We start from the raw sequence: 57,671 nt of genomic DNA on the forward strand, positions 1-57,671 counted from the left end.
GCCGAGAGAACCATCAAGGCTTTGTGGGACGCCGTCGGTCCGCTTCTCGACCTCTTCACGCCAGCCGAATGCGTAAACTACTTTAAGGCCGCAGGATATGAACCGGATTAAACAGGACGTGCTCTAGGGCCACGCCAGGATCAACTTTCGTGGACGCCGATTCCGTCATGGAAGTAGGGTCGCGCGACAAGCAATCAAAGGCCGCGTAGCGCGAACCCGGAGTTCTGGAGAACCGAACGCGCAGGGCGGTCAGAAGTGAACATCAATGGGGCTTGTTGCGGTCAAAACATGTGCACGAGTGTTCGGACTCGTACCCGACTATGCATGCTGAACTAACGGAGACGCGGGTCAAGGGTTTTAGAGCTTGGCGCTCTGTGCCGCTATACTTCCATAACTGAACCGCCGCCTTTGTGCATGTCAAGGCGATGTTCTTGCCGCAGGGTCGAGCTTGGGGGTCCAAGCGCTCCCGCGCGATGCCTTGGTCGTTAACATCGGCTCAATTCGAAAATCCGGGTGGCGTCTTTTTCCACGGCACGCCAGCATGGCCCATTTCGTAGCCCTTTTCGTACAGCGCACGCATGTACTTGTTGTCGAATGGGCTTTTTGCTTCGACGGTGAAGTCAGCGGGGATGTCTATGACATTGTAGTCGATGCCGTCACGCTTTGCGGTCGCGTACAGCCGGTAGAGATCGCCAATTCCTTGTGTTTTGATCAGCGAAGAAACGGCCTTTTCTGCGATATCAGGCAGTGTTGCCTTAACGATGCTTGGTTCCGGCATGGTTCTGCCGTTGCGGATGATATAAAGTCGCGCCTTCATCCGAGTATGGAAGGTTCGATCGAGTTCGCGCAGTCTCAGCCCTGCGGGCATCAGGAACACCTCATTGCTGGTGCCACCGTCGACATGCATTTCGTGATAGGTCCTACCTGCCGCCGTCACTTCCAGTTGGACCGGGGGAAAAATGCCGGGGACAGAGGTGGAAGCGAGGATAACTTGCTTAAAAAGCTTCAATCGATCCGGCCGGCTGCTCGCTGCGATGGCCCCCATGTCCCAGATTACCGCTCGATCGGCATCAAGGTTGGTTGTTCCGATGAAGAGCCGCCGCCCCTTACCTGACTCCCGGGCGATCTGATCGAGCATAGTATACGTGATATGTTGGTCGAGCATCCTTGCAAGGGGCGCGTTGCTTGTGAACGATGAACTCGACACAAGACCCAGGAGGCTATGCTTGGTATAGATGTCGCTATCGCCAATTGTGGTAAAGCCCAGCTTCAATTCATCGTCGTAGGCCGGCCCGAGGAATGCGAATGGCGCGATCAAAGCGCCGGTACTGATACCCGTGACAATGTCGAAATTGGGCCTGGTTCCGGCCTTGGCCCATCCGGCGAGAATTCCGGCTCCGAAAGCGCCACTGCTGCCACCGCCGGAAAGGGTCAGCGCGTTGAGCTCTCGCAGTTTTATGGATGGGTCTGTCTTAGACGCCTTTATCCGCTGATCTCGAAAGAGGATGAGACGATCGGCCGGGAAACTTGCATAAGAGTCGCCCCAAACGCGTATGTTGCCGGGGTAGCCACTTACCTCGGCGTTCGACACGTACTGTGCAGGTACGCCGTCGCGAGGGTAAGCTGCGATGCAGGCTGTAAGTTGGCTGGCGCCCAGGGCAAGGACCACGGTCTTTAGCAGGGTCTTCCATAGCCCAGAGGTTCGCATCGAGCTGCAGATGCCAGTCAGGCCGATACAGTGCTTGAATAACCTCGTCACCATAATCCTTCATCCTACCGCAATTGGGTGAGCTCCTGCCGGCAAGACTCCGCAAAGCTGTTCAGGATGTCATGGCCGGCGACCTGCGACTTGAGGGTTTCCAGATCAGACGGAGGCGTCTCGTAGGTTTTGACGATACTTGCCAGTACAGCCTCAGCAGCCTCGATCGTGGTTGGCTTGGCAAAGAGGCGGAGCTTGTTGATGGTGGCGTACATCGGAACCAGCTTGGCTGGGTCGTCCAAGTCTTCCTGGACGACCCCGTCAGCATAGGCCTTCGATGCCTGATCAATGAATTCAGCGAACAGCCGCTCGCGGCGGGACCCTTCCTTGTCGAGCCGCTGCATGTGATCTTGATGATTTTGCGTGAGCCAAGTGGTGGCGAATGATGCCATAGCACCAATGGCGGAGCCCGAGAGCGCGGATACGGCCGAGATGGTTGCTGGGTCCATCGTCATGGGATTGTTCTTGAAGTTTCCGGTCGGACAACGGCTCGGTGGAGATGATCCTGGCCAAACCGAAGCTTTCTCTCACGGCTGCCTGAACAAGACGTCGGCCGACGCGCACAGCGAAAACGTTTGAGTTCAGCCTGGTCAAACATTTGCATGGACAAGAACTGTGTAGATCGTCGTCGCGCCGATTCCGATCGTGAGGAGGCCAACGGCTGCTTGCAGACCATGGTTCATTCCGGTGAGCAGACGCGCCGACGCCATGAGCGGCACCGCAATGACGCTCGACAATGCACCCATCCCGATCATCGAGCCCAGGCCGAACAGCATAATGTAGACCACGCCCTGAAGCGGGTCCGCGACCTGGGACACCGCAAGCACCAGCAGTGCTGCCGACCCGGCCATCCCGTGCATCAGTCCCACGGTCAGCGAACGCCAACGAAATCCATGCTCGGGAGGACGCTCCGCGTTCCTATTTGGAACCCAGTCGCCGACGTGAAAATGGCGGACATCATGACTGTGAGGGAGGCGGATGCGGTCGCGCCGTAGCTGCCACAACACGTGGGATCCAAGGCCAACAAGCATGAGCCCAACCGCTGCTTCGAGGTGTCCCGCAAGTGCAGCCGGGATGGTCCGACCCAGTATAATCGCGGCGCCAGCGAATGAAAAAAGTGTCAACGTATGCCCCAGTCCCCAGGTCAGGCCGTGCTGAACAATATCGGCCATTCTGGTTCGGCCGGCAGCAATACTGGACACCGCTGCTATGTGGTCTGCCTCGAGCGCGTGCCGCATTCCCATAAGAAAGCCCAGGCCCAGTATCGGCATGGAGATCATCGGACACCTCATTTCAGTATCGGGAAGCCGCGTCGCCTGCCCAGCCCACCTGCAGGTCGAGTTGACGGCCCGCAGCTGCAGCCGCGTAGGCAAGATTTCCGGTATAGGTTGGAAACGCGAGTGGAACTCGAGCTAAATCATCCACCCGCATCTCAGCAGAGATCGCTATTGCCGCGACTTGAGCAATCTCCACTGCCCGTTCGCCAACAACGTGGCAGCCTAATATCTTCGCGGTTGGGCGATCCACAATAAGCTTGCAGAATCCAACTTTACGCCCGTCGATAATCGTGCGGATTGTGGAGTCAAAATGTATTATCGAGATCACGATATCATGCGTCTCACGGGCCTTCGCTTCCGTCAGGCCGGCGCTCGCATACTCCGGATCCGTAAATCCGGCGCTCGTATTTACGCCTTCCTCGAGCCGCGTAGTGGGGCCCAGTATCGCGTTCGAAGCAGCTAGGAAACCCTGCTGTACGGCATGCGGAACCAGCATTAGTTGACCAGTCACATCGCCGGCGGCGAAGATATTGGAGGCCGAGGTTCTCAGGTAGGGATCTACCTTCACGAACCCTCGGTGATCGCTCAGGACGCCCGCTGCAGAGAGGTTCAGCTTAGCGGTATCGGCTACCCAACCGGTCGCCATCACAATCAGCGCAGCCTCGGCGCAATCGCGTTTGCCGTCCTTCCGGAAATTCATCCGTACTCCAGTCGATGCTTTCTCGAAGGATTCGATGTCGCCGAAATTCTCACGCACGATCATACCTGCCTCGCGGAAGGCGGCTGTGACCGCTGATGCTACCTCCGCATCTTCCGTTGAGAGGATGCGAGGTCCTCTCTCGAAGAGGTGGACCTGCGAACCGAATGCTTTGAAAATTGAGGCGACCTGCACAGCGGTAGCCCCGCCGCCGACCACGAGCATCGATGGCGGAACTTCGGTCAAAGCCAAGGCGCTGCTGTGGGTGCTCGTCAGCTCGAACCCTGGTGTTGGATCTCTCCGACCGACACCTCCTGTACATATGATGATCTTTTCAGCATGGAGCCTCAGCCCACGTTCCGTGATGATGGTGTGAGGGTCGGCGAAGCTCGCATTGCCGGCCTCCTCGTAAACCGTGACCCCGGCGGAATCGATCTGCTCGCGCAAGGCGGAGTGCGCAACTACATCGCCAAGGACCTCGCGCACGCGCGCCAGCAGCCGGGAGTAATCCAGCAGCGGCTCTCCCACAGCGATGCCATATTGATCCAACTGTCGGGCCTCGCGGGACAGCCGCGCCGCATAGGCCAGGGTCCGTACTGGAACTGGCCCATCATTGGCGGCCATCCCACCAAATGCAGAGCTGGTGACCAGCACAGTCCGCGCGCCGAGATCCGCGGCGCGCAACGCGGCAATCGCTCCAGCCGGTCCAGCGCCGACCACGACGACGTCTGTCACCTTGTCGCTCCGTGAGAATGCCAGTCTTGCGCCGAGGCGGATGGCTTTTCGGCATGGTATCGGAGATGCTCATACGGCCTCTCCTGAACCCCCGAAACCTGTTGCGCATTGCGCAATGCCTTGGCCAAAAGCCTGCGCGAACGGGGTGTGTCGCGGATTTTCCGATTGGCCAATGCCAGCTCAACCGCACGCTGCGGTCGGTTGCCGATCCCCATGAAGAAGGCTGCCGCGTGATCGGCGTAGGCGTCTGGCCGTCGTGCCAGCAGCAGTTCGTACGCTGTAGCGGCACGTTCCGCTTCGGTCGCAGCTTTGCTGTCCCCAAACGCGGCCAGGGTCTCCGCATAAATCGCGCGATACTCTGGGTCGTCGGAGGTTTCGAGCAACGGCAGGACGAGCTTCATCGCGAGGTCCACCTGTCCGCGCGCGAGCGCCACTTCGGCGCGATGTCCTCGTCCCGGAACATGCGCGGGCAAGATCGCGTCAAGTTCGACGAAGATCGATTCCGCTCGGTCCAGGTCACCGTGGCGCATCGCGCCTACGCCCCATTCGAACAGCAGTTGGCCGCAGGGGAGCGGCGACACGCCGTCGTCAGCTTCGATCCCGGCTGCATACGTGACCTCTGCGTCCGTCCATCGATTCATCTCCGCAAGCAGCGACGCCAGCGCGCCAAGCGTGTGAATGCCAGGATTGTCATCCGCCAGTCTTTCGCGCATGACCAGCGCGTTTTCGTATCGTCCGGTCGCCTGCAGCAGCGCCGCCTTTTCGCCATCAATCTCGTTTCGCGGATATCCGGCCGCGAGCGCTTGATAGAGACGCTCGCTTGCTTCCTCGAACCGATGGAAACGGCTCGCGAGCTGTGCGCGAATGTAGAGCGTACTGGCAGCGTCGGACGACCGGGCAATCGCCTCGGTGGCGACGAACTCCGCCCGGTCATGGTCTGCGATACGACCAAGTACGTCGCCGCGCACGAACAGCAACTTCGACAGCGCAACCGACCTGTCAAAGGTAGCACCCTCGGCACGACCGAGCTCCAGGCTGACGATCGATGCCGAGAGGTTGGCGAGAGCGATTTTGCCGCTCGTGTAACGACCAGGGTCGATCATGATGCTTTTTTCAAACCGGTCAGCAAGGCCGGATAGCCGCGGGTCAAGGAGCCACCGTCGATCGCGATTGTGTCCCCGTTGATCGATCGGGCATGGTCCGACGCGAGAAATACCGCGGCTGCGGCAATCTCTTCCGCGGCAACCGGACGCTTCATCGGGACAATGCCGAGAAAGAGTTCGCGCATTTCGGGATCTTCCAGTTCCTTCCGCGTCAACGGTGTCTCAACCAGGCCCGGCGCGATGCCAACGACACGGATGCCGCGACCGCCTAGTTCGAGCGCACCGCAACGCGTGATCATGTCGACGCCGGCCTTTGCCGCACAGTAGGCTACCTGCCCCTCGCCGGGCTGCCGTCCGTTCACCGACGAGATATTGATGATGACACCGGAACGTCCCTGCTCGAGCATTTGCCTGGCGGCGTGCTTCACCCCATAAAAGACGCCGCCGAGAGTCACGGCCTGGACTGATTTCCACTTGTCGCCAGTGAGCTCCGTGAGTGGCGCAATGGCGCCAAAGCCGGCGCAGTTAACCACGATGTCCAGCCCCCCGAATGCCTCGCGAGCCGCGCGCATCGCGCCTTCAACCTGGCTCTCGTCTGACACGTCGATGACGCGCCCGATCGCTCGATCGCCGAGCTCGCGAGCTGCTTCATCGACTGCTTTCGCATTCAGATCGCAGAGCAGCACGCTCGCGCCGGTTTCGATAAACGCTTTCGCGATGGCCTTGCCGATGCCTGATGCTGCGCCAGTCACGACGGCGCTCTTGCCTTGTAACAAATCCATGTTCATTTCTCCTGTAAGGTCGGTGGAGGGATCTCCACGCGCAGTCGGTTTTCTAGATTGGAAGGAGGCCGCCGCGTCGCGATCAGCTACGCCAAGCTCGTCGGCCGCAACCGTCAAAGTATTGTAGCCATCTCCTCGAACGAGAGGCGCGGGCTGCGCGGGTACAGCTTGGCGTCTTCGCCGTAGCCGATGTTGATAATGACGTTGGCTTTGATCTTGCCGTCAGGGAAGAACTCCTGCTCGACCTTGGGCGAGTCAAAGCCGCTCATCGGTCCGGCGTCCAGACCAACGGCGCGCAAGGCGAGAATGAAGTACGCGACCTGAAGTGTGCCATTCTGAGCGGCGCTACGCGCGGCGAAGTCCGGATCGCCGGCAAACCAGCTCCCCGCATCGGCGTGTGGGAGCAGGAACGGCAGGTGCTTATAGAATTCGACGTCATGGCCCATGATCGCCACGACCGGAGCAGCCATGGTCTTTTCGACATTGCCGGCCATGAGCGCCGGACGCAGCCGTTCCTTGGCTTGATCGGAGCGCAGGAAGAGCGCGCGCAAAGACTGCTGGTTCACTGCGGTCGGACCCATCTTGGCGAGGTCAAGCGCCTGACGGAGCAGCCTGTCAGGAACAGGAAGGTCGCGGAAATGATTGTGGGTCCGGGCTTCGGTGAAGAGCTGAGCCAAGGCAGCGGTGCCGAGCGGCTCGCCGCGACCGAGGCTCGTGCGATCGACAAAGACGGTCATTCGGGTTCCTTGTTGCGGTTGGAGCATTTGTGAGGAGTGAGCCGCCGCGTCCGCGGCACGCGTGTACTGCGCGACGAGCGCTGTCTCAGCGCGTTCTAGCGCCCGGCTTCAAGGTAATCATGCACGACCTGACCGTCGCTCAGCGTCATGTCCCAGAGATGCTGTCGGCCCTCGAGCACGCGCACGACAGGAAGCGCTGCAACCGGGCAGCCGACGTGCGGAACCATGAACAGCTCCGCAGGGCCTCCCCAGGCGCTCCTCAATCGGACATTGTAGATACCGACCCGGACGAGCTGGGCGACCTTCGGCGTGTGGTTGTCGACGTCGGGAAGCAGCTTGAGCACGAGCTGGGTGGTCTGCAGCTCCTGCTCTATCTCGGCTAAACGGTCTGACAGGTCGACCGCGCGATACGGCATCGTAGCAAGCGCGACCTGTACGCCGCCATAAGTGAGGGTGCCCGTCAGCACCTCGCGCACCGTCTTCAGCTCGGGCTCGCCGTGCCGCTTGGGGAAGCCGAGGACCTCCCGGCCAGCGAGCGTCGGCGATTCGCTGTCGAGGAATGCCTGGAAGACGTAGATGGCCGGGTTGCCCTCGAAGGTGCACGCCACCGAATGGCCGACCTCGGTGTACGGCCCGAATCCGCTGACCTCGCTCATGCGCCTCCATTCTATGGTGACGCGGTTGCCGTCGGCAGGTTGGAGAGGTGGTGGAAGAACCGCACGCACGGCCTCCGCAGTACTCTCGTATGTGACGACGAGTTGGTGCATGTCCTTGTAGTGCCAGGGGCCGCGCGGATAGGCGGGCCTCAGTGTCGGCATCACCGGATATTGCAGGAACTTGTTGGTCTCAGATGCAGCGCCCGCCACGACGGCGTTCTTGCTTGTAAAGGATTGCATGTTCAACTCCTCAGAAATTCTGGTAGAGGGAGGTCGGCTCGCCGGTTAGGCTCGCGCACGTACGGAAAAATCCGGCTGGCAGGCTTGGTGGGAGCATCGACGCCGTCGCCCAAGCGCTCGCCCTGCCCGCCATTCACCGTTAGCGTCAGCAGCTCGTCGAGAATGTCGTCGTCGAGCCATCGACCGCCGGCCGTCATGTGGGAGCGGTTGGCGAGCAGAGCGCGCTCGATCTCGAGGAAACCGCCTGGCGCAAATGGGCGCGAAAGATCCAGAACCAGGAAATCGTCGATGAGCAGATCGCGTAACGGGTGTGGCTTGTCTGGTCCCGCGGACCACGCCGTGTGGCCATCAAGACCATCCCAGAAGGCTAGGTTCGTGTCGAGACGTGATTCGTAAAGCGGGCGATACACATTGGAGAGCGCGAAGGCGTCTTCGCGATTGTAGAGATCGCGAAGCTCGATGTCCTTCGTGCGTGGATCACGAGCCGAGTTCGCGATGATGACGTTCTTGATCTCCGGCCGGCCGAGGCGTTCGAGGCGGATCGGATTGCCGCGGCGCGTTACCACAGTTTCCGAGATGGCCGCGATCAGTTCGACGCCGCCGAATAGTTCGACGATTGGAGCGGACGGGACCTCTACGACAATCGACAAGACATCGCGAAGCTCGACGGTGTTTACCGCCGTATTGAGCGATAATTTGCCCGAAATATCCGTTCGGAGCGTAGCCTCGACATCCATGAAGAACGGGTCGCTGATTAGTCCTGCGAAGAACCGCATCCTGTCCAGTTGGAACGGTTTCCCGACGACAAAGCTCGCCTCGCGACCATCGGAGGTGGCGATCTGCCCTTTCTGAACCGTCGTCCCTTCCGGCGCATCACCGAAACGGATGTCGATCGTATGTTCTGCAGGTTCCTGTGTGAGGCTTCCGCCCGATCGTCTCAGGGGGCGCACGCGAAACCGGTGGGTGATGACATTGCTGAACAAAGACTGCGATGTCGCCATTGGAAACACATTCATGATCAGGACGAGGTTTCCTGGTCGTTCGGGACTCGGAAATGCGTAGAAATCGGTGATGTCCACCGAGGGATCGCCCATCACGGCCGGGCCGCTGAAATGGTCTGACATCGTGCTTAACTCCGTTGAATGGCTTCAGAAATTTTGTTCAGCTAGCCGACGGACGCCGTCCGCCACGGCCTGCACTCAGATCAGAACTTCTCCTCGATGAGCCCTTCGAGCGCTTTCAGCCCAGGCACGAACAGATATTCGCCCCCCTTTACCGTGACGAACGTCGGAAGATCGAACAGGAACGGCCGCTTGGCGCCTGGCACCATCATCTGCGAGCCTTCGCCGCCGATGCCATTGATCGGGTCCTGCTCGTTCGGATCGAGGCCGATGAACTCGCCCCCTTTCATCCATTCCTGTTGGACAAACTCGAACTGCCTCTCGATGTCAGCCTGGATGAATAGATTCACGAGGCCCCGATCGACGCCGTCATCTTCCAGCGCTCCGTCTGGCAGATGCGGACCGTATTCGACTCCGCGCCGGATCAGCCGGTGCCGCCGGACAGCAGTCGCGCGCTTCAATGGCGTCGCGCGCGGGTTTGTGCGCCTCAAGTGCGCGCCGAGCGGACATCGCAGGCCGTCGTCGTCCCCCTCGTAGGTGAAGTTATTGCGCCGCATGGGGTCGGACGCGATCGCAGAATCGTCCTTATCGGGCGAAAGGTCTATCGGACAGCCGCTGCGCCAACGACCCATCATCTTTGCGGCAACCAGTTCTTGATGGCCTGGATCGTCGGAACCGTAGAGCGACTTGGCTGCGGTATGCAGATAGTTGCGAAAAGCAGCTACATCCTGATGGAGCTTGCGGAAGACCATGTAGGTCCCATTGACACGCAACTCGAACGGCTCCGGCGCCCCCGTGCCGCCAGGCCCCGCCTCATCCTCGTAGCCCAGCAGGAACTCGCCCGGCTTCAACGAGCGCCACTTTCCATCAGCTTCCGGTACACCGTCGCCGGGGTAACAAGGCGTATCCGCACCCTCGATGGGAGGCTGGGAAATTGGGTCGGCAAAACCGAAATGCTCGCCCTCTGACCCGATCCCGTTAGCATGAGCGAGTGCCATCGTATCCTGTACAAAGCGGATCTCGATCCCGCCCATCGCTTCCATCTCGGCCGCAAGGACCTGCATCGCGACTTCACGACTCTCGTCTGAATCGGTCCGAATCCACGCCATCGCGTGAATGTCCGGTCCGCCGAGGCCGCCCTCCCAATGCTCCGGCGCGTGGGGGCCGACGTCGCCTACGACATCGGCCCGGCCAGCGGCGCCGGTGCGGAAAGCGGGCGGGAAGCTGTCAAGCGACCGCTGGGACAGGCCGAGCGCCTTCAGCCCTTCGAAAGTGAAGCCGACGTTGACTGTGAAGCGAGTTCCGTGCTCGCCCGACAGGGCGTTCACGCGCGCCATCATGACTCGCAGCCATTCACGCGCCTTCGCGCCATCCTCGAATTTGAGGAAGATGTGACGCCCATATCGCATCAGGATGGGGGCGATGACATTGTCCTGAATGTCGCCGATATTTGCTGTAAGCTTGGCTGCGCTCAGGGCTTGGGAAGCAGCTGCAATGCTCATTTGATTTGCTATCCTCTGTCGTGATCGAGGGACGCTGCCGGCGTGGCTCGACCTTGGGGGTCGACCAACGCCGGTGAAATGATGCGGCCCTACGCGGCCTTCTTCACGCCCAACCGCTCGGGCACGTCGGTGAACTGCTGCTCATTCGCGACATCGGCGTCGATGTCGGCGCCGCTCGGCACGAATGGGTAAGGCTTGGCCAACTCGGCGAAGAACGCGTTGACCTTGTCCTCAAGGTTGCCGTCGCCGGCGGAGACCGCGCGCTGGAACTTCTGCGTCTTCTGGTACCAGTCGGCCATTTTCTGGATCTGGCCCAGGTTGAGGCTCGGAAGGGCGTCGTAACAGACCAGAGTCTTGATCTGCCCGCGCGCGACGTACTGCACGATGTCGCGCGCCGTCGCATTTGGGCCCGTCGGGCAGCCGATGCAGGTGCCCCAGATCTTCTCGAGATTCGTCTTCCCGTTGAGCACGAAGTCGTCGAAGTACTTCTCCAGGCTGCTGTCGAACTGCGAGACGAAGTAGAGGGTGGGGCCGAACTCGGTGCTGGTGCCGACGAACCAGCGCGCCGTCCGGATCAGGCCAAGGTGTGTCGTCGCCTCCGAGAACGTCTTTCCAGGCCCTCCCCAGAATGGGGCCTCGCGGCTCAGCGCATTCGCAAGCCCTACGAGATCGGCATCGGGCTTCAGGGGCCACATTCCCAGGAATTCGTGGATCTCCTCGCCGTTGGCGCCTCTCATGATGGAGCCGGGGTGACGCAGGTCCCAAGAGGCGGGGCTTGTGCTTGGTCCGGACTGGACTGTTGAAGTGTCGTGCTTGTCGGTCATTGGGAAAACCTCGTTTCAGTGAACTGGGGATCGATGCTGCGCGCTTGGGGCTGATAGGTGCTTGCCCCGCCGAAGCACTTTCTCCTGGTGTTCGCTCCGAAGAATTGGTGCCGATGCCAGGTCGTCGATCCATGTTGACCAAGTAGGCTGGGCAGATCTGAATTGAAAGTATGCTTTGACGAACCCTGGGTTCTTGCGAATCGAACACCAGTAGGGAGTCGGGAATTGGATTAGATCGATATGTCTTTGGGGGGCTTACTACCCATTTTTTCGCAACTACACAAATTCGTGATGAGACCAGACGAAGAGAAATTTTCAACGCTTGTCAACGCTACAGAGAGGCCGTGCTTTTGAAGCCAAAACTAAGAACGTCTCTATTACGAACATAGTGTTCGTCATACTAGAACATCCAAACCATGGACAATGTGCTTAGATGTCGGGCAAACACCTTGGCGTCCGATGATGCGGTGACGCTTATCTCGAAAAACTGCAGGGACATAAAAGATGCCACAGCAAGCAAAAGCCGACCACCGCACTGCTCAAACCACGCAGCGTTCGCTGAAGCCAGGCTCGCCTGAAAAGGCGCCCAATATTGTCATCGTGGGCGGTGGTGTTGCCGGGCTGGCGCTGGCCACCCGACTGGGTGATACGCTGGGCCGCCGCGGCAGAGCGCGAGTCACCCTGATCGACCGCAGTTGGTTCCACGTCTGGAAGCCAATGCTCCACACCTTTGCCGCTGGCACCTGGAACATCTACCAGCAGCAGGTGCATTATCTCGCGCATGCGCGTGTACATCACTTCGAATATGTGCCTGGACAGGTGGACGCGATCGACCGCACGGCTCGCCACATTCGCCTGGCGCCACTGTCCGCGGGCACGGAGATACTCGCCCAGGGCCGCGATGTGGACTATGATGTGCTCGTTCTCGCCTTCGGAAGCCGCGCGAACGACTTTGACACGCCCGGCGTGGCCGAACACTGCCAGTTCATAGACAGCCAGGACCAGGCTGAAAACTTCAATACCCGGCTTCGCGCGCAGGTGGTCCGCAGCTTGGCGGAGCGCGGTCAGATCGACATCGGTATCGTCGGCGGCGGCGCCACTGGCGTGGAGTTGGCTGCGGAACTCAGCAGGATGGTCGAGTTAGCGTCCAGCTACGGCGGCGCCGACATTCGCCACCGGCTTCGCGTGACCCTGCTGGAATCCGGACCGCGCATCCTCGGCGCATTTCCGGAGAAGGTTTCCACCTCAGTCATATCGGAATTGCGAAATCTGGGCGTGGACGTGCGCACCGGCGTGAAGGTCGTGAGTGCCAGTCCGGGAGGTTATCTGCTCGAGGGGGGCCAAAGTGTCCCTGCCGCGCTGAAGGTCTGGGCAGCAGGTATCCGTGCCTCCAGCAACTTCGACCAGAGCGGGTTGGAACTGAACCGGGCCGGCCAGATCGTCGTGGGCCCTGACCTGATGGCCAGGGGCGACCAGTGCATCTTCGCATTGGGAGACTGCGCGACATTTTTACCGGAGGGCGGAGAGCGACCGCTGCCCGCAAGTGCACAAGTGGCCAGTCAGCAAGCGATGCATCTGATCCGCCATTTGCCGGCCTTCCTAAAAAAAGGCACGCCGGTGCCGCCATTCAGGTTCCAAGATTTCGGCGCATTGGTAGCGCTCAGCCAATATAATGCCTTCGGCACATTGGGCCGCTTCGGATTTTTCAAGGGCGGCTTCATCAAGGGTCGGTTCGCACAGCTCAGTCACGCTGTGCTCTATCGGCGCCACCAGCTCTCGCTTCACGGGCCTTTCCGCGCGGCCTTGCTGTGGGTGGCCGAGCGGATCAACGCACTGGTGCAGCCCCGTATCCGAATGAGCTGATGACCTTCGGCTGCGCATCTGCGGGTACGAATTAATCAGCTAACGTCCGCAGCGCTAAAGCTGGTCTGAAGACTCTGCATGAACAACGGCATCTCACCAGCAGCGGTTCGACCTGCGCCTGCTTTAGCCTAAGCCGCGAACGACGTCAGATCTGTGGCTGGGTTGCTTCTGGGATCGTCTGCCTCGTTCACATGCCGGTGCCAGGGCAGCGGTGCGCCGAAAGCGGCAACGAGGTGGTCGATGAATCCTCGCACCTTGGGCGAGACATGGCGGGTATACGGATAAACGGCTGAAATCGTGTCGGCTCGAGCTGTAATGTGGGGCATAGCAGAGATCAGACTTCCCTCCCGAAGAGGTCCGGCAGCCAGAAATTCAGGCAACAGAACCAGCCCCAATCCAGCGACCGCCATGTCTTTGATTGCCTCGAAATTGTTGGCCACAATTCGGCTGCGCATCAGGACGGGTATCGGTCGTCCGCGGTCGCTTTCACTCTCGAACTGCCAGAGGTCGCTGGCGCGAACGTGCGCGTAGTCGATGCAGGTGTGCTGCGCCAGTTCGGCGATGCTTTTGGGCAGGCCGAAATTTCTCGAATATTCGGGGCTGCAGCACACCATTCGTGCACACTCGCAGAGCTTGCGAGCCTTGAGGCTCGACTCGTTCAAAGTTCCAATGCGTATGCCAAGATCATAGCTGCCCTGGGTCAGGCTCACAGGCCTGTCCTCGTAGTCCACCGCTATTTCCAGATCCGGATGGCGCCTCGCAAACTCAGCAATGATCGGTCCGAGAAACTTGGTCCCGAACGACACCGGAACGACCATCTTGAGCCGGCCACTCAAGCCTTCAGTCCGGTCGGATACGCCTTCAGTCACTTCGGTCATCGCCTGGACCAGCGGAACAATCTGCTCATACAAAGAGTACGCAAGTTCGTTGGGCTTGATGCAGCCTGCGGATCGACGAAACAGTTCCACGCGCAGCGCCGCTTCAAGATCACTGATGCGCTTGCTTACTACCGATTTTGACGTGTTCAGACGGGTCGCTGCGGAAGTTACGCTTCCGGCCTCGACCACATTTATGAACGTCAGAATGTCCTCGAAACGCCACTTCATGGTTCGCTCTTGCCTTTGGAGTCTGCTGTTCTAGGCGTGCGGCTCACGCGATGATTAGGAAAGCAGCACTACTTCCTGTTCCACCTGTCCCTCTCCACAGGTGACGTCCTATTCAGTGCTGCATGTGCAAATCCATTAACTCAGCCGGCAGAACCATATTCTGATTCAGGTCGGTCATGATCCAAAGCGAGCCCGCGACGACCAAGATTACAATCAGAATGCCAAACGCGAGTGCGAGCACGTTGTTTGTGTCGTCAGGACCTGTCGTAATATGCAGGAAGAATACAAGATGAATTCCCATCTGGGCGATGGCCAATACCGATAATCCCAGCGGCACGCCTGTCGACCAGAGTATCGAAGTGTTGGCGACCCAGAATGACGTCGCCGTAAGTACGACAGCTAGAAATAACCCGGTCAAATAAATGATCAGGGTAGAGCGTGTTGAATGCGCCCCCGAAGCCTCTTCCGCGTCTCCGGGCGCATGATCATGTCGCGTGATGGTCATTGGTTCACCCCAATCAGATAAACGACCGTGAATAGCCAAACCCAGACGATGTCGAGCGCGTGCCAGAATAGGGCGAAACAGAGGAGCCGACGCTCCACGGCCGCGCTAAACCGCCTGACTTTGACCTGCACCATCATCACCAAGAGCCAGATCAGCCCGACAGCGACGTGCAGCCCGTGGCAGCCGACAAGGGCGAAGAAGGCCGAGAGAAATGCGCTGCGTTGTGGCGCTGCGCCGATTGCAATCATGTGAGCGAACTCACGAAGTTCGAGGGCGAGGAACACCCCGCCAAGCGCGAACGTGAGCAGAGCATACAGGTAGGTCGTGCCAAATCGTCGCGAACCGATGGCCAAAGACATCAGCCCGCAAGTGAAACTCGAGGCGAGCAGGCAGGCGGTCTCGATCGCAACGCCCACCTGATCGAAGAGCTGGGCGCCACTGGGACCGCCAGCGGTCGCGCGTGAGAGTGTCGAGTAGGCCGCAAAGAGGGCCGAGAACATGACGATGTCGCTGAGGAGAAAGATCCAGAAGCCGTAGGTGACGACGATCCGCTTGGAAGCGTGACTGGCCCCGGTTGCAGGGGCAGCGGTATGGTCTTGGACATGGCCATCGAGGGCAACAGTGATGTTCATGCCACCACCTCCGCATGTTGCATTTCTTCGAACCTGGCGATCTCCTCGACGGAAATTTCGATCTCTTCCTTTTCGCGGAAGGCGAAGGCTAGTGTGGTCAGGAAAATTCCTAGGGCCCCCAGCGCTGCCATCCACCAGATGTGCCAGATCATTGCAAACCCAACCACGACAGCAAGGAATGCGGTGACGAAGCCGATAGCGCTGTTCTTCGGCATCTCGATCAGCTCGTAGCCGCTCGACTGCGCCGCCGGCGCGTGTTCAATGTGCGCTTCCTTCTTTTGCTGCCAGAAGGCGTCAATGTCTGTAACCACCGGGAGCGTCGCGAAATTCCACGCCGGCGGCGGCGAGGCGGCGACCCATTCAAGTGTGCGACCATTCCATGGATCCGCCGTCACCTTAAGCGTCTCGCGGGCCCGGATCGAGACGACGAGTTGAATGATCTGGCAGACGATCCCTGCCAGAATGACCACGGCTCCGGCCGCAGCTGCCACAAGCCAGGGTTGCCAGCTGACGACGTCATAATGCTGCATGCGTCGGGTCATGCCCATCAGGCCCAGCGCATAGAGCGGCATGAAGGCGAGATAGAATCCGATGAGCCAGCACCAGAACGAGGCCACGCCCCAGCGCTCGTCAAGTTTGAAACCGAACGCCTTGGGGAACCAGTAATTGTAACCCGCCATCACGCCGAACACGACGCCGCCGATAATGACGTTGTGAAAGTGGGCGACCAGGAAGAGGCTGTTGTGCAGCTGGAAGTCGGCTGGAGGTACAGCCATCAACACACCCGTCATGCCGCCGATGACGAAGGTCACCATAAATCCCACCGACCAAAGGATCGGCACCTCAAAGCGGACGCGTCCGCCATACATGGTGAACAGCCAGTTGAAGACCTTCACGCCTGTCGGCACGGCGATGATCATCGTCATGACACCGAAGAAGCCGTTGACGTTGGCGCTGGCACCCATCGTGAAGAAGTGGTGCAGCCAAACGACGAACGACAACACGCATATCACCAGCGTTGCGGCGACCATGGAGCGATAGCCGAACAGCGCCTTGCCGGAAAAGGTTGAGACGACCTCCGAAAATACACCGAACGCAGGCAGGATCAGGATGTAAACTTCGGGATGGCCCCAAACCCAGAACAGGTTGACGTACATCATCGCGTTGCCCTGTCCATCGATCGTAAAGAAATGAAAGTCGAGATAACGATCGAGAAGCAGCATCGCGAAAGTAGCGGTCAGGACGGGGAACGCCGCGACTATGAGCAGGTTCGATGCAAGCGCCGTCCAGCAAAACACCGGCATCCGCATGTAGCTCATTCCCGGAGCCCGCGTTTTCAGGATCGTGGTGACGAAATTGACGCCCGTCATCAACGTTCCCACACCCGAGATCTGCAATGCCCAAAGATAGTAGTCGACGCCGACACCGGGAGAGAATTGCAACTCGCTGAGTGGCGGATAGGCGACCCAACCGGTCTTTGCAAACTCACCGACGACCAAGGAGATGTTCGTCAGCAGTATACCCGATGCCGTCAATCCCAGACCGATCGAGTTCAGGGTCGGAAAAGCCATGTCTCGGACGCCGAGTTGCAGCGGCACGACGAAATTCATCAGCCCAATCACGAAAGGCATCGCCACGAAAAAGATCATGATGGTGCCGTGCGCGGAGAATATCTGGTCGAAGTGCTCGGGCGGCAGATATCCTTGCGCATCTCCTGCCGCGACAGCCTGCTGTGCGCGCATCATCAACGCATCCGCAAACCCCCGCAGCAGCATGATAAGCGCCAGGATGACGTACATGATGCCTATCCGCTTGTGGTCAACCGAGGTGAGCCACTCACCCCACAGATACGACCAGTGGCCTTTCAAGGTGATCCAGCCAAGGATGGACGCGATGACCAAAACCATCACGAAAGAGACGCCCATGACGATCGGCTGATCCAAGGGAATCGCGTCCCAGCTCAGCTTGCCAAGTAAGCTCATCTTTCCGCCCTCATCGATGTCCGGGTGCATATATCTTCATGCTGTTGTTCGGCGGCTAAGATGCTGCCGAATAGACCGGGCGTGACTGCGCGGTACGTGACTGGCGCGATCCCTGCGCTCGGTTTTGACAGATGTGCGTAGGTGCTCGCATCGAGCGAAGAACCCTTGCTGCGCGCCGTCTCGACCCAATGGGCGAAGTTTCCCGCTTCAACGGCATCAACGTCGAAATGCATGTCCGCAAAGCCGTCACCGCTGAATTGCGCCGACATCCCGCGGTAAGTTCCCGCATGGTCGGCCTGCAATTGAAGGCGGGTCAGCATTCCCGACATCGTGTAGATCTGGCCGCCGAGCTGGGGCACGAAGAAACTGTTCATAACGCCCGCCGAGGTCAGCTCGAAACTGACGGGCCTGCCAACGGGAATCGTCAAGTGATTGACGCTCGCGATGCCTTCGTCCGGATAGATGAAAAGCCATTTCCAATCGAGCGAGACGACCTGAACTGTGACGGGCTTCACATTGGAGGGAAGCGCCTTGCGCGGATCGAGCTCGTGCGCGCCAAGCCAGGCAACGCCGCCAACCAGAAGCACAGTCATGAGCGGGATTGACCAAACAAGCACCTCGAGACGGTCCGAATGGTTGAAATCCGGCAGGTAACGGGCGCGCGAATTCGACGCGCGATACCAGAAGCCGACGGCTAGAATGGCGACAATCGTCGGGATCACGATCGCCAGCATGATGCCCAGCGAGTTGAAAAGAATTTGCCGTTCGCCGGCGGCAACCGGGCCTTGCGGATCGAGGATACCTTGCGCGCGGGCAGCGAGCGGCGCAGCGGCCAAAAAGACAGTCAGTAATAATGGCGTATGGCGCATTTACTCAGTCCACCAGATGCAGGTCATCATTAATTCGAACTCCGGCCAAACTTGAAGTATATTCTGTGATAATAACTTCGACATTTGCCAAGATATATCAATTCACCATTCCGATCTGTGGTGAGAAACGATAAATTGTTGCGCTCTATGCGATTCTCATACTTAGCAAGAGCTGCTCGCAACTGAGTGCAATGAAAGCGACCACAGCCATCATCAAGCCGCGATGGAAGCGCGTCTGCTTGATGGTTCTGGCGCGCGAGGTCATCAGCAATTCGGCGGCAAGCACCGACGTCCAATCGGACTTCAACGCCTGGCGGACCAGATCACGCACATTGGCAAAGGACCGGGGATCCACATAGTAAATCGGCGGGACTGCCGAAGCACCGGACATCTTGCTTTTCAGTTCCTTCTCCACCCGCCGTCGGCTCGGATAGAGGACCTGGCCAAACTGCACGATCGGCATGATGACTATGCCCCAGACTCCCGCATAGAACAGCGGCCCGATCGGCGGATGTGTCGGCAGGAGATCGCCAAAATGCAGCGCCAGATTGACGGCGAGGATGTAGCCGACGCCGACGATCTGCGCCTTCGTATCGTAGGAGCGCGCCACTGAATGCGCCTCTTGCAGAGCGGTGAGAAGCATGTTGTCGACGTACTCGCGCGTGACCTCCCCGGGTCCAGAAAACATCGTGGCTTCCGATTCAAGAAAGCGGTCAGGAGAGTTGGGGGACGACTTCAACATGGCTGTTCACACTGCGGGGGCAGGAGCAACCCGCATCCCGCTGAAACTCGCCCCTCGAGAGATGATGGTGCTGCACATGCTATCTCCAGGTCGCCGAGCGCCGAGGGCTAACATCGTGATCTCCATCAGTTCGAGCCATCCAATCCGGCTCAATCGCCAAGTCATTTTGACCATTTGGTCAACACGAGAATTATGGATGCAAAAGCCGTGGTGAAGACTGGGTTCGGCCTGGCAGCCAGGTGAACGCAGAGCAACCAAAGGCCCTTCGGCGAGTTGGGGATGAACGCTGGCCGTCGTGCTGCCTTGCGCTCTTGTTCGGCCTTCCATTGGCGCAGATTGACCAGCTGTTCGCGCCGCGGATCTTTTGCGTAGTTCATCTTCCCATCCTTCCAGCGAGCCCAAAACGCATGGCGTTTGAGCCCAATCGTTGATGTCCAAACTTCGTCTGGCGTCGTGGCTCCGGCTCTAGATCATGCCAAGCGCGAGGCCGGCACCAAGCGCGACGCAAGGAGCACCCGCCCCGCGCAGCAGCCCAAAAACATTCCGGCTGCAGTCCATGCAGAATGTTTGTAGATATAGGCGCTCCAGCATGTAACTATCTCCGTCCTTCGGCTTGAAATACTATGGATCGCCGAGGCTTCATGCCATTGTCACGTTGGTCAACTGCCCTAACGAAAAACGAAAGAGCGCATCACGCGACCATTCGGGAGCGCGGCCGACGTTATACTTCTGTATACCGAGACTAACCGGCCACTTCGTGCGAGAGGCGGCGCCGTCAGCCCAAGCCGGCCGCTATCGGAGTGACAAAAATCGGATTTCGCCTGCATAATTTTGCAGGAGGCGCGACAGACCTTCATCGCCAGGCGCGCCGACCACGCTAGGTTGCGCGCGATTGCGACCTGCCGCACCTGTGATCCACTTCATCTGGGCATGCTCGGAAACGCCCCGGCGGCAGCGCAGCCGCAGCCTAGGCTGGGTTCTCAAAAAAGTGGGTGGCGCTGCCCGGGACAGGATCGAGCTTCCCTGCTGCGCACAATCGCAGTCACGTAGACTTGGTATGCCGCTGCAGTGTAAAATGACTTGAAACAGTGCCCTGGAGCGGATCCTTGAAGCTCGAAACTGCGCCATACGCGGCTGCGGCGTCACGAGGGAACCGTTCCGCTGTGCTCCTTCCCATCGCGACTGCCGCGATGGCAGCCGGGACCTTTATCGTCGATACGGTCGACCCAAATGATATCTCCTTCCCGCTGGTTTACATCGTGGTCGTGCTCTTGGCCGCGCGCTTTTGCTATGGAAGGGAGCTTGTGCTCGTCGCCGCCGGGTGCGTCGCACTTCTCGTTTTGAGTTATCTGATCTCGCCTCCGATCGGGCCGATAGAAGATGCCTTGCTACGTATGTCTATCAGGAGCACTGTGATCGCAGTGACGGCATATCTCGTCCTGCAGAGTCAATCGGCACAAGCGGGCGAGCGCGAGAAGGCCGCCCTTCTCGACCTGACGCAGGACACGATTTTCGTCCGCAACATGGACGACGTCATTTCCTATTGGAACCGCGGCGCCGCGGAATTGTACGGATGGAGCGCGGAAGAAGCCGTCGGGCGGATTACGCACGACCTGTTGAAGACGCGCTTTCCCGCACCGCTCACCGCGATAAATGCGGAATTGCACTCCCTCGGCCGCTGGGACGGCGAACTGGTCTATACCAAGCGCGATGGCTCAGAGGTGGTGGTGGCGAGCAGATGGGCATTGCAGCGCGACCGGCAAGGCAACCCGGCCAGTGTGTTGGAGACCAACAACGACATCACCGAGCGCAAGCGGGCGGAGGATGCCCTACAACTCGCACAAGCCGAACTCGCGCATGTTGCGCGCATGAGCACGTTGGGCGAACTTGCCGCTTCGATCGCCCACGAGATCAATCAGCCGCTCGCCGCCATCGTGAATGGCGCCGGTGCCGGGCTGCGCTGGTTGGACAGGCAGCCGCCGGACCTCGATGAGGCGCGGCAAATGCTTGCCCGCATTCTGAAGGACGGCAACCGCGCGGCCGAAGTGATCGGTCGAATCCGCGCTTTGGTTCGCAAGTCTCCGGTCAAGATGGATCGGCTCTCCTTTAACGACATCGTGCTCGATGTAATCGCGCTGGCACGCAGCGATATCGAACGAAATCGAGTCGTGCTCCGCACCCGGCTCGCCGACGATTTGCCACCCATCCAGGGGGACCGGGTCCAGCTGCAACAGGCGCTCCTCAACCTTGTTGTCAACGCGATTGAGGCGATGCACGATCATGAGCCGCGAGAGCTGGTGATCACTTCCGGAAACGAGGAGGCGCAGAACGTCGTCGTGTCGGTGCGCGATTCAGGCCCGGGGCTCGATCCGGAGACTGTCAACCGCATCTTCCAGTCCTTCTTCACGACCAAGGCGGACGGGATGGGCATGGGGCTGTCGATTTGCCGATCCATCGTGGAAGCACATGGGGGGCAGCTCTCGGCTCGCGCAAACGAACCGCGCGGCGCCCGCTTCGAAGTCGCGCTTCCCCGAGAGCAGGCGCAGACCAGGCACGCCGCCGAAGCGAGCCAGGCAGCCGCGCTGACTATACCTTCGTATAATTCGTAGCGCCTTTTGATCAGCTAAGGATCTCAGTAGATTAGAAACGTGCACGGCAGTGCGCGTGGCGATTGGCGCGAGATTGAGAGTTTCGAGATTGAAGCGAGAGGCAGTCATTGCGGTCGTCGATGACGACGAGTCGGTTCGAGAAACCACCAAGGGTCTGATTAGATCGGTGGGATTTTCCGCCGAGGCGTTTGGCTCTGCGGAGGATTTTCTAGCCTCTGACCATCTTGGCCGTACTGACTGCCTGATTGCAGATGTCAACATGCCCGGCATGAGCGGGCTCGATCTGCATGAACGTCTCGCGGGGGCCGGCAGGGTTATTCCGACCATTCTGATCACCGCCTACCCCAATGAAAGGATTCGGATGCGCGCGCTAAACGCCGGAGTGCGCTGCTACTTGCTTAAGCCCTTTGCCGAAGGCGATCTGCTCGGCTGTCTTCGTGCGGCCCTCGGCAACGGTATCTCCAGCCGTTAAGACTCCGCTCCGCGATATTCCTTTCCGCTCTCGACGTGCAGCTCCTCAAAGACAAGTCGGATAACGGCCCACTACCGTGCCCGCAGTAATCCTATTTTTCCGCCGCACTAAATTGAGCGTGTGAATGGCTACGGGCTGCGGGAGCTGACCCCTTCGTGCGATCGCTCCAATCCCATGTTCAGCCTGTCGGCCATTCGCGCCAAATCAGGCAGGGAGGCAGCTTTCATTTTTCTCATCACCTGCCCACGATGAACTTTGACCGTAATCTCGCTGACGCCCAATTCGTAGGCAGTCTGTTTGTTCGCCCGTCCAGCCACCACCAAGGCCATGACCTCGCGCTCGCGCTGACCGAGGCTCTCGAAGCGGGCGCGCAGCTCGGTCAAGGACTTTTCGTCATCCAGCCGCACGCGGTCCCGCTCCAGGCCCAACTGGATCGCGTCGAGTAGGTCCTGGTCGCGGAATGGCTTGGTGAGGAACTCGATCGCGCCATCCCTCATCGCTCGCACGGTCATGGGGATGTCACCATGCCCGGTGATGAAAATTATCGGGATATGGATGTTATCCGCCGCGAGGTCCCGTTGGAATTCAAGGCCGCTGCGTCCGGGAAGCCGGACGTCGAGCACGAGGCACGCGGGCCCGTCTGGGCGGGCGGCGGCGAGAAATTCGCGCACGTGGCCGAAAAGCTTCGCTTGCAGCCCTACGGATCGCACAAGGCTGCCGAGCGTCTCGCGGACTGCCGGATCATCGTCGATGACGACAACGGTCGACTGTGGGTGGGCCATCTCGATGCTCAACCCTATATCCTCCGCACAAATTATGACACTCGGGCTTGCGCCCATCAAGCACCATCCCTATCCGAAGATCGCCGGTAGGTGTTAGGAATGCGGTGCCGGGAAGAGCCGAACAAGCCGCTACGGCAGGGTCGCGATGGCGATCGGCGCGCTATTGCTGAGGCGGTGAACTGGCTGGCTAAATAGCTGGCCCATTTACTCCAGGGTAGTACTGCCCTCTAGCTTCGTGTCGCCGACCGACGCTACTTGGCCCGCGCCGGCTGTGCCGTGACGCCCAGACTGTCCGCCATGCGGACCAGGTCAACGAGAGACTTCGCCCGCATCTTCTGCATAACGTGACCGCGGTGGACCTTTACGGTCACCTCACTCAGACTCGCTTGGCCGGCAATCTGCTTGTTGACGCTGCCGGTGACCACCAAATGCATGATCTCTCGCTCGCGGGCCGTCAAGGAATCGTAGCGCGTGCGGAGGTCGGCGATCAGCTTGGCCTCTTCCCGCCGAGCGCGGTCCCGCTCGATCCCGGCATGGACTGCGTCGAGCAACTCCTGTTCACGCAGCGGCTTCGTCAGAAACTCAATGGCGCCGGATTTCATCGCCCGTACAGAGATCGGAACGTCGCCGTGGGCGCTTATGAAAATCACTGGAAGGTGAATGCTCAGATTCTGGAGAATTTTCTGCAGTTCAAGCCCACTCCGCCCCGGCAGCCTGACATCGAGGATGATGCACCCAGGAGTGTCGGCGCGCTTTGTGTCCAGAAAGTCCTGACCCGAAGCGAAGGTCTGCACCTCAAGCCCAACGGAGCGCAAGAGATCCCCTACGCCCTCCCGGACCGACACATCATCGTCAATGATGTAGACAACGTCCTTCATCTACGCGCCCCAACTTCGATCCGATCATGCTGGCGGGTCGGACGCTAGAGCTTATTGCGATTTCCCCTCAACTGGCAACGTGAACTGGAAAATAGCGCCACGTGGGCCGTTTGGCACGGCCCAGAGCTTACCGTTGTGAGCCTCGATGATCGAACGGCTGATGGTCAGGCCGAGCCCCATGCCCTTTGGCTTGCTGCTATAGAACGCCTCAAACATTTCCTCGATCTTCGCCGAGTCGATCCGCGGGCCGCTGTCACGCACAGCCACCATGATGGTGTCGTCGACCAGCTGCTCAGTGCTTATCGAGAGCTCGCGTGATCCTATCGGATTACCCGCCATCGCATCCTTGGCGTTCATGAGCAGGTTGAGAATGACTTGCTGTATCTGGACTTGGTCCCCCAGAACCACCGGCAGATTGTTCGATAGTTTGGTGGTTAACGAGACGGTGGCGCGTTGCAGGTCCGTGGTTATCAAAGCGATCGTTTCCAAAACGACCTCGTTGATGCTCAACCACTCGCGACGTTCCGGCGACTTCTTGGCCATTGCCCGTATCCGGTCGATGACCTCCGATGCCCGGAATGCATCACTGACCATCCGCTCCACGGCGCGACGAGCGGAGATGATGTCTCGTGGATCCGCATCCAGGTAACGGAGAGCCGCGTTGCCACTGCCGACGAGACCGGTGAGAGGCTGTCTGACCTCGTGGGCGATTGAAGCCGCAAGCTCACCCATCATGGTCAACCTGCTCACATGAGCCAGCTCGGCTTGCGCGAGTTGTAGGGCATTCTCCGCCTGCTTACGATCGGTGATGTCACGCACCAGTGAAAGACGAAGCCACTCATGTCCCAGTTGGAATCTGCCGGCGCGAATTTCGACCGGGAAAACGGTCCCATCCTTACGCCTGTGGAGGGTTTCGAAAGTCGTCGTCTGTCCGGAATCCACCTGATTAACTACCGTCGCCAGTGCTTCTTGGTCGAGACCTCCATCAAACTCGCGCGGATGCATTCCGATGAGCTCCTCGCGGCTGTATCCGAGGCCTTCGCAGGCTTGCCGGTTGACGTCTATGACGGTCAGGTCGTCGGTATGCAGGAAAAATGCGTCAGTGGCGTGATCGACAAATGTTCTGAAGCGGGACTCGCTCGCACGAAGTTTCTCCTCTCCCCGCTTGCGCTCGGACAAATCAAGCACGAAAGCGACAGCCTGGTTCGCGCTTCCTTCGAAGCTTGCCTCGCCAATCAACACCGGCACGCGGGAGCCGTCCTTGCGCCGGTACTCCTTTTCGAATGGTTGAACGCTACCGACCGCCTTCAGCTCAGCCTCAGCCTCGGCGTCACGATCCCGCCATTCCTCCGTCGTCAGCTGCGCGCTGGATAGGCGTCCGCCGAGTAGGTCGTCGCGACCATAGCCGACCATGCTGAGGAAAGCCTCATTCGCTTCGACAATTCGGCCATCGATATCCCGGATGAAGATCCCGATGATGTTGGCCTCGACCAGTCGGCGGATCCGACCTTCGCGTTCCTCGAGATCGCGGTACAAGCCGGTATTCACGAGCGCCGTTGCCGCTTGCGAAGCGAGTATTTTCAGCACTGCCATCCGTGCCGGCGCGAACACGCGAGAGGCGAGATTATTTTCGACGTAGAGCACACCTGACAGCACGGACTGATTGAGCAAGGGCATACAGAGGATCGACAGTCCAGGATGCTGAATGAGATACGGATCCTCGGCGAATGCTTCGTTGCTGGTGGTGGAGTCTAGGATCACGCTTTCCTTCGTGCGCATGACATAGCGAAGCACCGAACCTGGCAAACTGACCGACTCAAGGGGTTCGTCGCGCAAATCGACTTCGATCGCGTTGCCATTCGTGCTGGCCTCCGCCATCAAACGCGGTTCGCTTCCTTGCGACCCGATCAGCAGGCCTCGCTCACCCCCCGCTTGCTCGAGTGCAATCCGCAGAACTGTCTCAATAAGCCTCTCAAGGACGATCTCGCCCGACACAGCCTGCGAAACCTTGATCACTGTTGCGAGGTCGAGATGTTCCACCGGTGCTTCGATCGTCCCTGTCGCAGCGGCTGCGGTTTCTTCATTCCGCAACTGTGGAAAGAGCTCGTCGAGTTGCCGAACCTTACCGTCGGCTCCCCAGCGCTGATAGGAGCGGCGAGCATTCTGCAGGTAAAGCGCGGCAATCTGATCGAACCCGCGCCTGCGGTAAAAGGCTGAAGCGCGATCATAAGCGATCGCTTCGTCGTTAGGCAGCAAGTTCGTTCGGGCAAGCTGGGCGGCTTGTTCGTAGAGGCGTTCAGCGTCGAGCGTCCGCTTGTCCAATCGCGCGCTCTCCGCTCCTAGCAGCGCTGCGCGGCTCCCAAAATTCTCCGGGCAGTGCTTGGACCACTCCTCAAGCTGACGACGGTGGCCACGCAGATCCTTCCGGTGTTGAGAGCTATCGGTAGCCGAGACTTCATCGCAAAGTGCGGCCAGCGAAAGGCCGGCGTAGAAATGGTATTCCGCCCGCTCGAAAATGGCAGGTGTCATCCAGAGGAGGCCCTGCGCTTTCGAGGCCGCTGCAAGCGCGGTGACGTATTCGCCGGCAAGCCAGCGCGCCTGCAGCTTGCGGATCCAGTACAAGCAACTACCCGGTCGGCCGTCGATATCTCGCTCGAATTGAAACTCATCGAAACCTGTGTCGTTGAAGCAACCGAACACCGGCGTCAGTCCACGAAGCGTTCGAACGAGCTGCAGTTGCCCGGCAATGAAACCGACAACCACACCGAAGCCGGCCTGGCGCGCGAAGTCCAGACCGGCTTGCGCGTCACGTTCAACCTCGGAAAGCGGCTCACCGCCAGCAAGAAGATAGGTAAGCAGGTTGTTGCGGCTCAGCACGGCATATGTGAGATCGCCTACTTGCTGTGCAGTGTCAAAGACCCGCCCAGCGAGCGCGCGTCCCGTCCGCACATGCCGTGGGGAGGACTTGGCAAGGTTGCCGAAAGCGAGGTAGACACGCGCTTTCAGGCGGTCCATTCCAGGTTGCTCGACCAGGTCCAGCCCGAGGAGACCGAACCGGAAACCGACCTCGTACTTGCCGAAGTAAGGTCCCAGCACGGTGCCTACCGCGGTGTAGGCATAGGGCGTCGTGTCGCTGTTGCCGTACTTCAAGCTGACGTTGCCCATACGTCCGATCACGAGGCAGCGCAGGTTTTCGTCAGTGAACAAGGCCGGGGTTACGAGTGAGGTAAGGACATCCATGGTGGCCAGTGCGACCGGATCTGCCATTGAGGGCAGGTCGAGCAACGCTTCAATCGGGCGGTCTCCGAGCTGTTGGAACAGCCGTGTGTATTCGCGCCGCACCCGATTTCTGGTGGGATGAGCCGTCCACCGAATCCCTACGCGATGCAGGTAGTCGAGCCCGACCAAAATGGCCAGGTCGCTTCGACCAAGGCTCATGGAAAGGTCCACTCGAAGCCGCGTGACGCGGGCAAGGTCAGTTAGGCTCGTAGCGCGGCGCGACAAGGGCGCGAGGCGCGCCTCCGCCTCCGCCGTAGAACCTGTGAGGAATAGGCACTCGGCTCTCAGCAGCCCGAGCGCGAAGGCAAGCTCATACCGCCGATCCCATGCATCGTCTGGCAGCAGGGCGCCTCCCAAATCTGCATAGGTCAGCGCGGAAGTGTATGCCGCCGACGACCTTGCGCGGCGGGCGGCAGCTAGGTTCAGGTCGGCGAGGCGCTCGCGCTCCTTGCCCGACACGATCAGCGCCGTTCCTCGATTGAGGTGGCCGACAATCTCGAAAATGCGATCCGCAAGGGCCTCCAGAGGGGTGCGAGCGAGGAGCAAGCGACCGATCGCCAGATGCGCCACGACCTGTTCGTCTTCTGGAACCAGCGCGTAGGCGGCCTCCTGTACCCGATCGTGCAGGAACCGGTAGGACACCTCCTCGCGCAACACCAGCCCGGCCCGTACCGCAGCCCAAAATGCGGCGTGCACCGCTTCGTCGCTTTCGCCCCGGATCATGGTCAGCGTGTCGATCGTCGCGCGATTGCCGAGGCAGGCCAGCATGTGCAGGGCACGTTGCGTTGAGGCTGGCAGGCGCCTGAGCTTACCGAGCATCAGATCCGCAACATTGTCAGCATAACCCTTCCCCCGAATGCCTTCGAGGTCCCAATCCCAGCGCCTGTGGGCACGATCGAAGCCAAGCAGCCCTTCCTCCGGCAGAGCCAGGATGAACTGAAGGGCAAAGAAGGGATTGCCGGCGCTCTTCTTATGCACTAGTCGCGCGAGCGGCAGGACACGGTTGCTCTCGCAATGAAGAGCATCAGCCAGCATCCGACTCACATCGGTCAGCCTTAGCGGAGTCAGTCCAACTTGATGTACGCGCCCGCCAGCCTCCCTGATCGCGGTCAGCCGCCGGATCAAGGGGTGGGTCGGCGGGACCTCGTCGTCACGATATGCACCGATCAAGAGCAGGTGACGCACCTCCGGGTGCGTGGTCAGATCCTCGAGCAGGTCGAGCGTCGCAGCGTCAAGCCATTGAAGGTCGTCGAGAAACAGCGCCAGCGGATGCTCCGGTCGGGCAAACACCGCCAACAGGCGTCTGACGATCAAATGGAAACGACGCTTGGCGTCCTGTGGTGCCAACTCCGCGACGGGCGGCTGTGGCCCGATAAGCAACTCGAGGTCCGGAACGAGCGTCACCATCAGCCCGCCGTTGAAGCCCAAAGCTGCAGAGAGTGCTGAGCGCCAAGGATCGAGCTCGGCATCGCTCTTACCCAGCAGAGGCCGGAAAAGTCCCTGCAGCGCCTGCGCCAGGCTGGCGTAGGGAACATCGCGCTGGTTCTGGTCGAACTTGCCCGATGCGAACAACCCGCGCGATGGCACGAGCGCGCGATGGAGTTCATTCACGACCGTCGACTTGCCGGTCCCGGCCGGGCCGGAAACCAACACCAACTCAGGCCCGCCCGCAGCAACAACCCGGTCGAAGGCGGCAAGCAGGATGGCGATCTCACCCTCGCGGCCATACGGTTGCTCAGGAATGAGCAACTTGTCGGGCAGATCCTGGGCAGCGATCGGAAATTCCTCGATCCACCCGCGACCCTCCGTTTCAGTCAGGGCGCGCCGCAGGTCGGCTTCCAGTCCGTCGGCGGTCTGGTAGCGCTCCTCGGCGTTCTTGGCGAGGAGTTTCATGACGATTGCCGAGACGGCGCGCGGCACTTTCGTCGCAGCTTCTGACGGTGGCACGGGTCGCCTGGCAATGTGACAGTGCACCCATTCCATGGGGTCCGCAGCGGAAAACGGCAGCCTACCGGTCACCATCTCGTAAAACGTGACACCGGTCGAGTAGAGGTCGCTGCGCGAGTCGACGGATCGGTTCATGCGGCCCGTTTGCTCGGGCGCCATGTATGCGAGGGTGCCGGCAATCACCTCGGGAGGCTCGGGCGCTTGGCGCTCGCGCGTAAGGCGCGACGCCAGGCCGAAGCCGGTGAGTCGAACCTGACAGTCTGCTTCGTTCACCAAGATGTTCGCCGGCTTGATGTCCCGATGAATGAGACCGCGCTCATGGACCTTGCCGACCGCTGCGGTGATGCCGATAGCAAGCCGCAGGAAGGTCGAAAGCTCGATCGCCATTCCCTCCTTTCGCGGTGCGAGCAGCTGGCTAAGCGGCACGCCGCCGCAGTCTTCCAGGACAAGCGTGCTATGGCCGGCTTCTTTGTTGAAAGCCAGCGGCTTCGCTGCCCATGCGCTGTCGAGCTCGTCGCGAAGCGCGTACTCGTGTGCGAGCCTGTCGAGGCTGGCGAGGGTGGGGAGCTCGGCCGCAAGCCGCACGATCAGAACGGGCTGCGGCCCCGCTTTCTGATCCTGGAGCACTTGGCGCGTGAAGATGCGATCGCCCTCGTCCCAGACGGCGAGGTGTCCTCCAAAAACACCAGTCTGTATCGTCTGCTGTCCAGGATCGGCAGCGCCTTGCTTGGTGTTTTTGACTTTCCTGGCGCGCCTTTTCGGGACGCCTTGGACGGTGTCGTCCATCACCACACCGCTTTCTTCGCATCTGCCATCGCCTCCAACTCCGAGACTGGCATCAGCAGTTCTAGTCAGGGTTCCATCACTTCTGCTTCGTGTCAACGCGCTCCGCTTGGGGGATTCCCTCAAAGCTAATCCAATCAGGCAAAGCTAATCCAATCAGGCGCTCGGGGTCATCTCGCAGACCTTCTCGCTCGAAGAGTAGGCTCGTCAAATAGGGTCGTGACAAAATTCGAGCGTCGACGCCTTTTGAAGGGTAGCCGCGCCGGTTAAGCGGGCATGTTGTTGCGGTCAAAGTGCACACCGGCGCGGCAGGTTTGCCCCTGGTGGGGGGATTCCAAAGGCCGCAGTGAGATTAACACTACTGCGGCTGCTGCCGGTATTATGCCGAGGTATACAGGCCTAACCGTTTGCACAAACCTTCTAAACCAGCCCAACTAACGTCGGGGGGCTCACCGCATCTCTCGTTCGCAGTCATATGGGGGCTCGCACGGCTGGGATGCCCAGGACAACTTGGCGGGAAGTTCGGGTAGCCTAAGGCAGGTCAGTGTGCAAGGCATCGGCTGGCGTCTCGAGGATCGCTGACCACTGAACCTGCCGGAGATCCATGTTGCTGCAGCACGCCACGGGTAATTCTATCCCGTCGGGGTTTTGCTGCGCGCTGGCGTGGCTCGAATGGCTTAGGAAAGTGAGCGGTGGTAGTGAGCTGAACAGGCGGCCAAAATCCATCCCAATCATGTGCGAGAATCCTCCATGGGGTGTTTGCCTTGGCGTCCTCCCAACACATCTTAGAGCAGAAGTAATACCGGACGGGTCGCCCGTAAAAAACGCGGCAACATGTTATACACATCATTGTAGTAGTACCTTCACATAGTCCACGAACATCCGACGGACCGAGCACGACGAGCGGCGTGTCCTTTTGGGGCAAGCAATAGCCCTTCAGCCGGAGTTGCTGAGGTTGCGCCATGCCGCCGCTGCCGATTTCATGCCGGCTTTGGGGCTCGTTGCCGTGCGACGAGGCAGATTGAATCGGGCGACTTCTTCACAGGTGGGCATTGACTCGCCTTCGTCGAAAGTTGCGCAGAAGGGGCAGCGCCGGTTCCGGTTCAACCCCAATCTTGCCGCGTGCAGATGCAGGGCCTGGGCCGCGCATATAATGAAGTTCCGGCCGGTAGCTTGGAACCACCCACTCCCAAAGCGCCGTCAGGCATCTTGCGAGCAGAGCAGAGATATCCATGATGCTATTCCCCTTCCCGCCTAGCGCCAGCTCCGTTGCTCGAACTCGCCCACGTTGCGGGCAGCCACATATCAATTGTGGTGCCATGTCGGTGCTTGCTGGTTATCGACAGTCCGCCGCCCAGACTTTCCACGATCTGCCTGACGGTCGCCAGGCCCAGACCGGTTCCGTTTCTCTTTGTCGAGAAATTCGGCTGGCCCGCCATTTTCAGTGTCCGGTCTTCCATGCCAACGCCATTGTCGCTGACGGAAAGCCGGATCATCCGTTTTGGCAGACCCGTTTTGCTTGAAGGCGGAAACGCCAAGTCGACAGCAATGGTGAGGTCACCGCCGCCAGGCATGGCGTCGCGTGCGTTTAAAACGACATTGAGAAGAGCTCGTTCGACGAGCTGCTGGTCGATCATGGCCGGCGGCAGCCTGTCCGCTACCTCCAGGGTCAGTCTGATGTTCGGTGAGAGGATGCTGGTAAGCACGAACTCGAGCTGCGCGAGCAGCTGGTGCATATCTGTCGGTTCGGGCATTGCCGGCCTCGGGTTTGCAAAGTCGAGAAGTTGCCGGGCGAGAACCTTCGCCCGAAACGCGCAGTAGATGGCAGCATCGATTTTTCCGAGCTCCCTGCCCGTGCTATCGCGGCGGCGCTGCAACTCTTCCAAGATATTCACAATTGGTGTGAGCTGATTGTTGAAATCGTGAACGATCGATGAGAGCAACAGGCGCGGGTCGATTTGCATGTAGGGAGCGTCCGATCCACGTGAATCGCAACGGCTGGATTGCGAGGCATTGTATTCTAACATGCTTCTCTCCTGACCTTTCGGCATTACTCCAATGACAGCAAACAACAGAGGAAGTGGACCCGCTATTATGCCGACGTATTAACGGCTAGCCTTTTGGTCCATCGACTGACCAGAATCGACGCCAGAGCGTGGGTGAGGTCCGGCGGTCAGATTTCATATTGAACGCATGAGTCAACTTGACTATATCGCCAAATGACGATGCAACAAGGGCATAACGGATGGCAAAGATCGATTTGGCGCGCAGGGCGGAGATTGGCCGCGAGCGCCGGGCCCGGACTAGGGCGCAGATTCTGGAAGCGGGAGCGTCGATGCTGGCGGAGAGGCCTCCCGAAGGACTTACGGTAGATGCACTGGTGGAGGCAGCTGGCGTCGCCAAGGGTACGTTCTACTACCACTTTCAGAGCATTGATGAACTGGTCGCCGCGGTGGGCGCTTGCCTAGACGAGAGCTTTAACGAGCTGCTGACGCCTGCTCGGATCGAGCTCAACGATCCGGTCGACCGTCTGTCTTTCGCGTTTACGCAGTTCCTTGAAAAGGCGAGTTCCGATGCCGGATGGGCACGCCTTGTCGTTCAGAGCGCGCACACCTCCACTGAATTCGGCCGCGGTGTTCGCGCCAAGCTCAAAGCGGACATCTCCGAAGCACTCCACCAGGGCCGCATGAGCCTTCAGGACGTTGAACTCGCCGTTGACATCGTAATGGGCATATGGCTGCAGGTCACCCGCGGTATTCTCGATCGAGGCACCCGACCCGAAACGACGCGCCAAGCTGTCGAGGCGGTGCTAGGAGCCCTTGGTGTGACCAGATCAACCAGTAGCTCGAATGCCGGTGGCGGTAGAAAGGGCTCGGGCAAGTGAAGTAAGCTTGTGAGGTCGCAGCGCGGAGCGCGACGGGTGTTGCGTCGCGCGGGCTGCCGATTCGACCTGGTTAAGCTGCCGATCTGAGATACTACCGTAGCGAAACAGACCCCAGCGCGGTCGCAAAACGACGCTCTGGCGAGCGGCTAGCTTCGGCTCGTGGCTGCGAGTTACAATCTCGCTCACCGCTTGCTCATTCCGAGGATGCCAGGCAGGAGCGGGCCTGAATCGAAATGATGAAGCTGAAGGCACGGGGTCCTAGCAAGCCGTCCCTTGGACTTCTTCGGTAACAACTTCAAAGCCCGCAAGTCTCGATGCGCCGAAACTTGTTGAGAGAGCAACATCGGTCGCGTCGCAGCCGGTCGCCATCAGGATCCTACCTATGCGAGGACGGTTATGCCGAGGATCAAATGCGAACCAGTGACCGCTTAAATATGCTTCAAACCATGCGCTGAAATCCATGGGTTCCGGCGCCGGTGGCACGCCAATGTCGCCAAGATAGCCGGTGCAATAGCGCGCAGGGACATTCATGCAGCGGCACAGCGAGATTGCCAGATGCGCAAAATCACGGCAGACGCCGGTTCCATCGTTGAGAGCACCATGCGCGGTCCGCATAGGGTCCGCAGCTTGGTAGTCAAAAGCAATGTGATCATGCACAAAATTGCAGATCGCCTGAACTCGCGCCCATCCGGGCGGGGTATCCCCAAAGCTCGCCCAGGCGAAGTCGCCGAGCCGATCGGTGTCGCAATAGCGACTGCCGAGCAGAAACCTAAGCACCTCGTCCGGCAGTTCCTTGATGTCGTGCTGCACGGCGTCTGGCACGACGACTTCAGACCTACCGGTGTCGTAAATTTCGAAGCTCGTCGATATCGTTGTCAGCCCTTCAGGCGCCTCTATTCTCGTGCAGGCGTTGCCGAAGGCGTCGATGTAACCGCGGGCTTCAATCGGGCGGTCAAAGCCTATGACATGTTCCGTTAGTAGATCGATGCGACGCGAAGGATGGATATCAAGGACCAACAGCATTGGTGTCGGTTTTGGACATTCGTAGGTAAGGCTGAAACCTGCGCGGATCCGCATTGATGCTCCAATCTTTGCTTCAGGAGCCGGGCAAACTCCAGATTACCCAATCAGTTCCACAAATTATTAGACGAAGCTAATTTTCGTTGGCGCGTTTTCCTTCGCCACCTTCACCTCAACGGTCATGCCCAGAAAACTTGAGGCGCTGCCTGCGTAGGTCCCTGAAAGAGGGATGGCTTGCCGAGGGTGCCTGGCTACAGCCACCCGGATCAAATCCCGGTTGCCGACAATGCCATTGGTAGGATCGAACTCGATCCAGCCGGCGCCGGGCAAGTAGACCTGGCACCATGCATGCGTGGATCCTCCGCCGCGGATAGCATCGCTATCACGGCTGGGCACATAGACATAGCCGGTCACGAAGCGGGCGGCAAAGCCGAGCGAGCGAACCGCTTCCATCATGAAAAGCGCAAAGTCCCGGCATGTCCCTTTGCGCAGATGCAAGGTCATGAGCGGTGGTTGGGTTCCGGTTTCGAACCGGCGGGAATATGCGAAGCTCTCATGGATGGCGTAGCAGAGCGTCATCAACAGTTTTCCGGTCTCGGTGTGTCCTGATGCACTGACGAACTGTCGCGCCCATTTACCGACCTCATCGCCGGCATCGGCATGATGGCGTTCCATTGTTTGCGCCAGGTCGACCGCCTCGTCGGGATCATAGGCGAATGGATAAGTCAGGGCGGCCTCATCGATACGGAAATCAGGCGAATGCTGCGGCGTATGATCGAGGCAAATATCTGTCGCGAAATGGAGTTCGCTGGCCGAACCCTTGAATTCGATCACCGCAACACAGTTCCCAAAAACGTCATGGATCCATCGAACCTCCCTCGGCATAGGATCAACGGTCAAGGAGTGGTCCAGAAGTCGCTGATCGAAACTGTCGCGCGGCCTAAACATTAGCCGGTGCTCGCCGAACCTTACTCGTCGGCTATACCGATATACGGTCGTGTGCTTGACTGAAAAAATCGGCATCGGCGTCCGTCAATGACCTTGCTGGAAAGTCCCTAGACAACCTAGCGCCTAATCGGAACAGGCACGATCTGTTTCGACTCAGATGACACAACCGGGGCGGCCCCAACAGTTCTCAAGCCTGCGCCCTAAGAGTGATGGCGAGCCACGGTTGAGTCCGTGGCTCGCCGTTCTACTATGCCTGCAGCACAAGGTTTCCTGTCTCTGCAGTCTCAGCGGCGACCTCGGCCGGACCGGGTTCGCTGATCCGGAACCAGGCGACATAGAGAGCCGGCAGGAAGATCAGCGTCAGCACCGTCGCGACGAGGAGGCCGCCGATGATCGCGAAGGCCATCGGGCCCCAGAAGACCGTCGGCGCGATTGGCACCATGCCGAGCGAGGCGGCAGCTGCCGTGAGCAGGATGGGACGCGTCCGGTGGATCGTAGCTGTCACCACGGCCTCCCATGGGTGTATGCCGGTCCTCCTTTCGGTCTCGATCTGATCGATCAGGATGACCGAGTTGCGCGCGATCATGCCGGTCAGCGCCAGCACGCCGAGGATCGCGACGAAGCCGAGCGGAGCCTGCGCCAGGAGCAGGGCCGCCACCACGCCGATCATGCCGAGTGGCGCAACGCTCAAAACCAGGAACATGCGCTGGAAGCTCTGGAGCTGGAACATCAGGATGGTCAGCACCAAAAGCCCCATGGCCGGCAGGACGGCCATAACCGAAGCTTGGGACGTGCCGCTCTCCTCCACTGAACCTCCGGTCGCGATATGATAGCCGCTTGGAAGTGTCGCCGCGAATGTGTCGAGTTGTGGCTGAATAGCCTTGACCGCTGTTGACGGGAGCACCCCCGGCACCACGTCGGCCTGCACGGTCAGGGTCGGCACACGATCGCGCCGCCAGACGATTGGGTATTCCTGGGAATAGTCGAAGCTTGCAATCTGCCTGAGAGGAACCACCCGCCCTCCCGGCAGAGGTATCTGCAGTGAGCGAAGCGACTCAAGAGACGTTCGCTGTGTCTGTTCGGCGCGTGCGACGACGTCAACCAGGTAAATGTCGTCGCGAACCTGTGTCACTGTCGTGCCGGACACGACGGCGTTGAGCGCGGTCGCCACCACCGCGGAACTGAGCCCCAGCTGCCTCGCCTGATCCTGATCGACGTGGATACGCATGACCCGAGAGGGCTCGACCCAGTCGAAGTTGACGTTGCGCACGCCCGCAGTCTTGCCCACGACATCGGCAAGCTGCATGGCAATCTTGCGAACCTGCTCGGGGTCCGGCCCGTCCACTCGGTATTTCACCGGCCAGCCGACGGGTGGCCCGAGCTCCAGCGGATTGACTCGCGCAACGACCTGCGGGAAACGCGTTGCCAAGGCCTTCTCAAGGCGCGCGCGCACCTGCTCGCGTTCCTTAAGGCCCTTCGTCACGATGACGGACTGCGCGAAGAAGGGATTGGCCAGGGCCACGTCGAGCGGCAGATAGAAGCGGATGGCACCCTGACCGACATAAGTCGAGAAATGCTCGACATCCGGATCGGCGGCGACAATCTCGTCGAACTGTTGCACCACGTCGCGTGTCGCCAGGATTGAGGCATTGTCCTGCAGCTTCAAATCCACCAAGAGCTCGGGCCGATCTGACGAGGGAAAGAACTGCTCCGGGATGAGGCGGGTCCCGGCCAGGGCTGCCGCGAACAGGCCGGCGGTGACAAGGATGGTGATCCACTTGGCTCGCATGGCCGCCAGCAGAGCGCGCTTGAACATGCGCATCGGCGCGCTCAGCGTTTCACTGTGGGAATGCTTGGGCTGACCCAAGAGGGCAACGCCGATCACCGGCGCAAAGAGGCCCGACACCACCCACGACGCGAGCAGAGATAGTGCCACCACGGCAAACAGCGAGAACGTGTATTCGCCTGCGCTGCTGCGCGCGAAGCCAACGGGCACGAAGCCCGCAACGGTGACCAGCGTCCCTGTAAGCCGCGGCATTGCGGTCGAGGCGTAGGCGAAGACGGCCGCCGTCGGCTTGTCGTCGCCGCGTTCCAGACGGCTCACCATCGTCTCGACGGTGATCATGGCATCGTCCACCAACAGGCCGAGAGCGATGATGAGGGCGCCGAGCGAGATGCGTTGCAGGTCGATGCCCAAGACCATCATCGCCGCGAAAACGGCTGCGAGGACCAGCGGGATCGAGATAGCGACGACGGAGCCGGCGCGGAAGCCGAGGCTCAAAACGCTCACAACGAGCACGATAGCGATCGCCTCCACTAGTGCTTCCATGAACTCGCCAATTGCATGGTGGACCGTCTCAGGCTGGTCGGCGACCATGGTGGGTTCGATGCCGACCGGCAAATCTTTCTTCAGTTCCTGTATCGTCTCCTCGATGTTGTGGCCGAGCGCCAGCACGTCGCCGCCCTCGCGCATGGAGATCCCGAGGCCCAAGCCGGGCTTCCCGTTGATGCGGAAAATCGGGTCCGGCGGGTTGGCGTCCTCGCGGCGCACCTGAGCGATGTCGGCGAGGCGGATTATGCGATCACCGACGGCGAAATTGACGGCGAGGATATCCTTCTCGGACTTCAGCGCACCGCTTACCTGCAGTTTGACCCCTTCCTGATCGGTAACAATTTCGCCGGAGGGAACCACAACGTTCTGAGCCTGCAATGCCGTCGTCAGGGTGTCGGCCGTCAGGCCGTAGCCGGCGAGCTTTTGAGGCGAGAACTCGATGTAGATGCGTTCAGGCTGGGCGCCGATCAAATTGACCTTGGCGACATCGGGCACCTGCAAGAGTCTCGAACGGATGTCTTCCACGTAGTCGCGCAATTCGCGATTGGAGAACCCGTCGGCGGTGAAACCATAGATGATGCCGTAGGTATCGCCGAACTCATCATCAGCGACCGGGCCGATCACGCCCTGCGGCAAAGTCAGCTCGATGTCATGCACCTTCTTGCGCACCTGATACCAGGTATCGGTCACAGTCTTTGGAGCCGTGGAACCCTTCAGGTACACGAACACGGTCGATTCGCCGGCCTTGGTGTAGCTCTTCAGGTAGTCGAGATGCGGCGTCTCCTGGAGCTTGCGCTCCAAGCGCTCGGTAACCTGGTGCAGCGTATCGTCGAGCGTAGCACCCGGCCATTTAGCCTGCACCACCATGGTCTTGATGGTGAAAGCGGGATCCTCGTTGCGACCCAGTTGCATATAGGCGCCTATGCCAAGGACAAGAATAGCGAGCATCAGGTAGTAGACGACCGAACGATGCGCGATAGCCCAGGCGGACAGATTAAAGCGGTTCATTGAGCTGCTCCCAACAGCCGGACGTTCTGGCCAGGCCGAAGCGCATGCACGCCGGCGGTCACCACGATTTCGCCTTTCTCAACTCCACGAGTTACCACGATGCTGGAGGAGTCCTGACGCTGCAATTCAACGGCTCGAAGGGAGACTTGCTGCGTTTTGGCATCGACAACCCAGATGGCCGGCCGGTCGTTCGCACTCGTCAGCGCGGTTGCGGGCAGCTCGATGCCGCCGGCTACCTGCATTCGGGCCAGGCCGGTCACCGTAGCACCAAGGCGCATGGCCTTCGGCCAGTCGGTCAGCCCGACTTTGACCTGGTAGCTGCGGGTGACCGGATCGGCCTGCGGCGCCACCTCCCGCACTTGGCCAACCGCATGGACGGACGGATCATCGGTCAGCGCGATTTCGATCAATGCGTCGGGAGAGACCTGGCGCATAAGACTTGCAGGTACGTCGAATACCGCGTCGGCGCCGTCGTCATGCGCCACCGTAACGATTGTCTGGCCGGCTCTTACAACCTCTCCGGCCTCGGCGCCGGTGGCGATCACCGCGCCCGAGGAATCCGCCAGCAATTTGGTGTAGCCGAACTGATCTTGGGCCGTGTGCAACGCTGCGGCCGTCGCGTCGACCTCGGCTTTGGCGCTGAGATACGCTCTCTCGGCGGCATCGAACTGTGCCCGGGTACTCCAGCCCTGCTGTAGCAGAGTCTTCTGACGCCCAAGAGTGTTAGCGGCCTCGTGCAAGGCCGCTTGCGCCGCTTCATTCTGGGCCTGCGCCGCGTGCAAACCGTCCTGCTGTGGTTGGGGATCGATTTCGGCGACGATGTCGCCAGGTTGAACGACCTGCCCAACAGCGGCTTTACGGCTGATGACTCTGCCATCGATACGGAAGGCTAGATTTTCCTCGGTCCGCGCGCGGACATGGCCGGTGAGCGATATAGGCTCCCCTTCAGCGCTGGCGGCGGCAACAACGGTTCGGACCGGCCGAATGTCGGGCGGCGGCGGTGCGGATGCGCCGACGCTCACGAACAGAACCAAACCCAACGAAGCACAAACGATAACGGATTTCATGACCGACCTCTTGGTTTGCTGTCAGGCCCGATGAATGGCTACAGCCTGGAGAATTCGAGCCTTATATACATTCTTGTATGTATGTAAATAGGGTTCGTCGTGAATGTATGTAAAAAAGAGCGGATGGAATGGAGTTATGAGGCGCACCAAGACCGCAGCCGAACAGACCCGTGCCGTTTGGCCGAGGCAGTTCGACCAAGCTAGCGCGCCTAGCTAAAGGCGGGCCCAAGGCAGTGCAGGTAGCGGAGTTCCGCCTGTAACGCGGTGCCACGAACTCCCGCACCGTCGACAGGTATTTTGTAGGCAGAGAGCAGGCTCCCATCGCCCAATTCCTTCCCTGTCGTTGCGTGGTCAATCACAAACAGCCAAACATTGCAGGTCAACCACACAACCGGGTGCCTAGTCGGGGCGTGTTGGTTGTCGAGAGTTCGCCACCCGGAATTTCCTAAGTTGCCTGACTGTCGCCAGACAGAGACCTCAAGCCGTTCGGGAATACTTTTCGGTGGGGAGCATTGTTAACTCCTGGGCAACTCCGCCCGCTATTATTCTGCGGTATAGACATCTTACCTTTTCGGCACATTTTCTATGAACTGCACCACGGTCGAGCAGCGAGCCGCTCGAAGGTCGAGCACAGCCTGCCGCTTGCGATAGAAACTCCGCGGTCAAGCGCTTTCAGGGCCTTATCATCGGCCCTGCCCGCTACGTCGGCAAACGACTGCTAGCTCGGCCACTTGGCGCCTCGATCCGGCCGTGGCACCACTTCCGCCTGCTTCATCGGGCAGCCTAAACCTCACTGGAATTGCATCCGCTGGCACTAGCCATCCGGCCGACACTGAACCGGCCGGGTGAGCGATCCGGTTTGGCTGACCAATCCACTGAGCCTGCCCCGCGATACCAAAGTATATGCTGGCCGCCAACACGGCGTGATCGAGAAACGATCATACAATATGGACGAGTATATTATGATGTATTCTGAGAGTTACTGTCAGCTTTGTCAGGACGCGGTCGCACAGGGCCGGCTGGAGTGATAAAACCATAGCACGCCGCGCCCCGACGGACGCTCCGATCTGGCCATCCGACGAGCGGCCTAACGCGAGAGCCGAGCAACGCGACACCGAATATCGTCACGACAGGCGCTTCGGCACTGGCTTGTGACGGCTTGCCGATGTGGTCTTGCCAAGATACATTCATGTATGTATATATAAGGAAAAAGTCAAGAATGTATGTAAAAGGACGCCGCGGAAGGAATGATTTTATGAGACGTACTAAGGCCGAGGCCGAACAGACACGAGAGGCGGTTTTAGCCGCCGCAATCGATGTCTTCCTTGAGCGCGGCGTAACCCGTGCTACCCTTGAACAGATCGCTAGTGCCGCAAGCGTGACGCGCGGGGCCATCTACTGGCATTTCCACGACAAGCAAGAGATATTTATGGCGCTGGAAAGGCGGGCCAACGCGCCGAACGAGGAACTCGGCGACCGTTTGAAGACTCGACTCGTCGCTGACCCTAGACTTGATCCGTTGGGTGAGTTGGCTAGCGCTATCGGCCAGGGCCTGCAGGCGTTCGAAACCGATCCCGAACGTTCCCGAATCCTAACGATTCTGTGGCTCCGGTGCGAATATTCCGACGACATGCAGCCGGTTGTTGCGCGCCAGCGAGATGCGGACATCGCGCTGCAAAATGTGTTTGAGTCCGTAATCGGACAGGCCGCTGAGCGTGGGCTACTCGCGCCCGCCTTGTCACCGGAATTGGCGGCGCGCGCGCTCCTTCTATTGGTTAATGGGTCGGTTCTCGACTGGCTACGCGCGCCCGCAAAGTTTGAGCTCACAGCCAGCACCACGCCGATGGTGATCGGGTTCCTCGAAGCAATCAGAGCGCCGGCGCGCCCAAGGCGGCCGCGATGACCGCCGGCGATGCGCCTGACGAGGGGGGCACAGCAGAGGCGGCACGTACGGCGACGCCGCTCGCGACCGCGCCTGCCCTTCATCTTCGCAGCCTGAACAACTGTTTGCCACCGCGCGGGACACAATGGTTCCTGCGGGACATGCGCTCAAGCGGCACGGCATTGATTCGGGGACATGATTTTTCCTAGTGCCCACTCCATGTCGCGTGGTTGTGAGCTGCCTGCCATGCAAACCGCGCTGAAAGCAATCTAGATGATCCGAGGCGTACTGATGAATTTGGGACCCCTCCGATGGATAGGACTTCTGCATAAGGCGATGGCGGGCCTTCGCGTCCCGTCCAGGCGGTTTCTCCTCGTCCCTGCGATCGTCTGTCTGCTGACCGGCTGCGCCACTCAAGCCGAACACGTCTTTCAACCCCTGGCCCTTGCCGCCAGCGATGCGAGCCAAGTGGATATGCTGGTCGCGACGACGCGCAAGCCGTCTGGCAATCCCGGCCAACTCTATACTGGCGATCGCGGAACGGCGATCTCCCTCAACAGGATAGTCGTCTCCATACCTCCGGATCGGAACCGCACGATAGGAAAGGTCCAGTGGCCTTTGCTCAACAAACCCAATCCGGAAAAGGAGTTTGCCGTACTCAACGTCGGGAAAGTCGCATCGGAACAGCAGGTTCTCGAATGGGTTCGCAAGAATCGCAACGGCAAGCGGCAAGTGCTCATTTTCGTGCACGGTTTCAACAATACATACGCCGATGCGGTCTTCCGCTTCGCTCAAATCGTTCATGATACGGGAACGGACGCAGCGCCGATACTCTTCACTTGGCCCTCGCGCGGCGATGTATTCGACTATCTCTATGACAAGGACAGCACCAACTACTCGCGTCGCGCCTTGGAAGACCTGATCCTTCAGGCCACGAAAAGTCCAGACGTCGCGGACGTGACGATCCTAGCCCACTCAATGGGCGCGTGGCTTACTGCGGAGGCACTGCGCGACATCGCCATGCGCAATAAGACGATCCCGGCCAAAGTTAGGAATGTGGTCCTCGCGTCGCCGGATATCGACATCGACGTGTTCCGGCGGCAATTCATCGAGATGGGTTCGAGCCGACCGCATTTCACAATCTTCACGTCAACCAATGACAAGGCACTGCAAGTCTCTCGCTTGCTCTCGGGAGGAGTCGGTCGCGTCGGCGGAACCGATCTCAAGCCGTATGCTCCCGTGCTCGAAGAACTTGGCGTTTCTGTCGTCGACACGAGCGCTATCATGTCGAGTGATCCCGTCGGCCACAACGCATTTGCCGATACCCCGGGCATCGTGCGACTCCTCGGGCGGCGGCTGGCAGGGCAGAGCCTAGCCGGGGGAGAGGTCAGCTTTGCGGACCGGTTCGGGGTAACCGCCGCCAATTTCGCCGGGACGGCAGCGCGTCTGGCCGTTGCTGCTCCAGCCTCGGTCATCAGCTCGAAGGCTCGCGATATCTTAAAGCGGGAGCTTTCCTCGGACGGGGGGCAGATAGTGGACGGGCAGATTTCCTACTGATTGCGAGGCTCCTTCACACCAAAAGTTATGTGATGAAGTCGGACTTTCAGGCGCCCGTGGATTGCGCCGGACGCTTTCCCGGGCCTCGAAAGGCAGGGCGCCGAAACAGATCTCGAGAGTGTTGAGATGGAATGATGGATCTTACGACGTCAACGAGGAACGAGCCTTGGGCGGATGAAAAGTGGCCGATCATCGAAGCTGGCATGGTAGCATGCCGCCTCTACGGGCCCTCGAAAACAAACGTCGCAGACATTGCCCGACTGCTCGGGAAATCCCCAGCGAGCTTGTACAGAATATTCCCTTCCAAGGCAGCGATGTGGGATGCCATTGCTGCGAACTTCTTGGAAAACGATCTCTGCATTACCCGGTTGGCCGACGGCGAACCGGTGACCGCGCGGGACCGCCTGAAGGAAACTGTGCTTGCACAACATCGGCTGAAGCTGCAGGCATTTCACAGTGACCACCAAATGTTTAAACTGATCGTCCTTGCTGCAAGTGGCAATTGGCAATCGTTCAGGCACCATCGAAATCGGCTTCACGGTCAGGTGGGAAGGTTCATTCGTGCCGGCATCGGAAGGAAGGAGTTCCCACCGACGGATGTTGGGGCGGCAGCTTCCTGCTTTTGCGCCTCAATCCTCGTCTTATGGGACCCCAGACTTACCGGGACACTGCCTTCGAGGGACTGCGAGATCTCAGCTCAGCAACTCGTTTCCTTTGCAGTTGGAGCGTTGGGAAGAATGCATGCCACGTGAGTGTGGCGTTGCGCTCTGCGGTTTTCACGTGGCTGGCTTTGGTCAGCGCAAACGAGCGTGATTCGACTTCGGCAGAGCGAACCGAGGCCTTTCTGCTTGTCGGCACGCATGGACTGCTGCCCTTACCAGTTGCGCGTTTGATTTGCCCCTAGGTCTGCCGATGAACTTTGCGCTGTCACGCAACGTTTTGGCGCCTGCCGTGCCGCGTCGGTCCCGCCCCGATCCAAGCGGACTTGCGTCGATGAGAACATGCCTGTCTCGATCGGGCACATCTCTCTGCGTCCCCTGCCTACACGTTGGTATCGCATCACCGACGATGTGTATCGCATCACAGACGTTCTGTAGAATAGATTTGCGGCCTGGATCGGCGCAGTTTCTTCCTCGCAAGCCATCACGGTTATCGAGTGTCGCTCGCTTCGTCGCTCGCCCCTCCCCGAATGCGACCGTGCAGGTCGACCCGATGATCGTGATGGTGAGCCCGATGTTCAAAGCCACGCGCTATGGATGGATACGATGAACAAGGATGGATTTTTTTGCGTCGGCGGAGCCCGCGAGTTGGCCGGCTTAGGCGCCGCACTTGCAGCCGGACGGCCTCTCGATGCTTCAGGCACGAGCCGAAAGCAAAACTTTCCCGCCTCCGGGAGGCGGCACGGCATCGCAGCCGCGCACCAGTATCGGGTGAACGCCGACTTGCTCGCCTTCATTTCAAACCACGATCACGCGTCGTCAGCAATTCCGTGGATGAGCTAATGACAATCTTTGGCAACCTTTCGCGCGGCTTGAACCGTATGTCAGGCGGCCCGCGAGGCCAAACGTTGTGCGCTCGCATAGGCGAGCGATGGCCTGAGTGCTTGTTCTGTCGGCTTTTGTCTCGGATTGTAGAGCCGAATCACTGCGCTATCGAGCTAGCTCGCTGGCATGGGCGCGGAACACACGCTGCGGCGCGGCTGCCGTACGAATGGCCACGGCCTCAAGCGACCCCATATGGATCATCATGGCGAACTGACCGCATTAGTTACGCGCACGTCGACCTCGACCTAGGGAACTCATCGTCTGGAACGGCCGTTCCGCAGTTGTTACAGGCCCCTGGCCGCAGCCTGAGGTCTGCGGAGGCGATCGCCAACGTTCGGCCGCGCGAAAATAGGTAGCCGTTGTCCATCTAAATCCTCGTGTGCGACTTGAGAACAGCCCGCATTGAGGTCATGGCGGCAATCCGCTCGCCACAGCTTCGGTGGGCTGGCGTTAGAGGGTCCGATCTCGGACCCTATGCCTCCGTGCTCGAAGAACTTTGGCGTTTGCCTTTGCCGATACCCCGACATCGTTCGCCTCCTTGGCGTCGGCTGGTAGGCCAGGGCCTCGGGCGGAGAGGCGAGTATTGCGGACCGGATCGGGTGACGCCACCAATTTTGCAGATTCGACAGCGCGTATGGCCGCTGCCGCTCCCGTCTCGGTCATCAGCCTGAAGGCTCGCGAAATCTTGAAGCGTGAGTTTTCCGCCGACGGGGCAAATAGCGAACGGTCAGATCTGCTGCTGAGTCTCAGACTATTTCACATCCATGTTCATCTGGCACGACCACGCTTGGGTTATTTGGGCTTTTGTCGGGTGCGATTCCGTCGCTTGTTTGGCCGTGTAACGCCGACCTCAGGCAACCGTGCCTTTCCTGCCATTTGATTCCGGCGTTTCGGGGCTTGCTCGCCACAAAGACCTGCGTTATGTATTCAACCGATTGGTTATCAACTGATTGGTTATCAACCGATAGGTTAATCACTTGCCGTCAGACCGTCTTAGCTCGACCCTGTTCGCTCTCTCCGATCCTACGCGGCGTGGAATCCTGGCGCGTCTGGCGATCGGCGACGCCACTGTGACTGAGTTGGCCGAGCCATATGAAATGAGCCTCGCGGCTGTTTCCAAGCATCTTAAGGTGCTCGAAACCGCGGGCTTGATTTCGCGGGGCCGAGAGGCGCAGTGGCGCCCCTGCCGCCTTGAGGCCGCCCCTCTCCAAGATGTCTTTGAGTGGCTCGAAAGCTATGAGCGTTTCTGGGACAGAAGCCTCGATTCCTTGGCCGATTATCTGAAGGTCATGCAGAATCGAGGCCCGGGTAACAAAGATGACTGAGTTCTAGCCAGCCGCGAGGCCCCGTTCGACACTAATCAAAAAAGGAAGATCTCAGTGACATCGACAATTGACGCCAGTTCGCCAGACGAGCCCGTAATTATCATCACGCGAATGCTCGACGCGCCGCGTGAACTTATCTGGAAGGCTATTACAGATCCAAAGCATGTCGCGCAGTGGTACGGCGGCCATGGATTCTCGAGCCCGGTCTGTGAGATGGATGTAAGACCCGGGGGTACTTGGTTCCACGTTATGCAAGCCCCCAACGGCGCGCAGTTCACGATCAACTGCGAATTTCTAGAGGTCATCGAGCCAGAACGACTCGTCTGGAAGACGAGAAGCGAAATCCTGCTCCGCCGACGGCCGTTAACACGGTCACGCTGGAGACGCGCGGGCTTCAGACGAAATGGACACTCGTGGCGCGCTTCGATTCGTTCGAGGACCGGGACACCACAGCCAGGATGGGTTTCGGCGACATGATCAGCCAGGGCGCGGAGCGCATGGCGGAATACCTCAAGACGCTATGAGGCGGCGAATTCCGACGGCCACCATCGCCGCCGGAACGCTTTTCACCAATCAGGCTAGGAGACAATTACATGCCAACCGACTTGCAAACGCCTTCGGGCTCGAAGGCCATGTTGTGGACCGGGCGAACAATGAGCGGTCTCGTGCTGCTGTTTCTATTCATGGACGGCGCCACAAAGTTGATGATGATCCAACCCGTCGTGAATGCGACCGCGCAGATCGGCTATCCGCTGGACCTGGTACGTCCCATCGGAATCATCGCTCTCGTTTGCGCCGTCCTTTACGCCGTTCCACGCACGGCCGTCCTCGGTGCGATCCTCACTACCGGCCTGCTGGGCGGAGCAATCGCCAGCAAGATGCGTCTGGAGGAACCACTCTTCAGCCAGGTTCTGTTTGGCGTCTACATAGGTGTCCTGGCCTGGGGCGGTCTGTACCTGCGCGACGGTCGGCTGCGTGCCCTTTTTCCCGTGCGCCGCGATCCGACGGCCTGATCGCAACGCCAGTCCCAAAGACACCCATCACGCCAAGGGAGCGGAAGATGCTAGTCAACCCCTATCTGTTTTTCAAAGGCAGATGCGAGGAAGCCTTCAAGTTTTACGCGAGCTGTCTCGGCGGCAAGATCGAAGCCATGCTCTCCCACGAGGGCACCCCAGCGTCGGATCATGTCCCGCCCGAATGGCGCAGCAAGATCATCCATGCCCGCCTGGTGGTGGGCGACACAGTCTTGATGGGCTCTGACAACCCGTCCGACCGCTATCAAGAGCCTCGGGGATTGTCGGTATCGCTCGGCGTCGACAGCCCTGCGGAGGCGGAGCGCGTATTTCATGCCCTGGCGCCAGGTGGGATGGTGCGCATCCAGCTCGAACAGAACTTCTTCGCCGTCCGCTATGGCACACTTGTCGATCGGTTCGGCATACCGTGGATGATCGTCTGCCAGCAGCCGACCTGATCTGCCCGCACAATAGGCGCGCAATCCAGCCATCGATTGCAATTTCGCGGTACGGCACACGCACGTTACCGATCTGATGATCAGTCAAACTGCGATAAGAGTGAATAGTCAGGAGATAAAGATGTCTTTTCAAGCCTATCTCGACAGCATCGAAGCGAAGACGGGTAAAACGCCGGAAGCTTTTTCCAAGCTCGCCAGCCAGAAGGGCCTGGCAAAACACGGTGAAATTATTGCGTGGCTGAAAACCGAGTTTGCCCTTGGGCATGGACACGCAAATGCCATTGCGGCCGTTCTTCTGAAGTCCGACACGAGAAAAGACAGCCCGGAGGTGAAGCTCGACAAACTTTTTTCAGGAAAGAAAGACGTCTGGCGCGCGACCGGTGATGAGATAATCGCGAAAGTCGCGAAGTTTGGACCGGACGTCGTGGTCTCGGCTGGTGAAACTTATGTCAATCTTATGCGGGGGAAAAAGAAATTCGCTATTCTTCAGCCCTCTTCGGTCGAGCGCCTGGACGTTGGCATCAAGCTAAAGGGCGTGGAAGCAGAGGGACGTTTCGAGGCGGCCGGATCATGGAATTCGATGGTTACGCATCGCGTACGCGTCAGCACACCTAACGAGGCCAATGCCGAAATCTTCTCGTGGTTGAAGCGTGCCTATGAGGTTGCGGCTTCCTAGAACAGCAATTCCCGGCCCCGGCTACAGCCGACAAATGGGTGATCGCGAGCGCGAACTCGAAAGCGCGCTCCATGCCGTCCGCGTCCGCCATCACCGCTTCATGACTTGGGCTGCGTATAGACGAGGGGGCTTGCGCCGCGCTGATAGTCCTTTGTCGGCAGGGCCGGTTGCGGCCGTGCGTAGAACATCGGCTCGCGCGTATCGAGACCGGCGTCGGTGGCCTGCATCTTCATCTCCACCCCAGTGCCGTCGGCTTCCGCCTTACCCATCGCATCTTGCAGCTGTTGCGCGGCTTGCTGGCTCCATGGCAGCACATAGAAGCGCGGCTCAGCCGAGCCGGGCGTGGTGAGCCATACGTAGATGGCTTCGTTCTCAATCGGGAAGGCGCCCACTACCTGGGCTTTTGCCGTGTCGCGCCACTCGAGGGTCATTGGCTTGGGACGGCCAAGAAGCTCGCTGGCGCCGACATAGACGACGGTGATCAGCGCCAGGAAGATGCCGACCGAGAGTGTGCGGCGAACAAAACCCGCATGCGGCAGGATGACGAAGATGAACGCGCCGAGCAGCAGCGCGAATATGATCGGAGCGATCATCATTGGGAGGCCGCCACGCGCAGGGGTTTGAAGATGCTATTGATGCTGCCCGGCACCAGTTGGCCAGTCGAATCGAGCTTGAATCTCAAGGCGGTAAGCTCCTGGTTGGGCTTGCGCAACTGGACCGTCGTTGTGGCCACCGGCGCTGACGACTTGGCATCGCGCTTTACATTGACGCTTATCTTCACCGGGACGGGATATGTAACGTTGACGCCGCGATACATGTGAACATTGACGACGTATTCGCCCGCGGGCGCGCCCCTGGAATAGGCGACTTCGTGGTTGGAGTCGGTCATGTCCTGCGCCATGCCGAGGTCGTCGCGCAGCAGATCGAATACCTTGCCGCTCTTGTTGGAGTAACCGACCGGCACATCGCCGGGCGCCTGGACCCACAGATCGACATCGGCGTCGAGCTTGTCGGGCCACTGCGTCTCGACGGTGACGTTACCGGGCGCCGTGACACCATCGGTTTCGCTCGCCTTGGCTGGCGGGTTCATCACCGTCATCATGAGCACGGTCATGAGGACGAAGCCGCCGAGCATCAAGAGAGCGGTGTCGAGCCAGACAGTAAGAGTTTCCTCATCCATCGAAGTTGCCCAGCAGGCGAAGATTGATCTTCAGCCACAGGTTCGTGGCTATGCCGAGCAGCGTCGCATAGAGCGCGACATACATGCCGTCGATGACCGACGCGATCATCGGCCGGATTGCATTGGGGTCGGCCGAGCCGCCGGTACGCGCCGCCGAGAAGGCGACGATGAGCCCAACCACAGTTCCAAGCAGCCCGATCCGCACAACATGGGTCGCTAGCCAATCGACATCGCGCCAGCGCCGGAGGAAAACGCACAGAATACCCAGGGCGCCGATGGCCGCGATCAACCAGCACAGAAACGCGTTGTTGCCGGCGAACGGTTTGCCGGCAATGCCGACGACCCACAGCCCGACGATACCGGCGGCGCCGATCGCCTGAAGAACGATGAACCGCGACAGAAACGCGAGCGGAGCCCCGCTCATGTCGTCAGAGCGCGTGTCCCACGGCTTATGGACAGCGGCTTGCGACGCCGGGTCATCTGGCTGCTCTCGCACCAGCTTCGGGGCGACCGGGCTAACGATGGACCGCAACTTCTGTCGCGGCGCACTTTCCAGGGAATAGGTATCAACCATGTTGGCCTCCTTCTACGCGATCAGGCGCCGCGCTCGCCCTTGGCGCCGACCCGCTTCAATTCTTCCCAGCCTTCGCCGGACGCGACGAGGCAGCTTGGGCCGTTCGGCTGGCTGATCAGGATCGTCCAGGTCTCGCCGTCGTCGCTGGTCAGCACTTCAATGACTGAGCCGTTCTTGGCCAGCCCGAGGGCAACGGGCGCTTCCTTGAATCGACTGGAAAGTTGCTTCAGGAGTTCTGGCCGCGGGGCGCAGGGAGGCGATCCGGTCTCCGCCGCCACCGGTATGGTGGAGATGGCGACCAGTACGAGTGCCGCGCCCATCACCTTGGTGCGCGTCAACTCAAAGCGTGACTTAACCTGTTTGAAAGCTTGGTTGGACATCGGGACCTCCGAGTTGTACGAAGGCAGGCCTCTCGGCCAGCCCTACGGTCGATTCAACCTTCGTGCCAAGGGTGTTGTTCGCACCCGCTATAGCCTTGCAGACTATTGCAGGAGTCGGGGTGCCTTCCATTCTACTAGGGTTTACTCGGGTATCTGATTAGTCAGGGCAGCTCAAACCTTAGTATCAACGAGGTGCTGTGCTATTTGGAAACACTTGGTCCTTTTTGAACTTCGGCAGGCCATTACAACAAGTCGATGTAATCGATCAGCGGAAACGGTGAAAGCTGTGAGGGATCTTCGATTTCCCAAACCACTGAGACTGGTCCCGAAATCCGCAAGGGGCGCATCGTTGCCAGTTCCTGGGAAGCACTCGAGTGCCTTCACGACCAATGGCCAGAATGGGCGAGAGGTCCAAGCTGTCGAGCAGCCTAAGGCCTTGGCGCGATTCCTTGGACGGTTGGCGGGCTTCGCATCGCCGAGTCCGGTATTCAAAGGACGCAATCTGTATTTTCTAATGGCAACTAATGTCGGAAATTGCGCCAGAAACGGCCATCGCAACGCCTGTCATCGAACGACCCAAATGGGCCGGAAGCAGTAGGTCCGCTTGTGGTGGATGGAACAACGATAGCGGACGTTTGAACTTCCAATGTCCGATGTCGTGAGTTGACCCAAAGCCGACATTCACATTGTAAGTGAATCACGAGATAGGCACGTGCCCAGCGATCGAGAAGTGTCGGCCGTCAGGTCCCGCTGACCCACTGCGCCAGCTAGGCGCTCACCGGCTCGGGTTGCTCCAACGGTCCGATACCGGACCCTCCGCCGGTCACGAGGCGTGAAGTCTCGATCTGACCCGAAGCCGACCTGAGCAGCCCTAGGCTCAGGAGCAAAACTCGCCTAACATGACAGCGAGCGTGCCCCACGTGTGGAGCTGGCATGCAGCGCAAGCTTGCAGCGATTCTTGCCACCGACGTCGTTGGCTACAGCCGCCTTATGGAGGCGGATGAAGCCGATACATTGGCGCGCCTGAAGAGCACGCGCGAGAACCTGATCGATCCGAAAATCGCAGCCTACAATGGGCGAATCGTCAAGCTCATGGGTGATGGTGCGCTGGTAGAGTTCCCGAGCGTTGTTGATGCAGTCACCTGCGCCTTCGAAATCCAGCGCACCATGGCAGAGTGCAATGCCGAACTGCCGAAAGAAAAACAGCTCGAATTCCGCATTGGTATCAACCTTGGCGACGTCATCATCGAAGGGGCGGACATCTACGGTGATGGGGTGAATGTGGCGGCGAGGCTCGAAGGGTTGGCGCTGCCGGGAGGCGTGTTGATTTCGGGAACAGCATTTGATCAGGTCGAGAGGAAGCTGGACTATGGGTTCGAGTTTTTGGGCGAACAGCGTGTCAAGAACATCGAGAAGCCCGTTCGCCTCTACCGAGTGGACCCGCGCACCCCGGTTATCTCAGGAAGTCGCAAACCTGACGGCACGCGGCGCTGGATCGCAGTCGCGGCCACAGTATTGATTCTGATCGTCGCGGGGCTGGCGCTTTGGCAGCGCTTTGGTGACGATCTCGTTCGACCCAGTGACGTGGCCTCGCAATCGAAGATGGCGTTGCCGCTGCCCGATAAGCCGTCAGTCGCCGTGCTCCCGTTCACCAACATGTCCGACGAGGCGGGGCAAGAGTCCTTCACCGACGGCATGACCGATGACTTGATCACCGACCTTTCCAAGGTTTCCGGCCTCTTCGTGATCGCGCGAAACTCGACATTCGTTTACCGCGGCAAGCCTGTAGAAATCAGCAAGGTCGCGGAGGAACTTGGCGTGCGCTACGTCCTGGAGGGGAGCGTACGGCGCGCCGGCGAGCAGGTGCGAGTCAACGCCCAGCTCATTGATGCCCTCACCGGCGGGCATGTGTGGGCGGACAGGTTCGATGGAAACGTCGCCGATATCTTTGCGATCCAGGACGTTTTTGTGGCAAAGATCGTCGAAGCGTTGAAGGTCAATCTCACGACCACCGAAAAAACGGAAATTGTCCGCGCCAAGCCGGACAACATTGCAGCCAAGGAAGCTTTCGAAGAGGGTTGGAGCCTTTATCTCCGTTACAACGCAAAGGACACAGCTGCCGCCATCACTTCCTTGAAAAAAGCAACTGAACTTGATCCTGAATATGGGCGCGCTTATGCCGCCCTGGCGCTGGCCTACTTCCGCGTGGTTGAGTCACTCTGGGGTAAAGAACTCGGTAGGGACGAACCATATTTCTGGTTGGGAGCTCAAGATTACGTAGAGCTGGCCAAGAAGTATCCAACGTCACTGTCTTATACGGTCGAGGCATTGCGGGACGTTTATCAAGGTCTGGCCGAAGATGCACGCAGGAATGCCGGTCGAGCGATTGCATCGGATCCCAACGACCCCGAGGCACACATCGCAACGGCTTGGGCGCTGACGATCTCAGGCGAACCCGCCGAGGCGCTGAATTTCGTCGCGACCGCCATGCGGCTCAACCCGAACTATCCAAGCCACTACGTTCTCGCTCGTGGATTGGCGCTTTTTGCAATGGGCGATCTGAAACAAGCGGCTGAGGTGTTCGGAGAAGGCGTTAGGCGAAACCCAGACGCAACTGCGCTCTTTCTACCTCTCAGTTCCGTGCTGGCGCAGCTCGGTCGCCGAGAAGAAGCGAGGCGAATGCTACTGAAGTTCCGACCGGGTGTAGGCCAGAAAGGGCTCGAAAACCTTCCCGACACCTTACACCTCTCGTTCAAATGGAATCATGAACATGCAAGCGTCCGGGAGCGCCTGAATGACGGTGTCCGTGTCGCTGCGCTGCCGCTGGACGTCACCATTACGAGCCTGGAAGCAGAGCTTGAGACCGGCAATCCCTTTTCCCAGCAATATGCAGTAAAACGACTGGGCTGGTTTGGAGCTGCGGCAGCACAAGCCGTTCCGGCTCTGGTTGAAGCGCTTAAGGTTGAACATCTCCGCCGGGAAGCCATCGAGGCGCTTGGAAAGATCGGGCCTTCGGCAGGAGCTGCGATACCTGCCCTCGTGGCACTCCAGAATGAAGCTCTGGTTGGCGCTTACGCAAAGGACGCGCTGTCCAAAATCAGAGGCAATTGATGGCCCCTGGACGCGCGCCAGGGATTTCCGCTTGTGGTCCAACTCGGACCTGCTGCGATATCCGCTCCGGAACCGCTGTTGGGGGACAAGGAGACATCAAACGCGTCCAGTTCGCCATCCCAATTTATGAGTACACGGCCTAGGCGAACCACCATCGTTCGGCGATCTTCTGCCCGTCCATCGGCCAGTTCGACGCCACCTCGCCATGGGCGAGAGCCTTGGTGTGGGCATCGACATAGGAGTTGAAGACCAGGTTCACCAGCCCGCCGTCGTCATGCAGCAATTGCTGCATTTCGGCATACATGCCGGCACGCTTGGTATCGTCGGTCTCCGAGCGGGCGGCGACGAGCAGCTCATTGAAGCGCGGATTTTTCCAGAGCGTTTCGTTCCACACCGCTTCCGCCGCATAGCCGGTGGTGAACATCCAGTCGCAGGTCGGCCGGCCGGCCCAGTAGGAGGCGAAGAACGGCTTCTTGAGCCAGACATTGTCCCAGTAGCCGTCATTGGGCTCCCTGATCACATTCAGGTTGACCCCGGCCGCCCGGGCATGCTCCTGCCAGAGGAGAGCGGAGTCGGTCGCACCCGTGAAGGCGGCATCCGCGACCGACAGGTCGAACTGGGTGTTCTCGGCCCCCGCCTTCTTGAGGAGGCTCTTGACCATGTCGGGGTCGTAGACGTGCTTGGGCTGCGGATCGGTCGCGAACTTGACGGTCGGTGCGATCGGATTGTCGTTGCCGATGGCGCCGTGGCCGAGAAACACCTTCTGCACGATCTCGTCGCGATTGAGCGAGTATTTGATCGCATTGCGCACATCGGGATTGTCGAAGGGCGCCTTCTGGACGTTCATGACATAGACGTAGTGGCCGTAGCCGGTCGTCTCCGAGATCACGAGATCGGGGTTCTGCTTCAGAATGTCGAGCGTCTTCAGATCGCAGCGATCCATGTAGTGGACCTCGCCGGTGTTGAGCGCGTTGGTGCGCGCCGTCACATCGTTGATCGCCAGGCATTCGACACGGTCGAACCAGCCCTTGTCGGATTTGAAGTAGTTCGGGTTCTTGTTGAAGGTGGCGATGACGCCAGGCTCGAATTTCTCGAGCATATAGGGGCCGGTGCGGATGCCCGACTCCCAGTCGACGCCGCCCTCTTTCGCCGGCATTACCGGGATGTCCGAGATGATGTAGGGGAAGTCGGCATTGCCGCCATCGAGCTCAAAGACGACCGTCTCGGCACCGTCGGCGACGACGTTCTTGACCGAAGCCAAGAGCGATTTCGCTACCGATCTCGTGCCCTCGCTGTTGTGATGCCTGACCGAGACCACGACATCGTCGGCGGTAACCGTCCTGCCATTGTGAAAGGTGGCGCCTTTCCTCAGTTTGAACACCCACTTCTTGGCGCCGTCTGACGGCTCAAAGCTTTCGGCGAGGTCGGGGACCACGTTGCCCTTGGAATCGATCTCGGTCAGGCTGTTCGACAAGGTTCCCAATAATGCGGTGCCTGTGAACGACGAGTTGAGGGAGAGACCCGGGTCCAGTGTATCGGTGGCGGCACCCTCGCCCATGCCGATCTTCAAGGTGCCACCCTTCTTGGGCTCGGCGCGCACCGCCTGGACGAACATCGCATTGGCGGCCGTGGCGGTAAGGCCGGCGGCGAGCGCCAGCTGAACAAAGTCACGACGCGAAACCCTGCCTTTCGCGGCAAGCTTGGCGGCCGACTGCAGCTTCAATTCGAATTCCGTCATTTCCTGGTTTCTCCTTCAGATCCAGATGGAGAACGGGCATGTCCAAGAAAAGGAAACGAGGAGGCGCATCCCCTCACGAGATGGGTGGGTAACCTCCCCTGTTCGTTCTTGTTTAGTTACTCCGTCGCGGGCCAGACGGTTTCGGCCCGCGGCAGATCATAGCGCGCCCGAGTATGGCGGGCAAACAACCGACGCTCGCGACGTGTGCTACATGCAAGGGAGCCGCCTGAATGACGGTGTCCGTATCGCTGCGCTGCCGCTGGACGTCACCGTTACGAGCCTGGAAGCAGAGCTTGAGACCGGCAATCCCTTTTCCCAGCTATACGCAACGAGGCGACTGCGCTAGTTTGGACCAGCGGCAGCACAAGCCGTTCCGGCTCTGGTTGAGGCGCTCAAGGTTGAGCATCTCCGCCGGGAGGCCATCGAGGCGCTGGGAAAGGTCGGGCCTCCGGCACGAGCTGCGATACCTGCGCTCGTGGCACTCCAGAATGAAGCTCTGGTTGGCATTTACGCAAAGGACGCGCTGTCCAAAATCAGAGGCAATTGATGGCCCCTGGACGCGCGCCAGGGATTTCCGCTTGTGGCCCAACCGCGACCTCCAGCGTGGTCGCCGCTAACGTCCGCTTTCAGGCGGTGGCAAAGGCATCCTCAACGGCCGATATGCGGCGCAAAGTTGCCGTTCGCGTCGCGGAGGACGTACGTCGGTTCGGGTCAGAAGCCAGACATCAGCGATGGCAGCTACTGATCCTCTGCAGAACTGACAAAGTATCGGATCCGGGCATCAGTCTGCCCGTGTGAAACTGTAAGCTAGCGTTGGCCGCGGCGGCCGTCCCCCATGCAGCGCACAGCATAAATCGAAAGCAAGCGACGCGAGCTTGCGCCAACTGGCCTTTCCAGGGCCTTGCCTTGTGGCGAGCAGCCTGTCGGGATGCAATTCCTCGAAAATATGGATACGAACCGCTCACCGCCCTTAAAGCAAAAACGAGGATTCCCCTTTGTCAGACGAAAACAGCAACAGCCAGATTCACCTCATCGAACTCACGGCCGAGATCGTGTCCGCCTACGTCAGCAAGAACGCGGTGCCTGCCACCTCGCTGCACGACCTCATCGAGAGCATAAACACTTCGCTCTCAAAAATCGGGCAGCCGGCCGAACCGGAGAAGCCGGCTCTGTCTCCCGCCGTCAATCCCAAGCGATCCGTTTTCCCCGACTACATCATCTGTTTGGACGACGGGAAAAAGTTCAAGTCGCTGAAGCGGCATCTGAGCACCCACTACGGGCTATCCCCGGACGAGTACCGGGAAAAGTGGGGCCTTCCACGTGACTATCCAATGGTGGCGCCGAACTACGCCGCCCAGCGATCGGCGCTGGCGAAGTCCAGCGGGCTCGGACGCAAAACCGCGGCAAAGCCTGCGAAGAAGGCCCCGGTTAGGCGGAAGGCTTAGGTTCTATTCATCCCGCCAGATGACCCGTTTCTCCCATCGGATCTGCACCAGGCGTCGGATCGGATCGTGTGCAACTGCTCGCCAGTCGGGTGGAATAGCTGCGAGCTCATCCACTCTCGGCTTTTGCACTGCTGACAACGAACTTTGTCCCGCACGTCGTCGATCGTGACGTTGCCAATCACCTCCCGGAGCTCGAGCGGTTTGTAGTAACGCGTGACGTTGCAGCGGGCACCGAATGCCCGCCACCTGCCCCGCGTCATGGGCATGTGTCAGGGTCCAGGCGGCGCCTCTCGGCCACTTCTCGGGTTGCTCCGGCATATGCTGAAAAGATGAACGGGGGCGGCTCCGGTCAAGAGGACGCCTGACCTGCGCGCGTGAGCGACGAAATCAGATTGCCTAAGTCCGAATACGCCACGCCGCCCCGGCGTTCAGCACCATCTCTGCGAGCACGATGGCTGCGCCCGCACTGGTTCTGCTTTGAGCATCGGGCCGAGGGCGAGCATTTCCTCTAGCTGGGCCGAACATGACCCGTCATGACATCGAAGCCGATCTGGAAAGCACGGCCGATCAGATCGCCGACGTTTCTCACGCGGACCTTCAGGTAATGCTCCGACGAGCAGCGCTGATGCTTCGAAACGTAACGGGCTGGTGCTCGACCCGAGGGTCCAAGAGCCCCTGTCGAGCGTAGCGGAAGAAAATGGGGCTCACGAGGGCGGACCTCATCCGAACCATCGTGAAGGACTGGCTTGTGGCCAACGCCTATCTGCCGGTTCCGTATGCGCTGGACGAGGACAGCACGGTGGAAGGCAACGCATGATCAACGCACCACGGCATGAGCGCGACTACCCCGACCGCGAAATCGACTTTCAGGAGGCAATGGAGTCGGGCTTTCAGGTCATTGTGGATTGCATGCTGGAGGCTGGGTGGCGGCGCGGCGAGGTGATGAGGTCGCTTCGCCGCCTGATCGCTGCGGACAACATGACCCAGAAGGAAAACGCCAAGGTCGAGGCTGAACTGGCGATTGCACGGGCGATGATCCGGGCCAGGAAATAAGGGCGACGGTCATTCTTGACCTTTGGCCAGAGCATACGGCGATGGCCCATAGGGCGTATTGGCTAAATAGCATGTTCGGGCTCGCACCGCGGCGCCTCTTCCTCCTCCTTTTCGAGGTAAGCCCTGAGCTGATCGGACCCATCCAGCCTGGGGAATTTTGAAGTAGTTTTCATTCTGTGCCTTATTTCTTGTTACACGGGCGCAACAGCACCGGCGAGGGGGGCTGCGGCCGGCCTCATGTGGGGAATGTTCGCCTGAACGCAAACGCGAAATTCGCTCTTCCTAGAGTACCGAAAGTGATACGTTGAAGCCGGTCGGCACGCTGGCGCTCGGCGGGAGCTCAACTGGCAGCGAAATGACCCGCTCCGTACAATCATTTCACTGGACTAGGACGCCTCGACCTCACGAAAATCTCGCCACAGCCGGTTCACCGCTGGGAACAGGTTTTTCACGCCCTCCAGCTGGGCTATACGATCGTGGACGGCATCCTCGCTGATCACATTGAGCGGCATGCCCATCTGCTGGAGCCAGAGCGCCGAGAACTGCCAATCGGAACACTTACCACCTGAAAGCCACTCGGCGATCTTGTCCGGG

General features: G+C 59.7%; 48 protein-coding genes and 2 pseudogenes (1 of these 50 running past the window's edge). 18 read left to right on the plus strand and 32 right to left on the minus strand.

Annotation, left to right across the window (positions count from 1 at the left end):
- Positions 1–111: pseudogene (locus B5V02_RS33500) on the plus strand (IS630 family transposase); the annotation flags it as partial.
- Positions 112–496: 385 nt separating this feature from the next.
- On the opposite strand, the gene B5V02_RS33505 reads toward B5V02_RS33500, so the two are convergent.
- From B5V02_RS33505 to B5V02_RS33555, 11 genes are all read right to left on the minus strand, one after another.
- Positions 497–1,762, minus strand: coding sequence for a patatin-like phospholipase family protein (locus B5V02_RS33505; protein ID WP_111548261.1), 1,266 nt, complete (start codon positions 1,760–1,762; stop codon positions 497–499).
- Positions 1,763–1,773: 11 nt separating this feature from the next.
- A complete protein-coding gene (locus B5V02_RS33510; RefSeq protein WP_208647177.1) occupies positions 1,774–2,214 on the minus strand; it encodes a hypothetical protein in 441 nt (146 codons plus the stop codon).
- 135 nt (positions 2,215–2,349) lie between these two features.
- The gene (locus B5V02_RS33515) at positions 2,350–3,039 is read right to left on the minus strand and encodes an urease accessory protein (RefSeq protein WP_245446351.1); all 690 of its coding nucleotides are present in this window, start codon (positions 3,037–3,039) and stop codon (positions 2,350–2,352) included.
- A gap of 13 nt (positions 3,040–3,052) precedes the next feature.
- On the minus strand, positions 3,053–4,468 hold the full coding sequence (locus B5V02_RS33520; RefSeq protein ID WP_111548262.1) for a dihydrolipoyl dehydrogenase family protein: 1,416 nt from the start codon (positions 4,466–4,468) through the stop codon (positions 3,053–3,055).
- Positions 4,465–5,571 carry a tetratricopeptide repeat protein gene (locus tag B5V02_RS33525; RefSeq protein WP_245446352.1) on the minus strand — a complete coding sequence of 369 codons (1,107 nt, stop codon included), beginning with the start codon at positions 5,569–5,571 and terminating at the stop codon, positions 4,465–4,467. Before B5V02_RS33525 ends, B5V02_RS33520 begins: the two co-directional genes overlap by 4 nt.
- On the minus strand, positions 5,568–6,359 hold the full coding sequence (locus B5V02_RS33530; protein ID WP_245446353.1) for an SDR family NAD(P)-dependent oxidoreductase: 792 nt from the start codon (positions 6,357–6,359) through the stop codon (positions 5,568–5,570). The genes B5V02_RS33525 and B5V02_RS33530 overlap by 4 nt, the downstream gene beginning before the upstream one ends.
- A 107-nt stretch (positions 6,360–6,466) precedes the next feature.
- On the minus strand, positions 6,467–7,090 hold the full coding sequence (locus tag B5V02_RS33535) for a malonic semialdehyde reductase (protein WP_111548263.1): 624 nt from the start codon (positions 7,088–7,090) through the stop codon (positions 6,467–6,469).
- 95 nt (positions 7,091–7,185) lie between these two features.
- Entirely contained in the window at positions 7,186–7,986 is an 801-nt protein-coding gene (locus tag B5V02_RS33540; RefSeq protein ID WP_111548264.1) for an acetoacetate decarboxylase, read from the minus strand.
- Positions 7,987–7,988: 2 nt separating this feature from the next.
- Entirely contained in the window at positions 7,989–9,110 is a 1,122-nt protein-coding gene (locus B5V02_RS33545; protein WP_111548265.1) for a DUF4331 family protein, read from the minus strand.
- Between the two features lie 80 nt (positions 9,111–9,190).
- Positions 9,191–10,609, minus strand: a complete 1,419-nt coding sequence (locus B5V02_RS33550) for a Dyp-type peroxidase (protein WP_245446354.1) — start codon at positions 10,607–10,609, stop codon at positions 9,191–9,193.
- 89 nt (positions 10,610–10,698) lie between these two features.
- Entirely contained in the window at positions 10,699–11,433 is a 735-nt protein-coding gene (locus B5V02_RS33555; protein ID WP_111548266.1) for a hypothetical protein, read from the minus strand.
- 504 nt (positions 11,434–11,937) lie between these two features.
- Here B5V02_RS33555 and B5V02_RS33560 point away from each other — a divergent pair.
- A complete protein-coding gene (locus tag B5V02_RS33560; protein ID WP_111548267.1) occupies positions 11,938–13,296 on the plus strand; it encodes an NAD(P)/FAD-dependent oxidoreductase in 1,359 nt (452 codons plus the stop codon).
- Positions 13,297–13,424: 128 nt separating this feature from the next.
- Here B5V02_RS33560 and B5V02_RS33565 read toward each other — a convergent pair whose 3' ends face one another.
- The 7 genes from B5V02_RS33565 to B5V02_RS33595 all read right to left on the minus strand — a co-directional run bounded on the left by B5V02_RS33565 (position 13,425) and on the right by B5V02_RS33595 (position 19,509).
- Complete coding sequence (locus B5V02_RS33565) at positions 13,425–14,402, minus strand: LysR family transcriptional regulator (RefSeq protein ID WP_111548268.1); 978 nt, start codon at positions 14,400–14,402, stop codon at positions 13,425–13,427.
- 112 nt (positions 14,403–14,514) lie between these two features.
- Entirely contained in the window at positions 14,515–14,907 is a 393-nt protein-coding gene (gene cyoD / locus B5V02_RS33570) for a cytochrome o ubiquinol oxidase subunit IV (protein ID WP_111548269.1), read from the minus strand.
- On the minus strand, positions 14,904–15,539 hold the full coding sequence (locus tag B5V02_RS33575; RefSeq protein WP_111548270.1) for a cytochrome (ubi)quinol oxidase subunit III: 636 nt from the start codon (positions 15,537–15,539) through the stop codon (positions 14,904–14,906). The genes cyoD and B5V02_RS33575 overlap by 4 nt, the downstream gene beginning before the upstream one ends.
- Positions 15,536–17,551 carry a cytochrome o ubiquinol oxidase subunit I gene (cyoB, locus tag B5V02_RS33580; RefSeq protein ID WP_245446355.1) on the minus strand — a complete coding sequence of 672 codons (2,016 nt, stop codon included), beginning with the start codon at positions 17,549–17,551 and terminating at the stop codon, positions 15,536–15,538. The genes B5V02_RS33575 and cyoB overlap by 4 nt, the downstream gene beginning before the upstream one ends.
- Entirely contained in the window at positions 17,518–18,390 is an 873-nt protein-coding gene (gene cyoA / locus B5V02_RS33585; protein ID WP_111548271.1) for a ubiquinol oxidase subunit II, read from the minus strand. Before cyoA ends, cyoB begins: the two co-directional genes overlap by 34 nt.
- Before the next feature lie 145 nt (positions 18,391–18,535).
- A complete protein-coding gene (locus B5V02_RS33590; RefSeq protein WP_111548272.1) occupies positions 18,536–19,078 on the minus strand; it encodes a Pycsar system effector family protein in 543 nt (180 codons plus the stop codon).
- Positions 19,079–19,293: 215 nt separating this feature from the next.
- Positions 19,294–19,509 (minus strand): hypothetical protein, encoded by a 216-nt coding sequence (locus B5V02_RS33595; protein ID WP_111548273.1) that lies wholly within the window; start codon positions 19,507–19,509, stop codon positions 19,294–19,296.
- A 729-nt stretch (positions 19,510–20,238) separates the two neighbouring features.
- On the opposite strand from B5V02_RS33595, the gene B5V02_RS33600 reads away from it, so the two are divergent.
- Both B5V02_RS33600 and B5V02_RS33605 read left to right on the plus strand, forming a co-directional pair.
- Positions 20,239–21,741 carry a PAS domain-containing sensor histidine kinase gene (locus tag B5V02_RS33600; RefSeq protein ID WP_146606205.1) on the plus strand — a complete coding sequence of 501 codons (1,503 nt, stop codon included), beginning with the start codon at positions 20,239–20,241 and terminating at the stop codon, positions 21,739–21,741.
- An 88-nt stretch (positions 21,742–21,829) separates the two neighbouring features.
- Positions 21,830–22,213, plus strand: a complete 384-nt coding sequence (locus B5V02_RS33605) for a response regulator transcription factor (RefSeq protein WP_111548275.1) — start codon at positions 21,830–21,832, stop codon at positions 22,211–22,213.
- A gap of 128 nt (positions 22,214–22,341) precedes the next feature.
- Here B5V02_RS33605 and B5V02_RS33610 read toward each other — a convergent pair whose 3' ends face one another.
- From B5V02_RS33610 to B5V02_RS33635, 4 genes are all read right to left on the minus strand, one after another.
- Positions 22,342–22,995: a response regulator transcription factor gene (locus tag B5V02_RS33610; RefSeq protein ID WP_111548540.1), complete on the minus strand. Its 654-nt coding sequence runs from the start codon at positions 22,993–22,995 to the stop codon at positions 22,342–22,344.
- Positions 22,996–23,246: 251 nt separating this feature from the next.
- Complete coding sequence (locus B5V02_RS33615; RefSeq protein ID WP_111548276.1) at positions 23,247–23,873, minus strand: response regulator transcription factor; 627 nt, start codon at positions 23,871–23,873, stop codon at positions 23,247–23,249.
- Between the two features lie 51 nt (positions 23,874–23,924).
- Positions 23,925–29,885: an AAA family ATPase gene (locus B5V02_RS33620; RefSeq protein ID WP_111548277.1), complete on the minus strand. Its 5,961-nt coding sequence runs from the start codon at positions 29,883–29,885 to the stop codon at positions 23,925–23,927.
- A 1,235-nt stretch (positions 29,886–31,120) separates the two neighbouring features.
- Positions 31,121–31,909 carry a sensor histidine kinase gene (locus B5V02_RS33635; RefSeq protein WP_167458778.1) on the minus strand — a complete coding sequence of 263 codons (789 nt, stop codon included), beginning with the start codon at positions 31,907–31,909 and terminating at the stop codon, positions 31,121–31,123.
- 218 nt (positions 31,910–32,127) lie between these two features.
- Between B5V02_RS33635 and B5V02_RS33640 the strand changes: the two genes are divergently transcribed.
- Positions 32,128–32,766, plus strand: a complete 639-nt coding sequence (locus B5V02_RS33640; RefSeq protein ID WP_111548281.1) for a TetR/AcrR family transcriptional regulator — start codon at positions 32,128–32,130, stop codon at positions 32,764–32,766.
- A gap of 258 nt (positions 32,767–33,024) precedes the next feature.
- On the opposite strand, the gene B5V02_RS33645 is transcribed toward B5V02_RS33640, so the two are convergent.
- The 4 genes from B5V02_RS33645 to B5V02_RS33660 all read right to left on the minus strand — a co-directional run bounded on the left by B5V02_RS33645 (position 33,025) and on the right by B5V02_RS33660 (position 39,141).
- Complete coding sequence (locus tag B5V02_RS33645; protein WP_111548282.1) at positions 33,025–33,843, minus strand: transglutaminase-like domain-containing protein; 819 nt, start codon at positions 33,841–33,843, stop codon at positions 33,025–33,027.
- A gap of 66 nt (positions 33,844–33,909) precedes the next feature.
- Positions 33,910–34,809 carry a transglutaminase family protein gene (locus B5V02_RS33650; protein WP_111548283.1) on the minus strand — a complete coding sequence of 300 codons (900 nt, stop codon included), beginning with the start codon at positions 34,807–34,809 and terminating at the stop codon, positions 33,910–33,912.
- 172 nt (positions 34,810–34,981) lie between these two features.
- Positions 34,982–38,074 (minus strand): efflux RND transporter permease subunit, encoded by a 3,093-nt coding sequence (locus B5V02_RS33655; RefSeq protein ID WP_111548284.1) that lies wholly within the window; start codon positions 38,072–38,074, stop codon positions 34,982–34,984.
- Entirely contained in the window at positions 38,071–39,141 is a 1,071-nt protein-coding gene (locus B5V02_RS33660) for an efflux RND transporter periplasmic adaptor subunit (RefSeq protein WP_111548285.1), read from the minus strand. The genes B5V02_RS33655 and B5V02_RS33660 overlap by 4 nt, the downstream gene beginning before the upstream one ends.
- A 1,255-nt stretch (positions 39,142–40,396) precedes the next feature.
- On the opposite strand from B5V02_RS33660, the gene B5V02_RS33665 reads away from it, so the two are divergent.
- The 9 genes and pseudogenes from B5V02_RS33665 (at position 40,397) to B5V02_RS33700 (ending at position 47,596) form a co-directional block, all read left to right on the plus strand.
- Entirely contained in the window at positions 40,397–41,044 is a 648-nt protein-coding gene (locus B5V02_RS33665; protein WP_167458779.1) for a TetR family transcriptional regulator, read from the plus strand.
- 315 nt (positions 41,045–41,359) lie between these two features.
- Positions 41,360–42,580, plus strand: coding sequence for an alpha/beta hydrolase (locus tag B5V02_RS33670; protein WP_245446356.1), 1,221 nt, complete (start codon positions 41,360–41,362; stop codon positions 42,578–42,580).
- 134 nt (positions 42,581–42,714) lie between these two features.
- Positions 42,715–43,332 carry a TetR/AcrR family transcriptional regulator gene (locus tag B5V02_RS33675; protein WP_111548542.1) on the plus strand — a complete coding sequence of 206 codons (618 nt, stop codon included), beginning with the start codon at positions 42,715–42,717 and terminating at the stop codon, positions 43,330–43,332.
- 513 nt (positions 43,333–43,845) lie between these two features.
- Positions 43,846–44,082 carry a hypothetical protein gene (locus tag B5V02_RS40300; protein WP_146606207.1) on the plus strand — a complete coding sequence of 79 codons (237 nt, stop codon included), beginning with the start codon at positions 43,846–43,848 and terminating at the stop codon, positions 44,080–44,082.
- A gap of 1,019 nt (positions 44,083–45,101) precedes the next feature.
- Positions 45,102–45,449: an ArsR/SmtB family transcription factor gene (locus B5V02_RS33680; RefSeq protein ID WP_111548287.1), complete on the plus strand. Its 348-nt coding sequence runs from the start codon at positions 45,102–45,104 to the stop codon at positions 45,447–45,449.
- 111 nt (positions 45,450–45,560) lie between these two features.
- A pseudogene (locus B5V02_RS42855) lies at positions 45,561–45,725 on the plus strand (SRPBCC domain-containing protein); the annotation flags it as partial.
- 317 nt (positions 45,726–46,042) lie between these two features.
- On the plus strand, positions 46,043–46,462 hold the full coding sequence (locus tag B5V02_RS33690; RefSeq protein WP_111548288.1) for a DoxX family protein: 420 nt from the start codon (positions 46,043–46,045) through the stop codon (positions 46,460–46,462).
- A gap of 47 nt (positions 46,463–46,509) precedes the next feature.
- Positions 46,510–46,920, plus strand: coding sequence for a VOC family protein (locus B5V02_RS33695; RefSeq protein WP_111548289.1), 411 nt, complete (start codon positions 46,510–46,512; stop codon positions 46,918–46,920).
- A 121-nt stretch (positions 46,921–47,041) separates the two neighbouring features.
- Positions 47,042–47,596 carry a DUF4287 domain-containing protein gene (locus B5V02_RS33700; RefSeq protein WP_167458780.1) on the plus strand — a complete coding sequence of 185 codons (555 nt, stop codon included), beginning with the start codon at positions 47,042–47,044 and terminating at the stop codon, positions 47,594–47,596.
- A 98-nt stretch (positions 47,597–47,694) separates the two neighbouring features.
- Here B5V02_RS33700 and B5V02_RS33705 read toward each other — a convergent pair whose 3' ends face one another.
- The 4 genes from B5V02_RS33705 to B5V02_RS33720 are packed head-to-tail and all read right to left on the minus strand — an operon-like array spanning position 47,695 to position 49,730.
- Positions 47,695–48,192: a hypothetical protein gene (locus tag B5V02_RS33705; RefSeq protein ID WP_111548291.1), complete on the minus strand. Its 498-nt coding sequence runs from the start codon at positions 48,190–48,192 to the stop codon at positions 47,695–47,697.
- Entirely contained in the window at positions 48,189–48,776 is a 588-nt protein-coding gene (locus tag B5V02_RS33710; protein WP_111548292.1) for a hypothetical protein, read from the minus strand. Before B5V02_RS33710 ends, B5V02_RS33705 begins: the two co-directional genes overlap by 4 nt.
- The gene (locus tag B5V02_RS33715; protein WP_111548293.1) at positions 48,769–49,350 is read right to left on the minus strand and encodes a MotA/TolQ/ExbB proton channel family protein; all 582 of its coding nucleotides are present in this window, start codon (positions 49,348–49,350) and stop codon (positions 48,769–48,771) included. The genes B5V02_RS33710 and B5V02_RS33715 overlap by 8 nt, the downstream gene beginning before the upstream one ends.
- Positions 49,351–49,370: 20 nt before the next feature.
- A complete protein-coding gene (locus tag B5V02_RS33720) occupies positions 49,371–49,730 on the minus strand; it encodes a hypothetical protein (protein ID WP_208647179.1) in 360 nt (119 codons plus the stop codon).
- A gap of 933 nt (positions 49,731–50,663) precedes the next feature.
- Between B5V02_RS33720 and B5V02_RS33725 the strand changes: the two genes are divergently transcribed.
- On the plus strand, positions 50,664–52,841 hold the full coding sequence (locus tag B5V02_RS33725; RefSeq protein WP_111548294.1) for an adenylate/guanylate cyclase domain-containing protein: 2,178 nt from the start codon (positions 50,664–50,666) through the stop codon (positions 52,839–52,841).
- Between the two features lie 139 nt (positions 52,842–52,980).
- On the opposite strand, the gene B5V02_RS33730 is transcribed toward B5V02_RS33725, so the two are convergent.
- Positions 52,981–54,579 carry an ABC transporter substrate-binding protein gene (locus tag B5V02_RS33730; protein WP_111548295.1) on the minus strand — a complete coding sequence of 533 codons (1,599 nt, stop codon included), beginning with the start codon at positions 54,577–54,579 and terminating at the stop codon, positions 52,981–52,983.
- A gap of 379 nt (positions 54,580–54,958) precedes the next feature.
- Between B5V02_RS33730 and B5V02_RS42860 the strand changes: the two genes are divergently transcribed.
- From B5V02_RS42860 to B5V02_RS33750, 3 genes are all read left to right on the plus strand, one after another.
- Positions 54,959–55,126 carry a hypothetical protein gene (locus tag B5V02_RS42860; RefSeq protein ID WP_111548544.1) on the plus strand — a complete coding sequence of 56 codons (168 nt, stop codon included), beginning with the start codon at positions 54,959–54,961 and terminating at the stop codon, positions 55,124–55,126.
- Positions 55,127–55,574: 448 nt separating this feature from the next.
- Complete coding sequence (locus B5V02_RS33740) at positions 55,575–56,024, plus strand: Ros/MucR family transcriptional regulator (protein ID WP_111548296.1); 450 nt, start codon at positions 55,575–55,577, stop codon at positions 56,022–56,024.
- An 813-nt stretch (positions 56,025–56,837) separates the two neighbouring features.
- Positions 56,838–57,077, plus strand: coding sequence for a hypothetical protein (locus B5V02_RS33750; protein ID WP_111548297.1), 240 nt, complete (start codon positions 56,838–56,840; stop codon positions 57,075–57,077).
- Between the two features lie 386 nt (positions 57,078–57,463).
- On the opposite strand, the gene B5V02_RS33755 is transcribed toward B5V02_RS33750, so the two are convergent.
- Positions 57,464–57,671 carry the final stretch of a hypothetical protein gene (locus B5V02_RS33755; RefSeq protein ID WP_111548298.1) on the minus strand. It continues 278 nt past the right edge of the window, so 208 of the gene's 486 nt are visible here — the last part of the coding sequence; the start codon falls outside the window, past its right edge; the stop codon is at positions 57,464–57,466.

The sequence above is a fragment of the Mesorhizobium kowhaii genome, from assembly GCF_003253745.1.
Classification (GTDB): Bacteria; Pseudomonadota; Alphaproteobacteria; order Rhizobiales; family Rhizobiaceae; genus Mesorhizobium; species Mesorhizobium kowhaii.

What these genes read in the sequence shown, in the direction of transcription:
- B5V02_RS33505 (WP_111548261.1), bottom strand. Translation starts at nt 1,762, where the DNA reads ATGGTGACGAGGTTATTCAAGCACTGTATCGGCCTGACTGGCATCTGC.
- B5V02_RS33595 (WP_111548273.1), bottom strand. Translation starts at nt 19,509, where the DNA reads ATGAACTACGCAAAAGATCCGCGGCGCGAACAGCTGGTCAATCTGCGC.
- B5V02_RS33710 (WP_111548292.1), bottom strand. Translation starts at nt 48,776, where the DNA reads ATGGATGAGGAAACTCTTACTGTCTGGCTCGACACCGCTCTCTTGATG.
- B5V02_RS33650 (WP_111548283.1), bottom strand. Translation starts at nt 34,809, where the DNA reads ATGCCGATTTTTTCAGTCAAGCACACGACCGTATATCGGTATAGCCGA.
- B5V02_RS33535 (WP_111548263.1), bottom strand. Translation starts at nt 7,090, where the DNA reads ATGACCGTCTTTGTCGATCGCACGAGCCTCGGTCGCGGCGAGCCGCTC.
- B5V02_RS33695 (WP_111548289.1), top strand. Translation starts at nt 46,510, where the DNA reads ATGCTAGTCAACCCCTATCTGTTTTTCAAAGGCAGATGCGAGGAAGCC.
- B5V02_RS40300 (WP_146606207.1), top strand. Translation starts at nt 43,846, where the DNA reads ATGAACAAGGATGGATTTTTTTGCGTCGGCGGAGCCCGCGAGTTGGCC.
- B5V02_RS33515 (WP_245446351.1), bottom strand. Translation starts at nt 3,039, where the DNA reads ATGATCTCCATGCCGATACTGGGCCTGGGCTTTCTTATGGGAATGCGG.
- B5V02_RS33670 (WP_245446356.1), top strand. Translation starts at nt 41,360, where the DNA reads ATGGCGGGCCTTCGCGTCCCGTCCAGGCGGTTTCTCCTCGTCCCTGCG.
- B5V02_RS33510 (WP_208647177.1), bottom strand. Translation starts at nt 2,214, where the DNA reads ATGACGATGGACCCAGCAACCATCTCGGCCGTATCCGCGCTCTCGGGC.
- B5V02_RS33620 (WP_111548277.1), bottom strand. Translation starts at nt 29,885, where the DNA reads ATGGACGACACCGTCCAAGGCGTCCCGAAAAGGCGCGCCAGGAAAGTC.
- B5V02_RS33540 (WP_111548264.1), bottom strand. Translation starts at nt 7,986, where the DNA reads ATGCAATCCTTTACAAGCAAGAACGCCGTCGTGGCGGGCGCTGCATCT.
- B5V02_RS33550 (WP_245446354.1), bottom strand. Translation starts at nt 10,609, where the DNA reads ATGAGCATTGCAGCTGCTTCCCAAGCCCTGAGCGCAGCCAAGCTTACA.
- B5V02_RS33725 (WP_111548294.1), top strand. Translation starts at nt 50,664, where the DNA reads ATGCAGCGCAAGCTTGCAGCGATTCTTGCCACCGACGTCGTTGGCTAC.
- B5V02_RS33525 (WP_245446352.1), bottom strand. Translation starts at nt 5,571, where the DNA reads ATGATCGACCCTGGTCGTTACACGAGCGGCAAAATCGCTCTCGCCAAC.
- B5V02_RS33590 (WP_111548272.1), bottom strand. Translation starts at nt 19,078, where the DNA reads ATGTTTTCTGGACCCGGGGAGGTCACGCGCGAGTACGTCGACAACATG.
- B5V02_RS33560 (WP_111548267.1), top strand. Translation starts at nt 11,938, where the DNA reads ATGCCACAGCAAGCAAAAGCCGACCACCGCACTGCTCAAACCACGCAG.
- cyoD (WP_111548269.1), bottom strand. Translation starts at nt 14,907, where the DNA reads ATGACCATCACGCGACATGATCATGCGCCCGGAGACGCGGAAGAGGCT.
- cyoB (WP_245446355.1), bottom strand. Translation starts at nt 17,551, where the DNA reads ATGCACCCGGACATCGATGAGGGCGGAAAGATGAGCTTACTTGGCAAG.
- B5V02_RS33700 (WP_167458780.1), top strand. Translation starts at nt 47,042, where the DNA reads ATGTCTTTTCAAGCCTATCTCGACAGCATCGAAGCGAAGACGGGTAAA.
- B5V02_RS33675 (WP_111548542.1), top strand. Translation starts at nt 42,715, where the DNA reads ATGGATCTTACGACGTCAACGAGGAACGAGCCTTGGGCGGATGAAAAG.
- B5V02_RS33615 (WP_111548276.1), bottom strand. Translation starts at nt 23,873, where the DNA reads ATGAAGGACGTTGTCTACATCATTGACGATGATGTGTCGGTCCGGGAG.
- B5V02_RS33665 (WP_167458779.1), top strand. Translation starts at nt 40,397, where the DNA reads ATGAGACGTACTAAGGCCGAGGCCGAACAGACACGAGAGGCGGTTTTA.
- B5V02_RS33545 (WP_111548265.1), bottom strand. Translation starts at nt 9,110, where the DNA reads ATGTCAGACCATTTCAGCGGCCCGGCCGTGATGGGCGATCCCTCGGTG.
- B5V02_RS33655 (WP_111548284.1), bottom strand. Translation starts at nt 38,074, where the DNA reads ATGAACCGCTTTAATCTGTCCGCCTGGGCTATCGCGCATCGTTCGGTC.
- B5V02_RS33660 (WP_111548285.1), bottom strand. Translation starts at nt 39,141, where the DNA reads ATGAAATCCGTTATCGTTTGTGCTTCGTTGGGTTTGGTTCTGTTCGTG.
- B5V02_RS33645 (WP_111548282.1), bottom strand. Translation starts at nt 33,843, where the DNA reads ATGCGGATCCGCGCAGGTTTCAGCCTTACCTACGAATGTCCAAAACCG.
- B5V02_RS33635 (WP_167458778.1), bottom strand. Translation starts at nt 31,909, where the DNA reads ATGTTAGAATACAATGCCTCGCAATCCAGCCGTTGCGATTCACGTGGA.
- B5V02_RS33730 (WP_111548295.1), bottom strand. Translation starts at nt 54,579, where the DNA reads ATGACGGAATTCGAATTGAAGCTGCAGTCGGCCGCCAAGCTTGCCGCG.
- B5V02_RS33720 (WP_208647179.1), bottom strand. Translation starts at nt 49,730, where the DNA reads ATGTCCAACCAAGCTTTCAAACAGGTTAAGTCACGCTTTGAGTTGACG.
- B5V02_RS33555 (WP_111548266.1), bottom strand. Translation starts at nt 11,433, where the DNA reads ATGACCGACAAGCACGACACTTCAACAGTCCAGTCCGGACCAAGCACA.
- B5V02_RS33690 (WP_111548288.1), top strand. Translation starts at nt 46,043, where the DNA reads ATGCCAACCGACTTGCAAACGCCTTCGGGCTCGAAGGCCATGTTGTGG.
- B5V02_RS33565 (WP_111548268.1), bottom strand. Translation starts at nt 14,402, where the DNA reads ATGAAGTGGCGTTTCGAGGACATTCTGACGTTCATAAATGTGGTCGAG.
- B5V02_RS33530 (WP_245446353.1), bottom strand. Translation starts at nt 6,359, where the DNA reads ATGAACATGGATTTGTTACAAGGCAAGAGCGCCGTCGTGACTGGCGCA.
- B5V02_RS33610 (WP_111548540.1), bottom strand. Translation starts at nt 22,995, where the DNA reads ATGGCCCACCCACAGTCGACCGTTGTCGTCATCGACGATGATCCGGCA.
- B5V02_RS33575 (WP_111548270.1), bottom strand. Translation starts at nt 15,539, where the DNA reads ATGAACATCACTGTTGCCCTCGATGGCCATGTCCAAGACCATACCGCT.
- B5V02_RS33640 (WP_111548281.1), top strand. Translation starts at nt 32,128, where the DNA reads ATGGCAAAGATCGATTTGGCGCGCAGGGCGGAGATTGGCCGCGAGCGC.
- cyoA (WP_111548271.1), bottom strand. Translation starts at nt 18,390, where the DNA reads ATGCGCCATACGCCATTATTACTGACTGTCTTTTTGGCCGCTGCGCCG.
- B5V02_RS33750 (WP_111548297.1), top strand. Translation starts at nt 56,838, where the DNA reads ATGATCAACGCACCACGGCATGAGCGCGACTACCCCGACCGCGAAATC.
- B5V02_RS33705 (WP_111548291.1), bottom strand. Translation starts at nt 48,192, where the DNA reads ATGATGATCGCTCCGATCATATTCGCGCTGCTGCTCGGCGCGTTCATC.
- B5V02_RS33715 (WP_111548293.1), bottom strand. Translation starts at nt 49,350, where the DNA reads ATGGTTGATACCTATTCCCTGGAAAGTGCGCCGCGACAGAAGTTGCGG.